Source organism: Streptomyces sp. LUP47B, from assembly GCF_001746295.1.
GTDB lineage: Bacteria > Actinomycetota > Actinomycetes > Streptomycetales > Streptomycetaceae > Streptomyces.
This window is the reverse complement of record NZ_MJAH01000003.1, coordinates 1-57,289: the sequence shown is the minus strand read 5'-3', so window position 1 is coordinate 57,289 and position 57,289 is coordinate 1. Positions and strand designations below refer to the sequence as shown.

The following is a 57,289-nucleotide window of genomic DNA, read 5'->3' as shown; positions in this document are numbered from 1 at the left end:
TTCGCCGAGGGGCATGTCGCGGGGGCGTTCAACTTCGAGGCGGAGGGGCAGCTCGCCACATATCTGGCCTGGCTTCTCCCGTCGGGCAGGCCCGTGACACTCCTGGCCGCCTCGCCCGCTCAGCTCGCCCACGCCCAGCGGGAACTGGTCCGCGTCGGCATCGACCGGCCCGCCGCCGCGGCGACCGGTTCACCGTCCGAGTGGATACGGGACGGGGAGTCGCCGCGCTCGTTCCCGCGTGGCACGTTCGCCGAGCTGGCCGCCCAGGGTTCCGACGCAGTCGTGGTGCTGGACGTGCGGCGAGACTCGGAGCGGTCGGGCGGTCACATCCGGGGCTCGCTGCACATTCCGTTGCACCGGCTGCGGGACCGGCTGTCGGAGATACCGGACGGCACGGTGTGGGTGCACTGCGCGGGCGGGATGCGGGCGGCGACAGGGGCCTCGATCCTCGACGCGGCGGGACGTGACGTGGTCGCCGTCGACGACGGGTTCGCCTCCGCGGCCGCGGCCGGGCTGCCGATGGCGAGGATCACCGCCGAGGAGGCTCATGAGCGGACGGAGGCGGAGGCCGTACTCCTCGACGTGCGCGAGCACGCGGAGTGGGCGGCGGGGCACGCGCCCGGGGCCGTCCACGCCCCGCTGTCCGAGCTGGTCTGCGGTGGCCGACTGCCCAGGGCCGCGGAGGACCGACCGGTGGTCACGATCTGCCGCTCGGGCAAGCGGTCCCGGGAGGCGGCCGGGCTGCTGGCGGCGCGGGGAGTGGACGCGGTGGACGTCCTGGGCGGGATGCGGGCGTGGGTGGAGGCGGGGCTTGCGGTGATGGAGGGTTCGCCCGGCGCCGACGGCGGCTCGGACGCGCTGATGGTGGCGGCCGGTTCGCCGGGCACGTCCCAGGCACGCTCTTCTGCTCCCGGAGACTCTTCCGACGCCGCCGCCCGCCTCGCGTGAGCGCGCTCGTCCTCGCCCTGCTCGCCGGTGGCCTCACCGGTCTGGCGCTCGGCGCGCTCGGCGGTGGTGGCAGCATGCTCGCCGTGCCCGCGCTGATCTATCTGCTGGGCTTCAGTCCGGCCGCGGCCACCACCGCCGGGCTCGTCGTCGTCACCCTCACCTCCGTGACCGCGCTGGTCACCCACGCCCGCGGAGGCGAGGTGCGCTGGCGTGCGGGCGCCCTGTTCGCTACGGCGGGACTCGTGCCCGCGGCGATCGGCGGGGCGGTGTCCGGGCGGCTGCCGGCAGGCGTGCTCACGAGCGCGTTCGCCGTGGTCGCCGCCCTCGCCGCCGTCCGTATGCTCCGGCCGTCGGCCTCCGTACGGCCGGACGGTGTGCCGGTGCGCACGAGTCGCGTCGCCCGGGCCGGGGCGGGGCTCGGCGCGGTGACCGGTGTCCTGGGCGTGGGCGGCGGGTTTCTCGCCGTACCGGCGCTGGTGAATGTCGTCGGACTGCGCATGCGGGCCGCCGTCGGGACCAGCCTCCTGGTCATCACCGTCAACTCCCTGGCCGCGCTGACGGCCCGCGCGGGCACGAGCGTGGACGTCGACTGGGGTGCGGTCGCCCCGTTCGCGGCGACCGCGGTGCTCGGCGCCTGGGACGGCAGGCGCCTGGCCGCCAAGGTGTCGGCAGGCGCACTGCAGCGGACGTTCGCCGTGGCACTGCTGGCCGTGGCCGCGTTCATGCTGGCGGACGCCGTCCGGTGAACGTCAGGCCAGTGACAGGAACAGCTTCTCCAGCCGGGCCTTCATCTGCTCCGTCGTCTCGCCGTCGACGCGGTTGCCCTCGGGGTCGGTCAGGCACTGCTGCAACCCGGTCGCGATGATCGCGAAGCCGGCCCGGTCGAGGGCGCGGGAGGCCGCGGCGAGCTGGGTGACCACGTCCTCGCAGTCCCGGCCCTCCTCGATCATCTTGATCACTCCGGAGATCTGACCCTGCGCCCGGCGCAGTCGGTTCAGCACGGACTTGAGCTCATCGCCCTCGAACTGAAGCTCCACCATCACTCCTCTACATACCCTTGGGGGTATTTTACCCCCTCGGGTCGCCCCCTCGTCTCACCAGCCTCTCAGGAAGGACCACGCGCGACATGACCCCCACCGCTCTTGACGCCTCTCAGGCGGGCGCCCGATTGGACGAACTGACCGTCCTCGACGTCCGCACCCCGGGCGAGTACGTCTCCGGACATCTGCCCGGCGCGCGAGATCCGCTCCGAGCACGGTATACGGGCCGTCACCCTGACCGGCGGCGCACAGGGCTGGGGCGCGACCGGACAGCGGCTCGACCGGCCGGTCGCGGGCGCCCGTGCCGTCCGGGCCATGGAACGCCAGGTCCGCTTCACTGCGGGCGCCGTCGTCCTGGCCGGGCTGGGGCTCGGACTCCTGCACCCGGCCTGGCAGTTGCTCTGCGCGGGAATCGCGGGCGGCCTGGTCTTCTCGGCACTCACCAACACCTGCGGCACGGCGCCCTGTTGGCGAAACTGCCGCACAACAGGACACGGGACACCGATCTCGACACGACCCTGGCCGCGCTCACACACCGCTGGCCCCCGGCGCAGGAGGTTCCGGAGAGCGCCGACGTAGCCTGAAGTCTCCGCACGCCGTCGGGCCCCGAGGAGCACCGTGAGCATCACCGAGACGGAGACCGGCCCGCCGACCTGGCGGCTGCTCCTCGGATACGTACGACCGCACCGGTGGACCCTGTTGGCGGGTGCCGTGCTCTCGCTGCTGACGGGGGCCACCGGTCTGCTGCTGCCGCTGGTGGCGCGGGAGTTGATCGACGACCTGTCCCACGACCGCACGATCACCGGCGCGTTGTTCGTCATGTCGGGGCTGGTGATCGCCAACGCGGCGATGGGCGGGCTGGGTTCGTACGTGCTGCGGCGGACCGCGGAGTCCGTGGTGCTCGGCGCACGGCGCGCGCTGTCGTCGTATCTGCTGCGACTGCGCATCGCCGCCGTGGACCGCACCGAACCAGGCGACCTGATGGCCCGGATCACCTCGGACACCACCCTGCTGCGCGAGGTCACCACCGACTCGCTCGTGGGCCTGGGCACCGGCGGGCTCACGCTGGTCGCGACCGTCGTGATGATGGGCTTCGTCGATCCGGTGCTGCTGGGCGTCACGCTGGCGGTGATCCTGACCGCGGGCACGGTCCTCGGGGTGATCGTGCCCCGCATCAACCGGGCGAGCCGGCAGGCGCAGGACGCGGTCGGTGTGATGGGCGCCTCGCTGGAACGCATCCTCGGCGCGCTGCGCACGGTCAAGGCGTCCGGCGCCGAGCACCGCGAGGAACGGACGCTGCACGCGGCTGCGGAAGAGTCGTGGCGGCAGAGCGTGCGGGCCGCCAAGTGGTCGGCGGCAGCGGGAAATACGGCCGGGCTCGCGATGCAGATCGCGTTCATCACGGTGCTCGCGGTGGGAGGGGCGCGGGTCGCGACCGGGGCGATCGACGTCGGTACGCTGGTCGCGTTCCTGCTGTACGTCTTCTATCTGATGTCGCCGATCCAGCAGGTCGTCGGGGCGATCACGCAGTACCAGACGGGGGCCGCGGCTCTCGCCCGTATCCAGGAGGCGCTACGGCTGCCCGCCGAACCGGCCGCTCAGCCCGCGCCGTTGCCCACCGACGGGGCGGAGCCGGCTTCCGTGGCCTTCTCGGACGTCCGGTTCCGGTATGCCGACGATCTGCCGTACGTCCACCACGGGGTGACCTTCGAGGTGCCCGCGCGAGGGATGACGGCGTTCGTCGGGCCGTCGGGGGCGGGGAAGACGACGGTGTTCTCATTGATCGAGCGGTTCTACGATCCCGAGGCCGGGGTCGTCACGCTGGACGGACGGGACCTCTCGGAGTGGGATCTTCCGCAACTGCGGTCCGCGATCGGCTACGTGGAGCAGGACGCGCCCGTGCTGTCGGGGTCGCTGCGGGAGAATCTGCTGCTCGGGAATCCGGACGCGGACGAGGACGCGGTCTCGCGCGTGCTGAAGACGACCCGGCTCGACGGTCTGGTGGCCAGGCTGCCCAGGGGGTCGGAGACGCTGGTCGGGCATCGGGGGACCAAGTTGTCGGGCGGGGAGCGGCAGCGGGTGGCGATCGCCCGGGCGTTGTTGCGGCGGCCCCGGCTGTTGCTGCTCGACGAGGCCACGTCCCAGTTGGACGCGGTGAACGAGGCGGCGTTGCGGGACACCGTGGCGGATGTGGCGCGTACGACGACGGTGCTGGTGGTCGCGCATCGGCTGTCCACGGTGACGATGGCGGACCGGATCGTGGTCATGGACGCGGGACGCGTCCGCGCGGTGGGGACGCACCGGGAACTGGTCGCCGGAGATCCGTTGTACGCGGAGCTGGCCGCTACCCAGTTCCTGGCCACCGCCGGTTGAGACGAGTCTCCCGCACAGACTTCGAGGGCCGCCCGGACTACCGGGCGGCCCTCGGTGTCCGTGCGAGGGACTCAGCCCCTGATACCCGGCAGCAGCCCGGTGACGGGGGCGGCGAGGCCGGTGAGTTGGCGCAGTTCGTTCAGCTTCTTGAACTGGTTGAGCGCCGCCAGTTGCTCGGAGGCGCGCGGGATCTCGTCCTGGTGCTCCGCGGGGATGTCGCTCACCGCGAGCGAGTCGAGCACGGCGATCGGGCTGAGCTGCCCGGCGTCCGGGCCGCCCGCGTCGGCCGCGTTCGCGAGGGGGGCGGTGAGGCCGGTGACGCCGACGGCGAGACCGACGGCGGCGACGATACGTCGAGTTGAGATCATGTCTGCAGCAACGCGGGCCGGGTCCCCGCCGACACGGCCGCCCGGCGCCGCTCACCCGTCAGGCGGAGCGCCCGGCTGCGCTTGCCGTGACCGCCGGGGCGGAGGAGTCTCGAAGAAAGAGGCCTGCGGCCCGCTCCTTGTCGGCCGGGGCCTTCGAAGGAGGTCATCATGGGCACCGCGGCACGACCCGGCTTCGACACCGACATCCTGCGCCAGGGCATCGAAGGACACACCCCGGAGACACTTCTGTCTCTGTACGCGGACGACGCGGAGATACGCCTCGTCAACCGGAACGCCACACCCAGCAACCCCAAGGTCCTGCACGGCCGTGACGAGATCGGCCAGATGCTGACCGACGTCTACAGCCGCGACATGACCCACAAACTGGAAGGGTGCGTGGTCCAGGGCGATCGCGCGGCCTACAGCGAGTCCTGCCAGTACGCGGACGGCATGCGCGTCCTGTCGGAGTCGATGGTCACCCTGCGCGACGGCAAGATCTCCGAGCAGATCATCGTCGAGGCATGGGACGAGTAGCAACCGGAGCCGGGAGGGCCCCGTCACATCACTGCTGACCTGGGCCTTCCCGGCTCGTCCGGGGCGGACTCGGCGGCCACGACCAGTTTCCGCAGCAGGTCGGCGAGGGTTCCCCGCTCCGCCGGGGTGAGCACCGAGAGCAGCTCGAGTTCACCCGCCTCCTCCGAGGCGACCTGCTGTTCGAACGCGGCGTGGCCGGCCTCGGTGAGCCGGACCCGCACCCGTCTCCGGTCGTCGTCCTCATGCGTCCGGACGATCAGCCCGGCGTCCTCCAGCGGCGCCAGCCGGGCCGACAGGGCCCCACGGGTCAGTCCGAGGTGATCGGCGAGGAGCGAGGGGCTCCCGGTGTACGGCGGGCCGAGCCGGCGCAGGGTCAGCAGCACCTTGTACTGCCAGTTCCGCAGTCCGTCGGAGTCGAGGGTGTCACGGCGGACCCGGTACGCGTACCGGGCCAGGATGGCAAGCCGCGCGAAGATCGCCTCCTTGACGGGGTCCATCCAGTCGAGTTCCTTCGCCCACACCTCGACGTGCCGGTCGACCGAGTCCCGCATTACCCGCCCCCTGCAATGGTTTTCTTGTGGATGGTTTTTCGTCTGACTACCTTCCCCTGCCATGACGAACACCACGAACACAACCGTAGAACTCGACGAACTCCTCGCGTCCGCACGTGAGTTGTCACTGGCGGGACGGTGGGAGCGGGCACTGCGCCTGCTGGACGCGACGACCTGCGACACCGCCGGGGACCGTGCCCGGCTCGCTCTCGCGGCGGCCGAGGTCGCCCAGCAGAGCGACTGGTTCGGCGGTACGGACCTCACGGCCGGCCGTGTCGAGCAGGCGGAGAAGGAGTCGTCGGGCGCCGACTGGGAGCTGGCCTTCGTCCGGCTGCGGCACACCTACTTCCGGCTGCTGCGCAGCGAGGGCACCTTCCGGCCCGGCCCCGAGGGCAAGGATCCCGAGGCACTCGCCGGCCTCCGGCGCGACGCGCACGACCTGCGCGAGAAGGCCCCGGACGAGGTGCGGCGCGGCTGGGCCTCGATGTACCTGGGGCTGATCGCCGACAATCTCTTCGCGGAGCGTACGGCCGCCCCCGCCCACTACGAGGCAGCGCTGGGCGCCGGTGAGTCGGGCGGTGACGATCTGCTGGTCCGGGAGGCGCTGCGGCACCTCGGCGATCACGACCACGACGCCGGCGATCACGAGGGCGCCCTGGATCGCTGGCGGCGGGCCGCCGCCCTGGGTGCTCGGGCCGGGATGGTCCCCGGTGTGCTCAGCCAGCAGCTGCTCCTCGCGGTCCTGGCCCGGGACACGGGTGACGAGGCCGGGGCGACCGCGCTGGCAGGGGAGATCGCCCGCTGGGCCGGGGCGATCGGCGCCGACCCGGTCCACGCCCAGGCGGCCGGCTTCCTCGCGGGGGCCGATCCGACGGCTCCGCCGCGGGAGAGCGGATCGTGACCGCCGTGGCGCGTCGGCTAATCTGAGGTACGGACCGTGACTGGCGCTGAGGTGGAGCACCACCGGGGAGCGGTCCGCACACCCGATGCCGTGCGCCTGGGCGATTCCTTCGATCGGCTCAGGAGTGGATCATGTCTCAGGCACGGCTCATGGAGGGCACCGCGCTCGCCGGGCGCATCCTCGAGGAGACCGCCAAGCGGGCGGCCGACCTCACCGAGCGCACCGGACGGGCACCCTGTCTCGCGACGGTGCTGGTGGGCGAGGATCCCGCCTCCGTCACCTACGTCCGCATGAAGCGCAACCGCTGCCGCAAGGCGGGTATCGAGTCGCGGCACGTGGAGCTGCCCGCGGCCACGACCACCGGCCAACTCGTCGGCACCCTACGGGAGTTGTCGGCCGACCCCACCGTGCACGGCATCCTGCTCCAGCACCCGATGGGCCCGCACATCGACGAGCGGGCGGCGTTCGAAGCGATCGCTCCGCACAAGGACGTCGACGGCGTCACCTTCGCGTCCTTCGCGACGATGAGTTTCGGACTGCCGGGCTTCGTGTCGTGCACACCCGGCGGCATCATGCGGCTGCTCGACGAGTACGACGTCGACCCGGCCGGCAAGCGGGCCGTGGTCGTGGGCCGCAGCGCGATCCTCGGCAAGCCGGCCGGCATGCTGCTGCTCGCCCGGGACGCCACGGTGACCTACTGCCACTCCCGTACGGCGGACCTGTCGGCGGCCGTACGGGAGGCGGACATCGTGGTCGCCGCGGTGGGCCGGCCCCGCCTGATCCGGGGCCAGGACATCAAGCCCGGCGCGGTCGTCGTCGACGCCGGATACAACGCCGGGAACGTCGGTGACGTCGACTTCGACTCCGCGGTGGAGCGGGCCTCGCTGATCACGCCGGTGCCGGGCGGGGTCGGTCCGATGACCATCGCCACGCTGCTGGAGCAGACCGTCGACGCGGCGGTGGCCGCCGCCCGGCAGGGCTAGATCAGTTCAGCGTCCACTTCTGGTTGGCCTGGCCGCCGCACGACCACAGGACCGTCTGGGTGCCGTTGGCCGTGCCCGCACCGTAGGCGTCCAGGCAGAGACCGGCGTTGACGTTGGTGATCGTGCCGTCGCTGTTCACGTTCCACTTCTGGTTGTTCTGGCCGTTGCAGTCCCAGATCACGACCTTGGTGCCGTTGGTCGTGCCGAGGTTGTAGGCGTCCAGACACTTGTTGCCGTACACCACGAGTTCCTTGCGCGAGGTGTACGTCCACTGCTGGTTCTGGCCGCCGTTGCAGTCCCACAGCTCGGCCTGGGTGCCGTTGGTGATCGTGTTGTCGTAGATGTCCAGGCAGCGGCCGGACTGGGTGCCGACGGCGAGGGTGCTGTTCGTGCCGGGCAGCGGGCGGACCGTGATGTCGGCCAGGGTGGGTGCGCCGGTGAAGGTCAGCGTGTTCGAGGAGCCCTTGGACAGGCCGACCTGGACCGAGACACTGCCCTGGGAGGAGCCGGTGGGCGGGAAGGAGACCGTGGTCGCGCCCTGGCCGTTGACCTTGAGGGTCGCGGTGCGGGCCGCCGAGGTGTTGTTGGTGTAGGCGACGTCGACGGTCTTGATCCCGGTGTTTCCGGCGACCACGCCGGTGAAGCTCGAGGCGCCTGTGTACGTGCTGCTCGCCGCCTCGGTGCCGCCGGTGACCGTGAGCATCACCGAACCGCCCGCCGGGACACTCGTGGTGTAACCCGTGCCGTACGAGCCGACGTCGGAGCGCGCCCACAGGTCACGAACGGTCGCGTTGGCGTTGGTCAGACCGAGGTCGGACCAGCGGACGGTGATGTTCTGGGCGGAGGAGGTGCGGTTGAGGAGGACGACGGCACGGTTTCCGGTGCCGGCCAGGACCTTGCCGTAGACCTGAAGCCCTGTGGTGTCCTCGGCGACCTTGACGCCCTGGAGGCCACGTGGGTCCTGGTCGACGCCGATGACCTCGGGGTTCTTGAGGATGTTCGCGGTCTCGGTGGTCATGGTGGCCAGGTTGTTGCCGGCCAGGAGCGGGGCTCCGGAGACGGCCCACAGGTTCATGTGGGTGCGGTTCTGTGCGGCGCTGAAGCCGTCCATGCCGACCATCAGCATGTCTGGGTCGTTGTAGTAGCCGGTGTGCTGGGCGGTGGGGTGCAGGTTCCGGTCGAAGTTGGTCAGCAGGTTCGTCATCGACGGCTTGTTGCCGTAGAGGATGATGTCGTCGTTGGTCCGCCACATCGCGCCCTGTCCCGGGGCCCAGTTCCACGGGTTCTGCCTGCCCCAGTTGCACAGCGAGAGGGTCATCGGACGGCCCGTGGTGGCGGTGGCCCGGGTGATCGCGTCGCTGATCGACTGGTACGTCGTCTTCGCGTCGAGTCCCTCCGCGTCACCACCGCACCAGTCGACCTTCACGAAGTCGAAGCCCCACTGGGAGAACTGGAGCATGTCCTGGTCGTAGTGGCCCTCGCTGCCGGAGCCGGGGGCGGCGGGGCGGCCCGTCGGGTAGTAGTAGCCGCAGCCGTCCTTGCCCGCGTCGGTGTAGATGCCCGCCTTGAGGCCCTTGCCGTGGATGTAGTCGGCGATGGCCTTCATGCCGCCGGGCCACTCGGACTCGTCGACGGTGATGTTCCCGCCGCTGTCGCGAGTGCCCTGCCACCAGCCCTCGTCGATGTTGACGTACTTGTATCCCGCCGCCGGAAGACCGGACGCGACGAACGCGTCGACCTGCGCCTTGATCACGGAGTAGTCGATCTTCGCGGCGAAGCTGTTCCAGGAGGCCCAGCCCATCGGCGCCGCAGGGACCGCTGTCTGCCGGGTGGTCGCGGCCTGTGCGGGGGCCGGCTGGGCGAAGAGCAGCGCGGCGGTGGCGGTGAGGGCGAGGACGAGAGCGCGGACGGCGGCGGCTCTGCAACGTCCTGCGAGACCTCTGGGGGTCTTTCGCGGCGGGGGGTACATGCGGCTCCTTCTGGCGGGGGCACCGAGCTGGTCGAGATATCGAACAAGGATCGGCTATTCGAACACCATGCGCGCCGAAGCTAGAGTCCCCCGAGGGTGAAGTCAACGGCTGTGACAGGAGTGAACTGGCCGGTGTGCACGGGTCGTTCGCGCGGGACGGCAGCCCCCGGCGCCATACTGTCCGTCGTGCGGGTAGCGATCATGACAGCGGGCTCCCGGGGCGATGTGGCCCCGTTCACCGGCCTGGGGCACGGCCTGGCGCGGGCCGGACACGAGGTCACCCTGGTGACCCACGGCCGCTTCGAACCGCTGGCGGCGCGGGCCGGGATCGGCTTCCACGCCCTGCCGGTCGATCCTCGGGCGGAGCTGGAGTCCTCGCGCGGACGGGCGCTGCACCGCAGTACGACCGGTGCGGGCAAGCTGGCGCGCGTGGTCGCGATGGCGCGGGCGCTGGCGGTGGAGATGGCCGACGACCTGGTGGCCGCAGCCCGGGTGAGTGACGCGCTCCTGCTCTCCGGATCGGTGGCCCCGCTGGGCCACGCCATCGCCGCGGGCCTGAGACTGCCCAGCCTGGGTCTCAACCTCCAACCCCTCGCGGCCACCCGGGAGTTCGCACCACCCATGCTGGGCGTCGGCTCCTGGGGCGCCCTCGCCAACCGGATGGCCGGAGTGGGCCTGAACCTTGCGGTGGAACAGGTCTTCGCCGCGGCCCTCCCACCGGTCCGGGCCCGGCTGGGCCTGCCTCCCATGGGCACGGCCGCGGCACTCCGCGCCCGTGAACGGCAGGGCTGGCCGGTGCTGCACGGATTCAGCCCGCGCGTGGTCGGCCGGCCTCGCGACTGGCGGTCCGGGCTCGACGTGGCGGGCTACTGGTGGCCGTACGACGGCGACGCGCCGCTCCCCGACGATCTACGGGACTTCATCGAGGCCGGCCCGCCCCCGGCCTTCGTGGGCCTGGGCAGCGCGACCGTGCCCGACCCCGTCCGGGTCAGCACCGAGATCGTGCGCGCCCTGCGCCGGGCCGGACTGCGCGGTGTGATCCAGCGCGGCTGGGCGGGCCTGACGGCGACCGGCGACGACATGATGACCATCGACGAGGTGCCGCACTCCGCGCTCTTCCCGCGGATGGCGGCCGTGGTCCACCACGCGGGTGCGGGCACGACGGCGGCCGGCCTGCGCGCCGGGGTTCCGGCGGTACCGGTACCGATCCAGTTCGACGAGAGCTTCTGGGCGGCAAGGCTGGTCGCGCTGGGCGTGGCCCCGTGCGCCCTGCCGTTGCGGCGTCTGACCGCCGACGCGCTGGGGGCGGCACTCGTCCGGGCGACGCGGGACACCGGATGTCGGGAGACGGCACGGACGCTGGGCGCGCACATCCGTGCGGAGGACGGCACTGCCCCCGTGGTGGAGGCGGTGAACCGGCTGGGAGGCTGACGACCGCGCGCCTGCGGAGGCGCGTCGCGGCTCCGCTCTCACCCTTGAGCGGGCTCCCACCCGGGCGGCTGCAGAATCCCCAGCAGCTGCCGCACCAGCTCCTCCACGACCTCGTCCAGGGTCGCGTCGACCCACCCCGCACTCCAGTCGTGCAGCAGCCCGTTCACACTGCCGATGAACCCGGTCGCCGCGAGCCGGTAGTCCCGCAGCGCCGCCTCCCCCCTGACCACGGCCCGGTTCGCCTCGGCGCACACCAGATCGACCCAGAGCGCCCGACGGGCCAGCCGCTGCTCCTCCAACCGGGCGCTGACGCCGATGATCTCCACGAACGTGATCCGCACGCGCCTCGGATCCGAGGTGACGTTCGCCGCGTAGGCGCGGAAGATCGCTGCCGCGCGCTCCGCGAGCGGCAGCCGGTCCGCGTCGGCCACCGCGGTCAGCACGGCGGCCGTCGCCCAGTCGTTGACCTCGAGGTGCAGCTCGGCCAGGACGTCCTCGAGGGTGCGGAACTCCTCGTAGAACTGGCGGGTGGAAAGGCCCGCGGCCTCGCTGAGGGCCGCGACGGTCGTGGCGCGGTAGCCGGGGGTGTCCCCGAAGAGCTGGAGTGCCGCGTCCAGGAAGCGGCGGCGCCGCTCGGCCTGCCGCTCCTCGGCTGTCTTGCCGCCGTAGCGACCGGTCGGGGCCTTGAGCCTGCCCGTCACCGCACCTCCCACTCGGGCCGGAGCGTCCGGCCTTCCGTATGAGCGCCAATTTTGTCGTGTACGCAGTCTTGTGGAGAAGGGCCCCCCTTCCTTACTTTGCAGTAAGTTAAATCTGAAAGCACGCATCTTCAGTTTTGCCACCTTGGCATGCCCCCGTCACGAGCCGCCCGAGGGAGACCCGTCATGCCTGTTCCGAGAACCAGACACCTGTGGGCCATGGCCGCCGCCGTCGTCCTGACCGTCACCGCCCCCGCGACCACCGCCTCCGCCGCGGACACCGCCGCCCTGCGCGAGGTGCTGTTCGTGGCCAACAACTGGGACGGCACGGCCGACGTCATCAAGTCCTCCGGCGACCTGGCGAAGATCGGCCGGATCAACGTCATCCCCGACAAGGACGCCCGGATGGCGGCGATCAACGCCGATCCGATCAAGTGGATCTACTTCATGGCGATCCGCAACAGCGTCGGCGAAGGCCACGACCAGTTCGCCGACGACATGTACTCCACGCCGGACGGCAAGTCGGTGGTCGTCTCGCGGCCGAGCTTCGCGGACGTCGTGTCGATCGACGTGGCCACCGGGAACGTCAACTGGCGCTTCCCGGTGTCGGGTTACCGCGCGGACCACATGGCGGTCTCCCCCGACGGCACCCGGGTCGCGGTGTCGGCCTCCACCGCGAACACCGTGCACGTGCTGAACATCAATACGGGCAAGCAACTCGGTTCCTTCGCCACCGGTGACAAGCCGCACGAGAACATCTTCACCAAGGACGGCAAGTACATCTGGAACATGGCGATCGGTGACGTGAACACCGACTCCGACGCGCCCTGGCTGGACTGGACGAAGGGCGACCGGCACATCACGGTGGTGGACGCGACCACCTACAAGCAGGTCAAGACGATCGACATGCGGGACAAGCTGAACGCGATCGGCCTCACGGACTACTCCGACGCCGTCCGGCCCGCCGTGTTCTCGCCGGACGAGTCCAAGCTGTACTTCCAGGTGTCGTTCTTCAACGGCTTCTTCGAGTACGACGTCGCCACCGACAAGATCACCCGTACGAAGACCCTGCCGAAGAACCCCGCGACCAGCGACGACCGCACCACCATGGTCAACGACTCGCGCCACCACGGGATCTCGATGAGCCCGGACGGCAGCAAGCTGTGCGTGGCGGGCACGATGGACGACTACGCGACCGTCGTGAACCGCACCACCCTCCAGGAGGGCCCGCTCGTCCCCGCCTCGAAGCCCTACTGGGCCACCGTCAGCGGCGACGGCAAGAGCTGTGTCGTCTCGGAGAGCGGTGCCGACCAGGTCACCGCGATCGACTTCGCGACCGGGCAGAAGACGGTGTCGGTGCCGGTGGGCGACCATCCGCAGCGAGTGCGCCTCGGGCATGTGGCCGCCGACTGGACGAGTCCCGCCTCCTAGCCGGAACGCGACCCGCGCGGTCCTGACGGATGATGCAGCCGGCCCGGCCTCCACCTGGAGGCCGGGCCGGCTGCGTGGGGTCAGAACTTCTGCGCCACCCAGGCCGAGAGCTCCGACTTGGCCGCGCTCAGCAGCGACGCGGAGGGCGCGGTCGTCCCGTTCGTCACCAGCGCGTAGTGCAGGACACCGGAGTCCGAGTCGGTGAGCAGCAGCCGTCGGCTCCCCGTGCCGCCCGGCTCGGGGGCCGCCCCGACCGGGGTCGACGAGCTGTACGCCGGAGGGCCGTGGACCGTGCCCAGGTCGGAGACCACCGTGGTCACCGGGTTCGGGAAGGACGCGGGCAGGTGGAGTTCGGTGGGGGCGGAGCCGCTTCCCGAGCGCCACACCAGCACCGAGTACTGGCCGGAGCCGACCAGCGACGAGACGTTCGGCAGGCTGCTCGGCACCGGGTTCCACGTCAGGGTCGTGGAGCCGTCGCGTGAGCGGTCCTCGTAGGTGAAGGCGAGGGTCGTCCCCGCGGTGGCACTCGGGTAGATCCGGTCGAGGAGCCGGGCGTCCTGGCGGAGCACCGCCGTGCCCGAGTCGTCGAGTTTCACGGCCGACAGGTCCTCGTCGTTCCAGGCGTCGCCCGAGGTGAGGACCTTGTCGGGGTTGTCGTTCATCAACTCGTGGTGGCGGCCGTTGTAGATGTCCCACTGCCATTGGGTGCCGGAGAGGACCGGCCCCGAACCGGTGGGCGCGGACCACCAGTTGGCGCCCTTCACCCGGGAGTCCAGGGCCTGGTACATGGCCTTGAGGACGGTCGGCGCCTTGCCCGCGGTCGAGCCGTTCAGCGGGTGCCCGAACTCGCTGACCACGGCCGTCGTCCCGGCGGCCGCCGCACGGTCGCGTACCGTGCCGAAGTCGGTGACGTACTGGCCGTCGGAGGCGTTGCCCCACATCAGGATGCCGGAGATGGCCTTCTGGTCGTAGAAGTGGGTGTTGAAGACATACCGGGAGCCGAGCGTGCCCGCGTCGAGAAGGCCGCCCTCCTCCTTGCTCACGTTGCCGTTCCAGAACAGGTTCGGCTCGACCATGGCGGGCTTGTCCGTCCAGCCCGCCGCGTCCATCCGGGCCCGGAACTTCACGTAGAAGGGCCAGAGCAGGTCACGTTCCCAGGTGCGGCTGTTCTGGCCGGAGTCGTACGTACCCGCGTAGGGCTCGTTGTAGGGGTCGAAGCCGACCACGCCGGCGAACTCCTCGGTTTCGAGGTTCGCCTTGAGGTACGCCATGGTCTTCTGGGCGGTGGCCAGGAAGGAGTCCTGGAGGCCGTACTTGTTGTGCCAGAAGTCGTACTGGGCGGCCTTGACCGCGCCGTTCTGGGTGATGTTCTGGCCCCACAGCAGGCAGATGCCGCAGGACTCGGCGGGGTAGTTGCCGAGCGCCACGGCCCACGCGGGGGCGCCGTCGCCGGTGTACCAACTGCCCGAGTTGAACAGCCAGCGGGAGTACAGGTCCTGGTGGAAGTCGGGGTAGACCCGGATTCCCGCGTCGAGGAACGCGCGCATCTGTGCGGTGGCGTTCGCCAGATACGTGGTGTCGACCTGGCCCTTCACCGGTTCCGCGTAGGCCCAGGACAGCAGGAAGCGCACGGAGTTGCCGCCGCCGAGGGCTCTCAGCGCGGTCGCCGACTTCCTGGCGTCGGCGACCGATGCGAAGGGCAGGCCCTTGTTCTCGGCGAGCTTGGTCTCGCCGGAGACGTTGTAGCCACGCAGCACGACCTCGCGGCCGTTGCCGTCGACGAACCGTCCGTTCTGGACGGTCAGGGGGGTGTCGTCGAAGGAGAGGGAGTCGGTGAGGGCGTCGGCGGGGGCGGGTCGGGCGCCCGCGAACGTCAGGAATCCGCAGAGGACAACCAGAACAACGAGCAGACGTGCGCGTTTATTCGGCATGTCCATTACAGTCCGACCATTTCGGTACAACGTCAACACCATCTGACTGATGAGTAAGTTTCACTTTCGTCGCATCTGACGCCTCATCCGTCGCCCCGACGCGTCACGTTCAACAGATACTCCTTCCGGTTGAGGGGATTGTGATCACTGCGTGGGCGCCGCGGAACGGTTCCGTGGGAGACCGGCGCGTAGTGGGCGGAGCCGCTCTCCAACTCCCCCTCGCCACGGGCGAGTCCGGGCAGCCGCTGCTCCAGTGCGTGCACCCGGGCGGCCGGCACCACACCCTCCAGGACGCAGCGGTCGCCGCGCGTCTCGGTGGTGTGCGGTACGGCCCGCAGCGCGGCCGGCACCGGCAGCAGGGCCCCGAGGGTGCCGGCCGGGGCCTCGACGCGGAGCCGGTGCGTCGGTCCGTACACCTGGGTGCCCGCCCGGCGCAGCGCCTCGACGAGGACCAGCGGGGTCAGCCAGCGGCGTCAGTGAGGATTGCCCGCAGTCGTGCTCGGCACTCGGCGACGAAGGCGGGGAAGGTGCGCCAGTAGTAGGAGATGCCGCTGACGCCCACCGCGATGGCCCAGGCGCGGGCGCGGGTCCAGGTCACATCGTCGAGGTTCAGGGTGTCCCAGTAGGCCTGTCGTGCTTGTGGCGGCAGGTCCCAGAGAGTGGCGTGCTCGGCGTCGGGAAAGCCGACAGAGAGTCCTCCGAAGTCGATGACTGCGTGGAGCTTGCCTTCCCGGACCAAGAGGTTGGTCGGTTTGAGGTCGCCGTGGAGCCATACGTGAGGGCCGGAGGGCTCGGGCAGTGTGAGCGCGGCTCGCCACAACTGTTCCAGGGAGTCCACGTCGATCTCAGAACCCACAGTCGTTCGGCAATCGTCGAGACACCTGGCGACCCACCGGTCGCACGGCCCCAAGCTGCCTCCGCGGTACCAGCTGAGGCCATCTGCGCGAGTCGCACCCATCAGGTCGATGCCGTGGAGTTCCCTCACGACCGCCGCCAGGTCGGCTCCGAAGGCGGCCCAGTCCTGGACGGTGGCGGGGCCGGCTTCCTCACCGTCGATCCATCGGTGGACCGACCAGACCAGCGGGAAGTCGTGGGTGGGCGTCCCGGCGTGGACGGGCTCGGGAATGGGACACGCAAGGAAGGGCGCCAGGCGAGGAAGCCATTCCTGCTCCTTTCGCACGGACTGTCCGTTGTCGGCGGTTCGTGGAAGTCGCACGAGCAGGTCATCGCCCAGCCGATACATCGTGTTGTCCGTGCCCGCGCCCGCTGGCGACAGTGGCAGGTCGGCCCACTCCGGGCGCTGTGCCTTCAGTAGTGACCGTACCAGCGTCTCGTCGACCGGAATCTCATCCTCGTGAAGCGTCACGTCGGAAATCTCACCGCATGGGGGAACGGGAAGCCAGTGACTTTCTGCATGAGGCAGGTTCGCCGACCAGGACGCGGGACCGGCCCAGGCCCGGATCCCGGTCTGGCGATGGCCGCCCTGGCGCGGTGGGTACCCGGCTCGGTGGGGCGGTCGTGGTGGTGCTGTCGGGCGGCTGGGAGCGTGGCGATCCGGAGCTGCTCGCGGCGCGGATGCGACGCTTGCACCGGCTGGCGCACCGGGTGATCTGGGCCAATCGGCGCCAGGGGCGCCCCGGTTACGCGCCCTGGCCGCGCCGGAGCGTCTGGCGGCGGTGGTGAAAGGAGCCGACGATGCGTGACATCCTCCCGGTGCTGAACGGCTGGTACACGGCAGGGGTGCCGTTCGGACTGGCGACGGTGGTCTCGACGAGCCGCAGCGCGCCGCGCGATCCGGGCGCGGCCATGGCCGTGGGTCCGGACGACGAGGTCGTCGGCAGTGTGTCCGGCGGCTGTGTCGAGGGGGCCGTGTTCGAGCTGGCCCAGGAGGTCGTGGCGAGCGGCGAGGCCCGTCTGGAGACCTTCGGGTACAGCGATGAGGACGCGTTCGCGGTGGGGCTCACCTGCGGCGGGGAGATCACGCTTCTCGTACGTCCCGTGACGGCCGCCCACGATCCCGCGTTCGGTGAGATCGCGGAGTCGGTCGCGGCGGCCCGCCCGGTGACCGTGGCGACGGTGACCGACGGCCCCGCACCGCGCGGTGCCACGCTTGCCGTGTGGCCGGACCGGGTCGCGGGGGCCCTCGGCAGTACCGGCCTTGACGTGGCGGTCACCGCCGACGCGCGCGGCGAACTCGCCCTGGGAGCAACGGGATTGAGGCACTACGGCCCGCACGGCGAGCGGCGCGAGGACGCGGTCACCGTCTTCCTGCACTCCTTCGCCCCGCCACCTCGCATGCTGGTCTTCGGCGCGATCGACTACGCGGCCGCGGTCGCCCGGATCGGCGCCTTCCTCGGCTACCGGGTCACGGTCTGCGACGCCCGCCCGGTCTTCGCCACGCCGAAGCGCTTCCCTGAGGGCGTGGAGGTCGTCGTGGACTGGCCGCACCGCTACCTCGGCGGCACCGACACCGACGAACGCACCGTGATCTGCGTCCTGACCCACGACCCGAAGTTCGACGTGCCGCTGCTGGAGGAGGCGCTGCGCCTGCCCGCGGCGTACATCGGGGCGATGGGCAGCCGGCGCACTCACGACGACCGGATGAAGCGGCTGACCGAATCGGGGCTGACCGGGGCCGAGTTGGCGCGGCTGCGTTCGCCGGTCGGCCTCGACCTCGGTGCCCGTACACCGGAGGAGGTCGCCGTGTCCGTGGCCGCCGAGATCGTCGCGCTGCGCTGGGGCGGCAGCGGTGCCCCGCTGACGGCGACGGCGGGGGCGATCCATCCGTCTTCGTGAAGCCTGCACGGAGGAAGCCATGGCACTGCACTACGAGTTCACCGTGCCGGTCCCGGTCGACGAGGCCTGGCGGGCGCTCCTCGACATCGAGCGGGTCGCGCCCTGTGTGCCCGGGGCGAGTGTCGAGAACTACGACGGCAAGACCGTGACCGGCTCCGTGAAGGTCGAGGCCGGACCGATCACGGTGGCGTACCGGGGACCGCCGTCTTCGAGGAGCAGGACAAGTCCGCGCACCGCATGGTGCTGATCGCGAGCGGCCGGGAGACCCGCGGCCAGGGGTCCCGCACGGGCCGCTGTGACCGGCACGCTCACCGGGCAGGACGGCGCTACGGCTGTGTCGGTGCGGACGGATCCGGCGGTGACCGGGCGGCCGGCGCAGTTCGGACGGGGTGTGCCGGCGGAGGTCGGACCGGGTGTGCCGGCGGAGGTCGGCGACTGGCTGATCGGCCGGTTCGCCCGGTGCCTGGCGGATCGGCTGGGCGAGGCGGAGACAAGGCCGGGGCGGACGGACGAGCAGGAGACTGCTGAGGACTGCTGCGGAGCCGTTCCGACCCGCCCAGGAGCCCGACGACGAGGCGCTCGATCTGCTGCGCACGATCGGCGTACCGGTGGCCAAGCGGGCCGCGCCCGGCACTGGTGGCGGTCGCCGTCGGGTGGTCGCGACCACCCGGATACGGCGAATGTGGACTCGACGGGTGTGAGCCGCACTCAGAGGGGTAGGCGGCGGGCAGCGGGAGAGGGCGTCCGAAACCCTCGCCCCACCTCCGATCGGGAAGGAGGTCCGTGAGAACGCACACTCGCAGCGTCCGGGCCGTTCCCCTGCATTCGGAGCGGCCCGGACCGTCATGAGTGCCGGTGTGTCGGCGTCAGCGCTCCCGGCAGCAGAGTCAGCGCCAGCGCCGCGGCGGCCGTGTAGAGGCCGGCCGAGCCGAGCGCGACGGCATGGAAACCCCGCAGGAAACGCGCCTGGTCGCCGGGCTGTCCCGCGACGGCGCCCGCCACCGCGATGCCGATCGCGCCGCCCGTCTGCCGTGCGGTGTTGTTGACCGCGGAGGCGAGGCCCGAGCGCTCGGCGGGGACCGTGGCGATGGCCGCCGCGACGACCGCGGGGGTCAGCAGCCCGCAGCCGATCCCCCACAGCAGGAACGCCGGCAGCAGATCGGCGTACCCCGGGTGGGCCCCGGAGCGGGCCAGCAGCGCGAGCCCGGACGCGGCGACCAGCAGCCCTGCCGCCGCGGGCAGCCGCGGACCGAACCGGCTGGTGACCCGCCCGCCGACGGGCGCCATGACCGCGAGCGGGGCGAACAAGGGGAGGACGGTCAGGCCGGCGAGCAGGGCCGAGCGGTGCTGCACCGACTGGAGGAACAGCATCAGCACGAACAGCGTGCCGAGGGTGCACAGGTTCATGATCCCCGCGGTCGTGTTGGCCACGGCGAAGGCAGGACGCCGCAGCAGCGCGGGCGGCAGCATCGCGTCGTCGCCGCGCCGCAGTTCCGCCGTGGCCAGTACCGCCAGGGCCGCCACGCCCACGGCGGCCGCCCTGAGTACCTCCGGTGAGCCGGCGCCGGAGCGTCCGCCCTCGATGAAGGCGTAGGTCGTGGCGAGCAGCAGCACCCCGCCGGACAGCATCCCGGGCAGGTCGAGGGGCCTGGCCCGGTCCTCCCTGCTCTCGCGGACGACCGCCGTGGACCACAGCAGGGCGAGCGCCACGACCGGCACGTTGATCAGGAAGACGGCCCTCCAGCCGAGGCCGTCGACGAGGGCACCGCCCACGAGGGGTCCGGCGGGCAGGGCGAGACTCCCGATGCCCGCCCACACGCCGATCGCCCTGGCCCGGGCCGCGTCGTCGGGGAAGGCCCGGCCGATGATGGCGAGCGTGCCCGGCAGCAGCAGGGCGGCGCCCACGCCCTGGACCACCCGGGCGGCCACGAGCACCCCGACGCTCTGGGCGAGACCGCAGGCCAGGGAACCGGCGCCGAAGACGCCGAGGCCGGTCAGCACGACCCGCTTGTGGCCGTACCGGTCCCCGGCCGCGCCGCTGGTCAGCATGAGGGAGGCGAGCGCCAGCGCGTATCCGTCGACGACCCACTGCAGCCCCCCGACGTCGGTGCCGAGGCCCGAGCCGATGGCCGGCAGGGCGACGTTGACGACGGTGACGTCGAGCAGCACCAGGAAGTATCCGGCGCACATCACGACAAGGACGGTGCGCGGCGACCCGGAGTTCCCGGGACGCACCGCGCGTCTGAGCAGCGTTACCGGTGTAGCGGCCATGTTTCCGTCGTATCAGGCGGCACTGACAGTCCCGGGTGCCCGTGATCCCTAGGGCGAAACGATCCGCGGCGGCAGCCGGTGCAGGGTTACGTCCGTGAGGCGGCCGTCGGCCACGGTCGCCGTCATGTAGGTGCAGTGGGGCTGGCTGCGGCGGTCGGTCGGCGAGCCGGGGTTGAGCAGCCGCAGTCCGCCGGGGGCGGTGGTGTCCCAGGGGATGTGGCTGTGGCCGAAGACCAGGACGTCGGCGTCGGGGTAGCGGGCGGCACAGCGCGCCTCGCGGCCCTGGGCGGCGCCGGTCTCGTGGACGACGGCGAAGCGCAGGCCGCCGAGTTCGGCGTACGCCACCTCGGGCAGCCGGGCGCGCAGGTCGGGGCCGTCGTTGTTGCCGTGGACCGCGACGAGCCGTGCGCTGCGGCTCTCCAGCAGGTCGAGGGTGGCGGTGTCCACCCAGTCACCGGCGTGGAAGACGACGTCGGCGCGCGGGAGCTCGGCGAGCAGCGGGGCCGGGAGCTGCTTGGCGCGCTTGGGCAGGTGGGTGTCGGACATCAGCAGCAGGCGCACGGGATCACCCTAGAGGGGCTTGCGGCCCACCCCGCACCACATGGGCAGCGCGCCGGGCCCGGATTCGGCGTCGGGACGCCACTCGGGCAACTGGACGACGCCGGGGTCGAGGAGTTCGGTGCCGTCGAAGAAGCGGGTGACGTCGGCGTGGCTGCGGGGTGTGGCACCCGCGTGCTCGGCGGCGCGCTCGTTGGAGACGCCCGTGGACGCGGCAACCGCCTCGGCCCCGATGTCGGCGGCCGGGTGGGAGAGCACGAGATGACAGCCGCGGGCGAGGGCGTCGAGGAGGCACCGGGTGATGCCGTGGGGGTCGTCGGCTTCCGGGACGTACTGGAGGACCGCGACCAGCATGAGGCCGACGGGCTGCGACAGATCGAGGGTCTCCTGGGCCGCCGTGAGGATGCGGTCGACCTCGCGCAGGTCCGCCTGGAGACAGTCGGTGGCGCCCTCGGGGGTACTGACTCGGGGGTACTGATCAGCAGCGCGCGGGCGTGGGCGAGGACGATCGGGTCGTTGTCGACGTAGACGACCCGGACACCCGGATCCACCCGCTGAGCGACCTCGTGGGTGTTGTCGGCGGTCGGGATGCCGGTGCCGACGTCGAGGAACTGGCGGATACCCGCCTTCCCGGCCAGTTCGCGCACGGCCCGCCCCAGGAAGGCCCGGTTGGCGCGAACTGCGGGGACGATCCGAGCGTTGGCCGCGGCCTCCTGGTCGGCGAGGTAGTTGTCACGGCCGCCCAGCCAGGCGCTGTGGACGCGAGCGGGGTGGGCCACCGAGGAGTTGACCGCCGCCATCGCGCCCCTCGGGTGCTCGTGCATCGACAACCGCTCCCCTCACCGCCGTCCATCCGCCGAAGCCCACGCCATGCCCCCGCGATCCCGCCCCTGGGTGAACTCGCCAAGACGGCCTGCTGACACGGGACTTACCCGTCGGCGTTAACATCGGCGCACAAAGCGTCGATCCGTGACGCAAGCCACAAGCCACCCAAGGAGTCCGGACACCGATGCCGGTCAAGGTCAGCGTCGTCATCCCCGTCTACAACCCGGGGAACTACATCGAGGACTGCATCGCCTCGCTGCTCAGGCAGTCACTGCCCCCCGACGAGTACGAAGCGATCTTCGTGGACGACGGTTCGACCGACGACACGCCCGCCCGGCTGGACGAGTTGGCCGCCGAGGTCGAGAACGTCAAGGTCATCCACCAGGAGGCCTCGGGCTGGTCGGGCAAGCCGCGCAACGTCGGGATCGCCGCCTCCCAGGGCGAGTTCGTCATGTTCGTCGACAACGACGACTACCTCGGCGACGAGGCCCTGGAGCGCATGTACGACTACGCGGTCGCCAACGGCGCCGACGTGGTCGTGGGCAAGATGGCCGGCAAGGGGCGGGGCGTGCCGGTGGAGCTGTTCCGCCGCAACCACCCCCGTGCCACGGTCGACAACGCCCCCCTGATCGACAGCCTGACACCGCACAAGATGTTCCGGCGGGCCTTCCTCGACCGGATCGGCCTGCGCTTCCCCGAGGGCAGGCGGCGACTGGAGGACCACGTCTTCGTCACGGAGGCGTATCTGCGCGCGGACAACGTCTCCGTGCTCTCCGACTACGTCTGCTACTACCACCTCAAGCGCGACGACGCCTCCAACGCGGGCTTCCAGCGCTTCGACCCGGTGGGCTACTTCCGGAACCTGCGTGAGGCGCTCGACGTCGTCGAGAAGTACACGGAGCCGGGACCGACCCGCGACCGGTTGTTCCGTCGCTGGCTGCGCAACGAGATGGTCGAGCGGATGCGCGGAAAGCGGCTGCTCGCCGCGCCCGAGGACTACCGCGAGCAGCTCTTCACCGAGATCCGCGGGGTGGTCGTCGAGCGCTTCGGCCCCGGTGTCGCGGCCGGCCTCCAGCCCACCCAGCAGGTCGTCGCCGCCCTGATCGCCGACGGCCGGCTCGACGACCTGGTGAAGTTCGCCGAGTGGGAGGCCTCCGTCGCGTCCAAGGTCGAGCCGGACGGCGTCGAGTGGGACAAGGGTGTGCTGCGGGTCGGCCTGTCCGCCGAGCTCGCGTCCCGCGCTACGCCGATGACATTCCCCTCCGAGGGCAGCGCCGCCCCGCTCACCGAGCCGCCGGCCTCCGTCGAGGAAGCCGTGGACTGGGTCGGCGCCCACAGCGTGGCCGGCTTCAAGCGCGCCACGGTCGATCTGCTGCTGCGCGAACGCGCCAGCTCCGCCCAGTACTTCCAGCCGGTGGAGTTCACCCGGGAGAGGGTCCCCGCCGAGGACGGCAGGGTGCGGCTGGTGCTGCGGGGCACCGTGGCCGTGGATCCGGCCACCGCGGCCGACGGCGGCCCGCTCGGTGCCGGGCTGTGGGACGTGTTCGTCCGCGTCAAGCTCGGCGGCTGGACCAAGCAGTCCCGGCTGGGCCCGGTCTCCCTCAAGGGGCGTACGGCCGCGGACGCCGGTGTGGCGGGCGGCCGGGTCGTGCTGCCGTACTGGACGGCGAAGCAGGGCACGCTCGCCCTGGACGTCGACACGGCGGGCGAGCGTCTGGAGCTCGGGCGGGTCACTCCCGGGGAGGTCACGGTCTCCGGCGACCGCGTCGAGGTGCCGGTGCCGTTCCACGTGCCCGGTGACACACCGGTGCTGTTGAGGCTCACCCGTGGCTCCGGTGGCGCGTCGGCGAAGGTGCCCGGCATCCTGCGTCCCCAGGGCTCCGCGGCCCTCCTGGAGGCGGAGCTGCCGGTCGCAGACCTGACCGGAGCGCCCTGGCGGGTCGAGCTGAGCCCGGCGCCCGACGCGCCGGAGCCCCGCTTCCATCCGCTGCCGTTCGCGCTGCGGGCGAAGGCGGGCACGGTCGAGGTCGTGGCCGTGCGCCCGCCCCGGCCCGCCGGCGGAAAGCGCCTGGTCAGCAGGGCGCGGCGGCTGGCCGGGAGGCTGGTCGCCCGGCTGCGGGCACACGGCAGGTAGCAACAGATCCGGGGAGGACGCCGACGCGTCCTCCCCGGTTCACCGCCAGTCGCTCAGCCGGCGTCGCTGAGCTGCTTCAGGCTGGCGCGCAGGTGTTCCCAGCTGCGCTCACGCTTGCTGCCGCGGTTGCGGGCGTTCACCAGGGGCTTCCAGAAGGCCCCCTCGATCAGCGTCTCCGGCTTGATCGCCACCGTCCGCTCCAGGACCGTCTCCGGCACCTTCTGCGGGTCGGGGACCACGTACTCCGCGATGATCTCGTCGTACTTGTCCTTGAGCACCGTGCTGTTCGGGTCCGCGCCGAAGACCACGAGCTGGCCGGTGGGCTCGGTGTCGACCAGGACCGTCACCAGGTCGGGCCGGTAGCGGTTCAGGACCTCGATCACCTTGTAGACGTCACCGGTCCAGGCGTTGGTGTGCCGGTCCCGGGCCGCCTCGTCCACGTTGCGCGGCAGCATGTCGTCGAAGACGATCACGCTGGCCCAGTCCGAGTACTTCTCGACGTTGATGAAGTCGCGGAGCGCGTACTCGAACAGGTGCATGCCGTCGATGAACGACAGGTCGAGCGTGACGTCCTGCCAGTAGCCGAAGGGGCTGCGGTTGCGGACGATGTTGCGCAGCGGGTGACGGCCGCCCTTGAGGTGCTGCAGCGGGTTCTCGCGCGCGAAGAAGTCGTCGCTGGTGGCCTTCGCCAGGTGGACGTCGCAGCGGATCTCCGAGACCACCTTGAACGCCGGGTCGATCGCGATGCTCGGTACCCGGGAGAACGTCAGGCTGCGGCCGTCGTTGACGCCGATCTCCAGGTAGTTGCGGTTCGCGCTGGCTTTGTGGAGCCCCCGCAGGAACTCGTGACGTTTCACTGGGAAATCTCCTTGCGGATGTGTGGCAGTGCTTCGTGCAGGGCGGACCGCCGGTCCCGGCGCTAGGCCGGCGCGGCCCCCGCCCACCGGCCGTACCCGAGGGCACCGATGGCGGGGCGTGGTGCGGGCCCGTCGAGGGCCGCGCTGCTGGTGGGGCCGACCCGGTAGGGGTCGTCCAAGGTGCCGGAACGCTCCCCGCACCCGTCCGTACCGGCTCCCCTGGCCAGAACCGGTTCCGTGGAACATACCTGCTGTGAGCTCCCCATGACAGGACTTCGCGCCCAGGAACATGATCCTGAGGGAAAGGGCTTGCAAAGCGCGGGAAGACGGAAGGGGGCCCTCCGGGCGAGGAACGCGGGGCTCGGGTCGCCGGAGCGCGCGTCGTCGGCGGCGAGAAGGCTCATGAGCGGACCCGCACCTTGCCGCGGTCTCCGCGCACGTCGGTTCCGGAGCCGATGACGGCCGGACCGACGATGCGTGAGTCGGTGAGCCGAGCGCCCTCCTCCAGGACGACGTGCTGGAAGGAGGCGTGGGGGGCCGGTTTCTCCTCCAGACCGACCGCCTGGCCGTCCGGGCCGAATTCGGCAACGCCGAAGGCGCGCGGGCCTGGCACCTGGGTGAGCGGGATCCGGGCGTCGGGGCGGCTGCCGCGGAACTCGTCGACGACGTCGGTGACACCACCGACGTCCAAGTCGTCGCCGAGACGCGTCACGAGGCCGTCGGCGCCGAGCCGGTCCCGCGCGGCGGTGTCGCCGACGGTCATCCCGGCCTGGGTGATCCTCGCGTCGGCGAGGCATTCGAGGCCGTGGGACGGGACGGCCTTGTCGGCGACGGGCACCAGCTGTTCGGCCGAGGCGTGCGTGATCGGCCGCGACCGGGTACCGGCCCCGCCGGACAGCACGAGAGCCTTCATCTGCGTCACCTTAGCCCGGATCCGGAGGAACCGGCCAAGGCCTGGGGGTGACTTGGAGTGTTACGCGGCGTGGACGCTCAGTCCTCGCCGCGGAAGATGTTGCCCTCCCCGGTGCTTGCCGTCGTGGTCGCGGTCCGGTCCTCGATCGCGGGCAGGCAGGTCCGGAGGTCTCCCTTGCCCTGCAGGCGGCGGGTCCTGGACCAGCCCGTCTCGGGCCGGCGTGCGACGGGTTTCTCAACGGTCTGCGAGGTCACGGCGGTTCACCGTCCTTCCATGCTGCCCTCCCGGGTCCCCCCGCAGACGAGGGACAAACGGGCCGGGAGACCCGTCAGCCCCTCGTCGCCGTACACACATTCGCCGGGGACCGGGCGCACCGGGACTTGACGGCGGGGCCGAATCGGCTTGCCCGGCTCAGGTGTTGGGCCGGGCGACGCTGATGTCGCCCAGGGCCGATCCCGGATCGCGTTCCATGGCCGCGTCGCCGAGGGCGACGATGCCGACGGGGTGGCCGTGGTCGACGACCGGGATCCGGCGCACGGCGTGTTCGCGCATGAGCTCGATGGCGTGGTCCAGGTCGTCCTCGGGCGTGACGGTCACCAGATCGTCGCTGCACGCGCCGACCACGGTGGTCTGCTCCGGATCGCCGCCCTCAGCGAGGGAGCGCACCACGAGGTCACGGTCGGTGACCAGGCCGCGCAGTTCGTCGCCGTCGGTGACCAGGACGGCGCCGAGGTCCTGGTCGCGCATGATCCTGGCGACGGCCGTCACGGAGGTCTGCGGTTCCACGGTGACCGGGGCGCTGGTCATGATGTCGCTGACGTGCTGAGTCATGACGTACCTCTCTGCTGCGGGGATGGTGCGCTCCGGGTACCCGTCCTCACGAGTCCAGTGCGATTTCGCTCCACACCTGTTTGCCGCCGCTGACGGGGACACTCCCCCAGGCCGCCGACACGGCCTCCACGAGGAGGATGCCGCGGCCCCCGGTGGCCTCCCAGCCGATGTTGGTGGGCTTGACGGGGGTGCGGGGCGAGGCGTCGGCGACGGAGACGCGCAACCGGCGGCCGACGAGGGTGAGGGCGAGGCGGACCTGGCCGCCGGTGTGCACGAGGGCGTTGGTGACGAGCTCGGAGACGACGAGCAGAGCGGTGTCCATCGCGTCCTCGGGGACGCCCCAGACGCGCAGCGTGCGCCGGGTGAAGCGGCGGGCGTGCCGGGCGGCCTCGGGAACCCGCCAGACGGTCCAGCTCTCCCGGAGCGGATGACTGGCCATGCCGTCGTAGCGCAGCAGGAGCAGGGCGACGTCGTCGCTGCGGCGGGCGCCTCCGAGCAGGGCGTCGGCGACGAGGCCGAGGTGTTCGGGGTCGGCGACGGCCAGCCCGTGGGCGAGGCGGTCCATGCCCTCGTCGATGTCGGCCTCGGTGGACTCGACCAGGCCGTCGGTGGTGAGGGCGACCAGGGTGCCGGGCCGCAGCCGGAGCGGGGTCATCGGGAAGTCGGCCTGGGCCACCACGCCGAGCGGGGGGCCGCCGTCCGCCTCGGCGATCTCCGTGGCGCCGTCGGGGTGGCGCAGCACCGGCGGCAGATGTCCGGCGCGCACGCACCAGGCGGTGCCCTCCTCAAGGTCGAGGTCCACATAGACGCAGGTGACGAAGAGGTCGGTCTCCAGGTCCATCAGGAGACGGTTGGCGCGGGCGACGACCACGTCCGGGGAGTGCCCCTCGACGGCGTAGGCGCGCAGGGCGGTGCGCATCTGGCCCATGAGGGTCGCGGCGGCGGCGCTGTGGCCCTGGACGTCGCCGATGACCAGGGCGACGTGGTTGTCGAGCAGCGGGATCACGTCGTACCAGTCGCCGCCGAGCTCCAGCCCCGCGGTGCTGGGCAGATAGCGGGCGACGGCGATCGCGCCGGGCAGTTTGGGCAGGCGACGGGGCAGCAGCTGGCGCTGGAGCATGCCGACGAGTTCGTGCTCGGCGTCCAGGGCGTGGGCGCGCATCAGGGCCTGTCCGGCGAGGCCCGCGGAGGCGGTGAGCAGGGCGCGTTCGTCGGGGCCGAAGTGGTGCGGGGCGTCCCAGCCGATGAGGCAGGCGCCGGCCATGCGGCCCGCGGCGGGCAGCGGAAGGACCGCGAGGCCGCCGGGGCCGACGTCGGCGAGGGCGGGTTCGAGGACGGTGCCGGCGGGCCAGATCTGGGCGCGGCCGTCACGCAGGGCGGTGGCCAGGGTGGGCATGGCCCGCACCGGCGCCTCGGGCCACTCGCTGCGCCACTCCAGGCGCCACAGCTCGGGCCAGGACTCCGGTTCGGGTGGGTCGAGGACGGTGACGACGAGCCGGTCGTTCTCCAGCTCGGCGAGGGCGATCCGGTCGGCCCTGAGCGGGGCGCGCAGGGCGGAGACGACGGCCTGGCTGACGTCGCGGACGGTGCCGGCCATGGCCAGGGCGGCGGCCAGGCGCTGCACGCGGGCCACGTCGGTGACGTCGGAGCGCAGGGTGGACGCGTCGGCGACGGTGCCCACGAGCTGGGAGGGACTGTCCTCGCCGCCGGGGAGCATGCGGCCGCGCAGCCTGAGCCACTTGGGTGGCCCCGAGTGCTGGAGGATGCGGAACTCCAGCTCACGGTCGCCGATGGACATGTGACCGGCCTCGAACAGCGACATCAGCGAGGGCAGGTCCTCGGGGACGGTCAGGCCGAGCAGGGTCTCGACCTTGCCGTCGAAGGCGGCCCGGCTCATGCCGAACAGCTCCAGGATCCCGTCGCCGACCTCGATGCGGCCGGTGTCCATGGCGAGGCTGAAGGCGTCGGAGCGCAGTTCCGTGCCGTCCATGGCGACCACGGGGGCGGGGCAGACGATCGCGTCGGCGATCAGTTCGAGGCACTTGCGGTCCTCGTCGTCGAAACCGTGCGGGTCCTCGCTGACGGCGACGAGACAGGCTCGGCCGTCGTCGCCGTGCGCGGGCAGGACGGCCAGGTGGAAGTCCCGCCGGCCCGCCCTGCGGGGCTCCGAGCAGGCGGCGGCCTCCTCAGGGCCGAGGAAGAGCGGCCGGCCCGAGCGGTGCGCGTCGGCGGGCGGGGAGTCACCCGAGCTCGGATAGCTGTCGTGCAGTCCGTAGACCGTTCGGGGGACGCCGGCCGACTCGACGAGGCCCAGCAGGTCCTCGTCCTCGCCGGGTGTGTACACAGCGGCGAGGGAGGCCCCGGCGAAGACGAGCGCCTGTTCGAGGACACGGCGCAGCCTTTCGGGCGATCCGGGACCGTCCGTGACCGATGTCAGGGCATTTTCGGCACGCAACGCTCGCGTTCTGCGTCCCGTAGCGCCCTCACTCACCACTTCGCCATTACAGCGCTTATACGGCAGGTGCGCAGCCCCTGTGAGCGTTCCGTGGAGTCTCTGCCGTCAGACGCGCTCGAAACCTTTCGAACACTTCTTGACGCATGCGTTCCGCACGGTGATCTCGTGACAGCCGTGACTGTCCGTGGCCATCGCCCCGCTGGAAGGCTCGGTGCCGGGCCACGGAAGGGGACGCATGGACAAGCGCTACGAGGTGTACGCGCTCGCCGACAGACACTTCTACGAGACGCCCGACCGGATCTCGGCCGGCGAGGCGCCCGTCTACGAGACGGCGCGCCGTGCGGTGCCGGACGGCTGGGACGCGGCACGCATCGGTGACTGGCTGACGCTCACGCCGCTCGGTCCGGACGGGAAGCCGGTGCCGGGCCCGTCCCAGGGCTGGAAGATCCACGCCTCGGCCACCCGGGCGAACGCGGACCGGATCGCCGCGATCGTCTGGGACTACTGCGTGCCCCGGCGCATCTCGTTCAAGTTCGTGCCGGGCCCGCATCTGCTGCACCTGCGCAACACCAAGTACGCGGCCCGCGACACCAGCGGCAAGTTCGTCACCGTCTACCCGGCCGACGAGAAGCAGCTGCACGACGTACTGCGGGAGCTGGGCGAGCTGCTTGAGGGCTTCGACGGGCCGTACATCCTCACCGATCTGCGCTGGCACGAGGGCCCCCTCTACGTCCGCTACGGCGCGTTCGCACGCACCTTCGTCGTCGACGACCGGGGCTCGCTGGTGCCGGCGGTACGGGACGGCGAGGGCAAGCTGGTGCCGGACCGCCGGGCGCCGTCCTTCCAGGTGCCCGAGTGGGTGACACTGCCCGCCTTCCTGGAGCCGCACCTGGAGGCGCGGAACACCACGACGGTCGGCGAGCTGCCGTACCGGATCGAGAAGGCGCTGCACTTCTCCAACGGCGGCGGGGTCTACACGGGCACCGACACCCGCGACGGGCGCAAAGTCGTCCTCAAGGAGGGCCGGCCGCACGCGGGCCTGGCGGCCGACGGCGCGGACGCGATCGCCCGGCTGAAGCGCGAGAAGGCCGCCCTGGAGCAGGTCGCGGGGACCGGTGTGGTGCCCGAGGTGCGGGACTGGTTCACGCTCGGTGACCACCGCTTCCTCGTCATGGACTTCCTGGAGGGGCGCCCGCTGAACTCGTTCTTCGCCGAGCGGCATCCGCTGCTCACCCCGGACCCCGATCCGGGGGCCGTGGCCGACTACACGGCGTGGGCGGTGCGGATCCACGGGGCGGTGGAACGGGCCGTGGAGGCGGTGCACGCGCGCGGGATCGTCTTCAACGACCTGCATGTCTTCAACATCATGGTCGGCCCCGACGAGGAGTCGGTCTCCCTGCTCGACTTCGAGGCGGCGGCGCCGGTCGAGGAGAACGGCCGCCAGGTGGTCGCCCACCCCGGCTTCTTCGCCCCGCCGGACCGCAAGGGCATCGACGTCGACCGCTACGCCCTGGCCTGTCTCAGGCTCGCCCTGTTCCTGCCGGTGACCACGCTGTTCGTGGTCGACCGGGGCAAGGCAGCCCATCTGGCCGAGGTGATCCTGCGTCAGTTCCCGGACGTGCCGAAGGAGTTCCTCGACGAGGCGGTCGCGGAGATCACCCGGGACACCGCCACGGACACCGGTGGCGAGCGTACGGTCCTGAACGCAGCCCCGTCCTTCGTCGAGCCCGGCGACTGGCCCTACAGCCGTGACTCCATGGTGAAGGCGCTCCTCGCCTCGGCCACTCCGGAACGCGAGGACCGGCTCTTCCCCGGTGACATCACGCAGTTCAACGACGGCGGCGGCCTCGGGCTCGCGCACGGCGCGGCCGGGGTGCTGTACGCGCTGGACGCGGTCGGCGCGCAGCGGTACGAGGAGGGCGAGCGCTGGCTGCTGGCCCGCACCGCGCCGCCGCCGACGGGCACACCGCTCGGGCTCTACGACGGTCTCGCGGGCATCGCCCACGTCCTGGACCGGCTCGGCCACCGGCAGCGCGCCCTCGACCTGGTCGAGCGCGTCCTCGCGGAACGCTGGCAGAACCTCTCCTCCGACCTGCACGGCGGCCTCGCCGGTCTCGGGCTGGTTCTCGCTGAACTGGCCCGCACCACAGGCGAGTCGGAGCTGCGGGAACGTGCCGCCGAGGCCGCCGACATTCTCGTACGACGACTCGCGCAGCCCCTCGCGGACACCCCCAAGCGGCGCCGGGCCGGGCTGCTGCGGGGGTGGACCGGGTCCGCGCTCTTCCTGCTGCGGCAGTACGAACGCACCGGTGAACCGCTGCTGTTGAGGGCGGCCGAGGTGGCGTTGCGCAGGGATCTGGAGTGCTGCCTGACGCATCCGAGCGGCTCACTGGAGGTCGACGAGGGCTGGCGGACCCTGCCCTACCTCGGTGAGGGAAGCGCCGGCATCGGGATGGTCCTGGACGACTACCTCGCCCAAGGCGCCGACACCGAGGGCGAGTTCGAGCGGGCGCGGGCCGGGGTGCTGACCGCCGCCACCAGCCGCTTCTACGTCCAGCCCGGTCTCTTCCAGGGCCGCGCCGGGATGATCCTGCACCTGGCGCGCACGGACACCCCCGGCGCCACCCGCGAGCGGCTGGCCGAACAGATCGACGGGCTCGGCTGGTTCTCGATGGACTACCAGGGCCAACTGGCCTTCCCCGGCCACCAGATGATGCGCCTGTCGATGGACCTGGGCACCGGAACGGCAGGGTGCCTGCTCGCGCTCGGCGCGGCCCACGCGGCCCCGGGCGATCCGGTCACCGCGCACCTGCCGTTCCTGCCGCCGCTCCGGCGGCCCCCCATACGCGGTTCCGCGACCTGACGGAGCCGTGACCCAACCCCGTCCCCACGGGTGGACGACACCGAAGAAAGGAAACCGAGATGGCACTTCTCGACCTGCAGACGATGGAGTCCGACGAGCACACCGGCGGCGGCGGCAACAGCACCCTGAGCCTGCTGTCCTGCGTCAGCGCGGCGAGCGTCACGCTCTGTCTCTGACAGCCATCGTGCGCCCATGACTCCGGGCGGTCCACTCCCGCGAGGGAGGGGCCGCCCGGGGTTCCGCACATCTGCGGAAGGCCGCCGTATGACGACTCGCCCCGCGCCGCCCACCACACCCGGCCTCCTGGGCCCGGCCCCCGCGCGCTGTCTGCTCCTGTGCCTGGTGAGCACGGCCGCGACCGGCGCCGGACTGCTGCTGCCGGCCGCTCTCGGCCGCACCCTGGACCTCCTGCTCGCACAGGCACCGGCGACCCGCTGGGTGCTGTACTGCGCCGCGCTGGTCCTCCTCATCGCCCTGCTCGACGTGGCGGAGACCGTCCTCGGCGGCACCGTCGACGCCCGCACCACCGCCTGGCTGCGCCGTCGCCTCACCGGACACGTCCTGGCCGTCGGCCCGCGCGCCACCGCCCGCTTCGGGCCCGGTGACCTCGTCGCCCGCCTCGTCGGCAACGCCGCGCAGGCCGGCACGGCGCCGACCGCCCGCGCGGCACTGCTCGCCGCACTCGCCGGACCGGTCGGCGCCGTCGTGGCCCTCGGCCTCGTCTCGCCCTGGCTCGCGGCCGTGTACCTGGCCGGAGCGCCGGTGCTCGCCCTGCTGCTGCGCGCCTTCGCCCGTGACACCCGGGAGTGCGTGACGCGCTACCAGGAGGTGCAGGGCCGGATCGCGCAGGCGCTCTCGGAGGCCGTCGGCGGACACCGCACCATCCGGGCCGCGGGGACGGAGGACCGGGAGACGGCCCGCATCCTGCGTCCGCTGCCCGAGCTGTCCGAGGCCGGTCACCGCATGTGGCAGGTACAGGGCCGGGCCTCGGGCCAGTCCGTCGCCGTGGCCCCGCTGCTCCAGCTCGGTGTCGTCGCCGTGGCCGGAGTGCTGCTCGCCCGGCACCGGATCACGGTGGGCGAGGTCCTCGCCGCGTCCCGGTACGCGGTCCTCGCCACCGGGGTCGGCGTCCTGGTGGGACAACTCGCAGGCCTGGCCAGGGCCCGGGCAGCGACGGGACGTCTGGACGAGGTGCTCGCGGAGTCCCCCGCCGGACACGGCGAACGCCGGCTGCCGCCCGGTCCTGGGCGGCTGGAACTGCGCGGCGTCACCGCCCTGCGCGGCGCACGTGCCGTGCTCGACGGGGTCGACCTCGTCGTACCGGGCGGCACGACGCTCGCGGTGGTGGGCCGGTCGGGGGCGGGCAAGTCCCTGCTCGCCGCGGTCGCCGGGCGGCTCGCCGAACCGGACGCCGGGGAGGTCCTGCTCGACGGGGTGCCGCTGCGCGAGCTCACCCACGACGAACTGCGCCGTTCGATCGGGTACGCCTTCGAACGTCCCGCTCTGCTCGGCGGCACCGTCGAGGAGGAGATCGGCCTCGCACTCCGGTCCCCCTCCCCCGCCCGGGTCCGGGAGGCCGCCCGCACGGCCCACGCGGACGACTTCGTGCGCCGGCTGCCCCACGGTTACGACACCCTCGTCGCCGACGCCCCACGCTCCGGCGGGGAGTCCCAACGGCTCGGTCTCGCCCGGGCGTTCGCGCACGGCGGCCGCCTGCTCATCCTCGACGACGCCCTCTCCAGCCTCGACACGGTGACGGAGGCCCGTATCGCCGAGGCGCTGGTGAACGGCGGGGCCGGCGGCACCCGCCTGCTCGTCGCCCACCGCACCGCCACGGCGGCCCGAGCGGATGCGGTGGCCTGGCTGGACGGAGGGCGGGTGCGGGCGGTGGGGCCGCACGAGGAGTTGTGGCGCCTGGCGGAGTACCGGGCGGTGTTCGGGAGCGGACCGGAGGGGGCGGACAGCGTGGAACGGGGGCCGTCATGAGCCACGGATCGCCATGGTGCCGCGCCCGAGGCGGGCGGGCCGACGGAGGCAGGGCACCGTGACCGACGGGATGTACGCGCGCGGTCTGCGGTTCCTGCGGGCCCGGTGGCGGGTTCTCGTCCGGCTCGGTGGCTGGTCCGTGCTGGAGACCGGGCAGACCTTCCTCACCGGGTACGCGCCCGCCCGCGCCCTGGACGAGGGGTTTCTGGCCGGACGGCCCGGCACCGGACTCGCGTGGCTCGGGGTGGCCGGGATCGGGGTGCTGGTGGGCGCCTGGGGGACGGTACGGGTGTACGCCGCCGTCGCCGCGTTGGTCGAGCCGCTGCGGGACGTCCTGGTCGGGCGGGTGGTCGAGCGCGGGGTGCGGGAGGCGGACGCGGGGGCGCTGTCCGGGCTGACCCAGCAGGTGGAGATCGCGCGCGACACGTTCGCCGGGCTGGTGATGGTGTCGCGTTCGTTCGTGTTCACGGCCGCCGGGGCCGTCGTCGGACTGGCCTCGCTCGACCCGCTGCTCCTGCTGGTCGTAGTGCCGCCGCTCGCCGCGGGACTGGGTCTGTTCGCGGCCACGCTGCGTCCCCTGGCCCGCCGCCAGGAGGAGTTCCTCGTCGCCGACGAGGCTCTGGCCGAGGGTCTCGGCAGGGTCTGCCCGGGGCTGCGGGACATCACGGCGGCCGGTGCGGAGGACCGGGTCGCCGCCGACATGGGCCGACTTGTCGACACCGAGCAGCGGGCCGCGTACTCCCTCGCCCGCTGGTCCGTCCTGCGCGTGGTCTCCCTCGCCCTCGGCGGCCAGCTCCCGATCCTCCTCCTCCTCGCCTGCGCGCCCTGGCTCCTGGCCCGGGGCATCACCGCGGGCGCCCTGGTCGGCGCCCTCGCCTACGTCACCCAGTCCCTGCTCCCCGCCCTGCGCAACCTGGTCCACGGGCTGGGAACGAGCGGATCCCGGCTGGTGGTGGTCCTACGACGATTGGTCCGCGAGCCGACCACCGAGGAGTCGACCGCACGAACGGGATCACACGACACCAACCCTCAGCCCAACCACACCCACACCACCGGCCCGGGCAGCGAAACGCACCCCACGGCCCACAACCTCACCGCCACCGCAAGCACTACGACCGAGCCGCACACGGCCACCAAGCAGACGCCCGCACGGACGAAATCACACGACACCAACCCTCAGCCCAACCACCCCCGCACCACCGGCCCGGGCAGCGAAACGCACCCCCTGGCCGACGACCTCACCGCCACCGCAAGCGCTCCCGCGGAGTCGGACGCGCGCGGCGCCGAGACCGACGACGGCCTCGCCGACGCGAGGACCGCCGAGCCGGGCCACCGCCTCGTCCCGCACGCCCGGGCTCGGGCGGCGGACCACGGGTGCGAAACCGGCCCCACCGAGGCCGCCGCACACGCAGCCCCCGACTTCGACACCGGCCCCACCCACCGCACCGCACCGCACCCGACGGACCGCGCCCCCGCCCTCTCCCTCGCCTCCGTCTCCTTCGCCTACGGCCCCGCCGCCACCCCCGTCGTCGACCGGCTCGACCTCGACGTCCCGGCCGGCGCCCACCTGGCCGTCGTAGGCCCCAGCGGGATCGGGAAGTCCACCCTCACGGCCCTCATCGCAGGGCTTCTCCACCCCACCGGCGGCCGGATCCTGCTCTGCGGGCTTCCCGTCCCCTCCCCCGACGCCGCCGCGCTGCGTGTGCTGATCCCGCAGGAGGCCTACGTCCACACCGGCACCCTCGCCGAGAACCTCGGACACCTGCGGCCGGATCCGGTGCCCGAGCCCGAGCTGCTCGCGGCGGCCGGGGCGGTCGGGCTCACCCCGCTGCTCGAAGCCCTCGGCGGAACCCGGGCGACCGTCGACCCGGCCGCCCTCTCCGCCGGTGAGCGGCAGCTCGTCGCGCTGACCCGGGCCTACCTGTCGTACGCCCCCCTCGTCCTGCTCGACGAGGCCACCTGCCACCTCGACCCCAGGGCCGAGGAACGCGCCGAGCGGGCCTTCGCGAGCCGGCCGGGCACCACACTGGTCGTCGTCGCCCACCGGATCAGCTCCGCCCGCCGCGCCGGGCGCGTGCTGCTGATGGACGGCCCGCGCACGGCGTACGGCACCCACGAGGAGTTGGTGCGCGACTCGCCGGCGTACCGCGAACTCGTGGGCGGGTGGACGGCCGTCGCCCCGAAGCGGTCAGAGCCAGCCCTGCCCCTGGGAGATCCGGATCGCGTCGATGCGGTTGCGGGCCCCGGTCTTGCGGGTGATCGCGGCCATGTAGTTGCGCACGGTCCCGTGGGACAGGCACAGGCTTCCCGCGATCTCCGCGATGGAGGCCCCCTCGGCCGCGAGGGATAACACGCTCAGCTCCCGTCTGGTCAGCGGCATCTCGGCGGCCTGGAGGAAACCGAAGCCCAGCGAGTCGTCGACGAAACGTTTCCCTTCGGCGACCCGCCGGATCCCGCGCGCGAGCCGCTCCGGTGCCGCCCCCTCCTTGTCGACGTACCCGAGCGCCCCCGCCTCGACGGCCCGTTTCAGCAGCCCCGGCCGGTTGGCGCTGGCCATCACGAGAAGGCGCGGCGGACTCCGGTCCGGCTCACACACGGACAACTCGCCCAGCGGCGGGATGCCGTACGCGTCGGAGCAGTCGAGGTCGGCCGCGCAGACGTCGGGACGTACCGCTCGCAGCCGGCCGGGCGCGGTGTGCCACGGGGTGTCGAACACCCCGAGGTCCGGTTCCCGGCGCAGCCACTCCGCCAGGGCCGATCTCACCAGACACGCGTCGTGCACCAGAAGCACCCGGATCACTGCTCGTCCCCCTCGACTCGCTGTACTTGTTTCCGTGGCATGAACGCGTGCCCCATTGTTCGGGTCCTGGACCGCCCTCGGGCGCGAAGAACTGGCCATCAGGGTGCGCGGGGGCGCATAGAGGGCGCCCGTGTGCAGCCGCGCGCTTCCACTGAGGGGGCATGGCCCGGGGCCGAGGGGGTACGCGGTCGTTCTCGCCGTCGCGCGGGCAGCCGTGTGCCCGCGCGAGGGAAGGCTCGCCGTGCGGGACCCGCCGTGAGGGGGGAGATTTGATCCCTGGGGGCCCGGCACGCGACAGCGGCCCGCGCCCCTTGCGGGACGCGCCCGTGCGAGGAGGTGGTCGGCGTGTCCGACGGGCACAGGTCCGCCCAGGCGCCGGCGAGCGCACGGACCCGGGTGGGACGGCCACTGCTCTCCCTCGCGCTGGCGTCGATGATGGACGAGGTGCACGCCCACTCCGGCGCGGTGTATCTCCTGGCCGCCGACGAACCCGTGCTGGAGATGTCGGTGATGGCGGGCCTGCCGCGGGCGTTCGCGGCGCCCTGGGAGCGGGTGGGGCTGAGCGCGCCGATCCCGGTCGCGGAGGCGGTACGGGAGCGGCGGCTGGTGTGGGTGGGCGGCGAGCACGAGATGGCACGCCGCTATCCGCGGATCGCGGTGGTGCTGCCGTATCCCTTCGCACTGGCCGCGGTGCCGGTGGCGACCTCGTCCAAGGTGTACGGCGCCGTCTTCGTGACCTGGCCCGGTTCGCACCCGCCGGACCTGTCCGACCGGGAGCGGGACCATCTGATCGCGGCCTGCGGGCGGCTCGCGGTGCGGCTGGAGCGGGCGGTGGAGGACAACCTGTCGCCGCACACCGAACCGGATCTGCTGGGCGGGGCCCAGGTCGGAAGCGCGGCCGGGACGCTGGGCACGGTGGAGGCGGCGCGGATGGTGGCGAGGCTGCCGTACGGACTGTGTTCGCTCGATCTGCACGGGCGGATCTCCTTCGCCAACGCCGCGGCGGCCGAGCTGATCGGTGTAACGGCCTCCCAGTTGCTGGGCTCGCAGCTGTGGGCGGCGGTGCCCTGGCTCAACGACCCGGTCTACGAGGACCGTTACCGGGCCGCGCTGCTCAGCCAGCAGAGCACGTCGTTCGTGGCGCTGCGACCGCCCGGGGACTGGCTGTCGTTCCGGCTGTACCCGAGCACGACCGGGCTGAGCGTCCGGGTCAGCCGGGCCCGGGCGGTGACGGAGATGAACCGGTCCGGTCCGCAGCCCGGGGACTCACCGTCCCGGCTGGTCACGATCTCGCAGGTGCTGAGCCTGGCCGGGGCGCTGACCGAGGCGGTGGGTGTGCAGGACGTGGTGCAGCTGGTGGCGGACGAGATCGCCCCGGCGGTGGGGAGCCGGGCACTGGTCGTCCTCGGTTCACGGGCGGGCCGGCTGCGCGTGCTCGGGCATCGCGGGTATCCGGACGCGCGGATCGTGGAGCGGTTCGACGGGCTGCCGCTGTCGGAACCGACGCCGGGTACGCACGCCCTGACCACCGGGGTGCCGGCGTTCTTCGACTCCCGGGAGCAGTTGGAGCGCCTGTATCCGAGGCGGCACGCCACCCCGGACGGGTTCGAGGCCTGGGCCTATCTGCCGCTGATCGCCTCCGGGCGTCCGGTGGGCACCTGTGTGCTGGCCTACGCCGAACGGCATCCCTTCCCCGCGGACGAGCGGGCGGTACTGACGAGTCTCGGCGGGCTGATCGCGCAGGCCCTGGAGCGGGCCGTGCTGTACGACGCCAAGCACCAGCTGGCGCACGGCCTGCAGGCGGCCCTGCTGCCGCACAGCCTGCCTTCGCTGCCCGGCATCGACGCGGCGGCCCGCTATCTGCCGGCCACGCAGGGCATGGACATCGGCGGCGACTTCTACGACCTGGTGCCGGTGGGCGGGCCGGCGGCGGCGGTCATCGGGGACGTGCAGGGACACAACGTGACGGCGGCCGGGCTGATGGGGCAGATCCGGACGGCGGTACGGGCGTACACGACCGTCGGCCAGGCACCGGCGGAGGTCATGCGCTCGACGAACCGGCTGCTGATCGACCTCGGCGCCGAGCTGTTCGCCAGCTGCCTGTATCTGCGGCTCGATCCGCGACAAGGGCGGGCCGTCATGGCCCGGGCCGGGCATCCGCCCCCGCTGCTCCTGCGACCGGACGGCCGGGTACGGGTACTGGACCTGGCCGGGGGCCCGCTGCTGGGCATCGACGGCTCGGCCGTCTACCCGACGACGGAGGTGGACCTCGCGCCCGGTTCCGTCCTCGCCCTCTACACCGACGGACTGATCGAGTCCCCCGGTGTCGACATCGAGGACGCGCTGGCCGATCTGGGACGGCAACTCGCCGAGGCCGGTGACCGTCCGCTCGAGGAGCTGGCCGACGAACTCGTCCGGCGCAGCGCGGCCGCGCGGGAGCGGATCGACGACGTGGCGTTGCTGTTGCTGCGGGCCCGGGACTGACACGGGCCACGGGCGGCGAGCCGACGGCCCGCCCGGTGCGGACACGCCGGTCCGGCCCTCCCGCCGGAGGGCCGGACCGTTGCACCTCCCGGGCCGGAACGCGGTGTGGCCGGGAGATGGTCGTGCGGGCCGGCGTCGGCAGCGGAGGGTGGGGGGGGTGGGCCGCTGCCGACGCGGCCGGTTCTGGGTGTGGTGTCAGAGCGACGGGGTCAGTTGTGCGTCTGACCCGCGGCATCACCCGCAGCATCGCCGGCGGCATCGCCCGCGCCGTTGCCGGTCTCCTGGCCGTTGCCGGTCTCCTGGCCGCCGATCACGTCGCCGCCGGCCTGCTCGCCGCCGACTTCCTGACCGGCGCCGGCCTCCTCACCGGGGCTCGCGCTCGCGTCGCCACCGGCACCGGCCTCCTCGCCCGCACCGGCCCCGGCGTCGCCGCCTGCNCCTCGTCACCGGCGCCCGCGCCGGCACCGGCACCGGCCTCCTCGCCGCCGGCCTGGTCGTCGCCGGCGCCCGCGCCGCCGGCCGCGTCACCCGCGCCGAGCGTGGCGCCGACCGCCTGCAGGGCGGTGGTCACCGGCTGGAAGAAGGTCTCGCCGCCCACGGTGCAGTCGCCGCTGCCGCCGGAGGTCAGACCGATCGCCGAGCCGTCCTGGGTGAACAGCGAACCGCCGCTGTCGCCGGGTTCGGCGCAGACGTCGGTCTGGATGAGCCCGGTGACCGTGCCCTCCGGGTAGTTGACGGTGGCATCGAGTCCGAGGACCTGGCCGTCGGCGAGGCCCGTGGTGCTGCCCATCCGGAAGACCTGGAGGCCCACCTCGGCGTCCGCGGCCTGGCTGATCGCGACGGTCTGGCCGCCGCCGACGTTGACCTCGCTGGGTGCCACGGTCGCCGGGTCGTCGTACTTGACCAGGGCGAAGTCACCGTCGCCGGGGAAGGTGGCCTGGTCGACGGTGGCGATCGGCTGGCCGTCCTGGGTGTCCGACCACTGTTCGGCCGCGACCCCGCAGTGACCTGCGGTCAGGAAGGCGGGGCTGCCGTCGCCGGCGGTGACGTTGAAGCCGAGCGAGCAGCGGGCGCCGCCGCCGAAGATCGCGTCACCGCCGGACACGAAGGTCTTGAAGGTGCCGGCCGACTTCTTGATGGTCGCCATGTCTGAGCCGAGGCTCTTCACGGTCGACTCGATGGTGTTCCACTTGTCGCCGGTGACCGTGCTGTCGGCGGTCACGAGAATCTTGTTCGTGCGCGGGTCGACCGCCCAGGAGGTGCCCGGGATGGTCGCCTCCTCCTTCAGGGTCTTCGCGCCGGCCGCCAGTTCGGGGAGGCTGTTGTCGACCTCTCGGACCTGCGCGCCGGCCTTCTTCGCCTGCACCACGACGTTGCTGTCACCGGATATGACGTTCACGACGAGCTGCTTGCTGTCGGTGTCGTAGTAGGACCCGGCGAAGGCGTCGCCGAGCGACTTCTCGAGCTGCGAGGCGAGATCCGAGGCGTCCGTCGCCTTCAGAGTCTTCGGTGCGATGGCCGCCGCGTCGTTCGACGAACCGTCCTGGGACGCGTTGGCGTTGGGCAGCAGAATCGCGGCAGCTCCGAGCGCCACCACGGTGCCTGCCGCGAACGCGGCCTTGCGCTTCGGAATTCGCTTGTGACTCAAACTTCTCGACCTCCTGGGGGACCGGAGTCTGTAACCGCCCTATGGCGGTTGGTTGTTCGGGGCGCCTGGATGGCCATGGGTACGCACGGTGCACGCGGTGCGTTCAATGCCGTTTCTTTACGCCCCGATTGCCACGCCGATTCGGCCACGGGCCGTGCCGGGCGGGCCGCGGGCGGGAACAATCCCCCATATGACGATGACGCCCGCCGAAGCCGACAAGGTCCTCGCCGACAACTTCGCCCCTTGGGTCCTCGACCTCGGCCTGTCGGTCGAGACGCTCGGCGACGACCATGCGGTCCTGCGGCTTCCCTGGTCACAGCGGTTGGCGCGGGAGGGCGGCGCGCTGTCGGGCCAGGCCCTGATGGCCGCCGCCGACACCGCCACCGTGATCGCCGTCTCGGCGGCCAGAGGCGCCTACGGACCGATGACGACGGTGCAGCAGTCCACCGGCTTCCAGCGGGCGGTGTCCGGTTCGGATGTCCTGATCAAGGCGGTCGTCACCAAACTGGGCCGCCGCATGGCGTTCGCCGACATCACGATGACCGAGTCCGCGTCGGGTGACCTCGCGGCCCGCGCGAGCACGGTCTGCGCACTTCTGGGCTGACACGCTCAGCAAACGGTCGGCGACGGTCCGTTGCGAACAGCGCCCCGAATCCTCTCTCCAGCGAATCTGCACATCGAATGCGCAACCGGGTCACCCCGAGCGGAAGTTCTGCACAAGCGCGGACCGGCAGCCATGTCATTGGCGAGGAGTGTCGCATTCGCCACGGCGACGACAAGGGTCCCTTCACGCCGCCGTGACATCACCTGTGAAGAAGTCGGCACCAAGGCGTGCGCAAGCCTGCACGGATGGCGGCTTCCGTGACTCAAGTTCCCTGGTGAGACGGGTGGTTAATTGGAAGGGCGGAGCTGCCGCGTGCTTTGATCCATCGCACCGCAAGGCCGTCGGGGTTCCCGGAAACGGGATCCGGCGCTTTGTGATTGCGGCCGTCATCTGTCCCCAGAGGGGGCCGCTCCCCCTTGTGAAATACCCATACGAAGGGAAGTTCCATCATGAACTCCACCCCCCAGGTTGAGACCGTCGAGATCTCGGACGCGGACCTCGACAACGTCTCCGGCGGCCTGCAGCTGAACGCCCTCGGCACCGTCACCGGCCTGGTGGACGGCGTTGCCCCGGTTTCCGGCCTGGTCAACACGGTCGTCGGCACGGTCGAGGGTGTGACCGGCCTGAACACCGCCCCGGTCTCCGGCCTGGTCTCCGGTCTCTGATCGCATTCTTTGCGGTCTGATCACTCTCTTGTGGTCAACCCGTCCCGGAGCCGCAAACCGGCGGTTCCGGGACTCTTGGGTGCCGTAATGCGGCCGGCTCGCGCGAGCCGGTCCTTTCTCATTGGCAGCATTCAGCTTTCGCAGGTGAGGGAAGACCCGTGCAGTTCCGCCAACAGGCCCTCGCCAAGCTCCAGTCACCGGAGGAGCTCGACCTTCCGGTGCGCTTCGCCCGGCCGCAGGGCTGGCTGGTGATGTCCGTGACGGTGGTCGTGATGGCCGCCGCCTGCGTGTGGGCGGTGACCGGGTCGGTGGCCTCCACGGTGAGCGCGCCCGCCATCCTCACGCACGGGCAGGGCAGTTACATCCTGCAGAGCCCGGTCGCGGGCCAGGTCACCCAGGTGATCGCCAAGGAAGGCAGCCGACTGCCCGCCAACTCCCCCGTACTGAAGGTCCGTACGGTCGACGGCGACACCCTGGTCCGCACGGTCGCCGCGGGCCGGCTCACCGCACTGGCGGCCACCATCGGGCAGATCATCTCGACCGGCGCGAACGTCGCCGCCGTGGAGAAGGTCGGCCACGCCTCCGATCCGATGTACGCCACGGTCTATGTACCCGCCGAGAACGCGGCCTCCATTCCCGAGGACGCCGCCGTGGACCTGACCGTCTCCTCGGTGCCCACCCAGGAGTACGGCGTGTTGCGCGGCCATGTGAAGTCGGTGGACCGCTCGGCGCAGTCGGCGCAGCAGATCGCCGCGTTCCTCGGGGACAGCCAGCTCGGCGAGCAGTTCACCAAGGAGGGCCGGCCGGTCGCCGTACTCGTGCGGCTGGACAGGTCCAGGAGCACGAAGAGCGGTTACCGGTGGTCCTCCGCCGAGGGCCCGCCCTTCGCCCTCACCTCCATGACCGTGGCCTCGGGTTCGATCCGGCTGGCCGATCAGCGTCCCGTCGATTGGCTGCTGCCGTGAGCACCGCACAGGACACCCGGAGCAGGCGCCGCTCCGCCCCGCCCAGACGCCCGGTCCCCAAGGGGAAGGCGAAGACGGTCCGTACGCCCACCGTCCTGCAGATGGAGGCCGTGGAATGCGGCGCGGCCTCCCTCGCGATGGTGCTCGGCCACTACGGCAAGCACGTCCCGCTGGAGGAGCTGCGCATCGCCTGCGGTGTCTCCCGGGACGGCTCGCGCGCCAGCAACCTCCTCAAGGCGGCCCGCAGTTACGGCCTGACGGCCAAGGGCATGCAGATGGACACGGCCGCGCTCGCCGAGGTGAAGACGCCGGCGGTGCTGTTCTGGGAGTTCAACCACTACGTCGTCTACGACGGCATGGGCCGCCGCTTCGGCCGCCGCGGTGTCTACATCAACGACCCCGGCAAGGGCCGCCGTTTCGTCCCGATGGAGGATTTCGACGGGAGCTTCACCGGTGTAGTGCTGGTGATGGAGCCCGGCGAGGGCTTCACCAGGGGCGGCCGCAAGCCGGGTGTTCTCGGCGCGATGCCGGCCCGGCTGCGCGGCACCGCGGGCACCATGCCGACGGCGGTGCTGGCGAGCCTGCTGCTGGTGCTGGTCGGCGCGGCCACTCCCGCGTTGAGCCGCACCTACATCGACATGTTCCTGATCGGGGGGCAGACCTCGCTGCTCGGCGTGCTGTTCGCGTCGATGGGGGCCTGCGTGGCCCTCACCCTGGCCCTGACCTGGCTCCAGCAGGCGAACCTGCTGCACGGCCGCATCATCTCCTCGACGCTGTCCAGCGCCCGCTTCCTGCGCCATCTGCTGCGCCTCCCGGTGACGTTCTTCTCCCAGCGCAGCCCGGCCGACCTGGTGCAGCGCCTGCAGTCCAACGACCAGGTGGCCGAGACCCTGTCCCGGGACCTAGCGGCGGCGGGCGTCGACGCCGTGGTCGTCGTCCTCTACGCGATCCTGCTCTACACCTACGACCCCCAGCTCACCTATGTCGGCATCGGTGTGGCCCTGCTGAACGTGGTGGCCATGCGGGTCGTCATCCGGCTGCGCGCCACGCGCACGGCGAAGCTGCGCGCCGACAGCGCCCGGCTCACCAACACCGCGTACACCGGCCTGCAGTTGATCGAGACGATGAAGGCGACCGGCGGCGAGGACGGCTACTTCCGCAAGTGGGCCGGGCAGCACGCCACCACGCTGGAGGAGCAGCAACGGCTCGGGGTGCCGAGCGCCTGGCTGGGCGTGGTCGCCCCGATGCTGGCCACCTTCAACAGCGCCCTCATCCTCTGGATCGGCGGCATGCGGGCGATCGAGGGCGGTATCTCCGTCGGTCTGCTGGTCGCCTTCCAGGCCCTGGTCACCCGCTTCACCGCGCCGATCACCCGCCTGAACGGCGTGGCCGGCCGCATCCAGGACTTCGCGGCGGACGTGGCCCGGCTGAAGGACGTCGAGAACTTCAAGGCCGACCCGCTCTACGGCCGCCCCGGCGCCGGCGACTCGACGCGCAGGCTGCAGGGCCATGTCGAGCTGCAGAACATCACCTTCGGCTACAACCCGCTCGACAAGCCCCTGCTGACCGGCTTCGACCTGACCGTCGGCCCCGGCCAGCAGGTGGCCCTGGTCGGTGGCTCGGGCAGCGGCAAGTCGACCGTCTCCCGGCTGATCTCGGGGCTGTACACGCCCTGGGAGGGCGTGATCCGCATCGACGGACAGCGCCTGGACGACATTCCGCGCGGCGCGCTCGCATCCTCGGTGTCCTTCGTCGACCAGGACGTCTTCCTCTTCGAGGGCTCGGTCCGCGACAACGTGGCGCTGTGGGACCCGTCGATCCCGGACGAGGCCGTGGTGGACGCGCTGCGGGACGCGGCCCTGTACGACGTGGTGATGCGCCGCCCCGGCGGCATCCACAGCAGGGTCGAGCAGGACGGCCGCAACTTCTCCGGCGGGCAGCGCCAACGCCTGGAGATCGCGCGGGCGTTGGTGCGCCGGCCCAGCATCCTGGTCCTCGACGAGGTGACCAGCGCGCTGGACGCGGAGACCGAGCTGGTCGTCATGGACAACCTGCGCAAGCGCGGCTGCGCCTGTGTGGTGATCGCGCACCGGCTCAGCACGGTGCGCGACAGCGACGAGATCGTCGTACTGCAGCACGGCACGATCGTGGAACGCGGGCGGCACGAGGAGCTGGTGGCGCGCGGTGGCGCGTACGCGGCGCTGGTCAAGGAACGGTGACATGACCTCCCCAGACATCACCTCCCCCCAGGACGGTGACCTCGTCCTCAACGCCCTCGGGCAGATGGGCACGCGGGTCGACTGCGCCGGTTTCAGCCGTATCGACCTCGAAGGGCCGCAGGTGCTCTGGCTGGTCGTGTCGGGCGCGGTGGACCTGTTCGCGGTCGATGCCGGACAGCAGGGCCACTGGCACCACCTGGGCCGTCTGGAGCCGGGCGCGCTGCTGCTCGGGCCGGTGGCCGGCCCCCAGCACACCCTGGTGGCACGACCGCTCAGGGACTGCGTGGTGCACCGCATCGGCCTGCGCGAGCTGTACGAGCCCGCGCACACCCAGACGTGGTCGTACGACGAGTACGGCAATCCCCAGTACGTGCCGCCGACGACGAGCCCGCTGGAGTACGCCCTCGCGCTCGGGGTGGGCCGGAGTCTGTCCATCCTCTTCCAGGCGCCGATGGCCGACGAGCGGGCCGCCGCCCCGACCGACGACGACGTCTTCTGGATGCAGGTGCCGCCGGGCAGCGTGCAGTACGGCTCGCTCTACGGCGCCGAGGCGGCCGCCGACCTGCTGATGGATCCGGCGGTCTGGCAGTCCATGGTCGACCAGCAGTACCGGCTGCTGACCACGCTGGACCGCTGGATCGAGCAGCTGGAGCGCACCCACGAGACCCGGACGGCCGCCGGCATCAAGGCGGGTGAGGCCGTGCGCGCCCAGGCCGACCGGACCTTGCTGGCGTCCATCGGCAAGTCGAAGCAGCGCGCGACGACGGCCGACGCCGACGCGAGTTACGCGGCCTGCAAGCTGGTCGCCGACGCGGCCGGGATCCCGCTCGCCGAGAACGCGCACAGCGGCACCGAGAGCGACCGTCTCGACCCGGTCGAGCGGATCGCCCTCGCCTCCCGCGTCCGGATCAGGTCGGTGCGCCTGGACGGCAGTTGGTGGCGCGACAACGTCGGCCCGCTGGTGGGCCACCGGGCGCTGTCGGGTGCGCCGGTCGCGCTGCTGTGGCGGCGCGGCGGCTATGTGGCCGTGCATCCGGCGACGGGACGCGAGACGCCGATCGAGAAGGACAACGCGGAGGAGTTCGAGCCGCGCGCGGTGATGTTCTACCGACCGCTGCCCGACCGCGGTCTCAGCCCGCTCGGGCTGCTGCGGTTCAGCATGCGCGGCACCGGCGGCGATGTCACGAACCTGCTGCTCAGCGGTCTGGTGACGGTGGCGATCGGCGCGCTGGTCCCCATCGCGACCGGCAAGGTGCTCGGCGAGTTCGTGCCGAAGGCCCAGACCGCTCTGATCGTGCAGGTGTGTCTGGCCGTGATGGTCAGCGGGGTGGTGACGGCGGCCTTCATGCTGCTGCAGAACCTCACCATGCTCCGTCTGGAGGGCCGTATCGAGGCGACCCTGCAACCGGCCGTCTGGGACCGGCTGCTGAGGCTGCCGACGAAGTTCTTCACCGAGCGCTCGACCGGCGAACTGGCCAGCCAGGCCATGGGCATCAGCTCGATCCGCCGGATGATGGCGGGCATCGGCCCCACCGTCGCCCAGTCGGTGACCATCGGGGCGATGAACCTGGGCCTGCTGTTCTGGTACAGCGTTCCGATGGCGATGGCGGCGATCGGCATGCTGGTCGTCATCGCCGCCGGCTTCCTCGGCCTCGGGCTCTGGCAGGTGCGCTGGCAGCGGCGGCTGGTCGTGCTCGGCAACAAGCTGAACAACCAGGCCTTCCAGACCCTGCGCGGTCTGCCCAAGCTGAGGGTGGCGGCCGCGGAGAACTACGCGTACGCGGCCTGGGCCTCGGAGTTCGCCCGCAGCCGCGAGCTCCAGCAGAAGGTCGGCCGGATCAAGAACCTCACGTCGGTGATGGGCTCGGTCTATCTCCCGCTGTGCACGCTGCTGATGTTCATGCTGCTCGCGGGCCCGGCGCGCGGCTCGATGTCGGCGGCGGAGTTCCTCACCTTCAACACCTCGGTGACGATGCTGCTGACCGCGGTCACCCAGCTCACCGGCGCCTTCGTCTCGGCGGTGGCCGCGCTGCCGTTGTTCGAGGAGATCAAGCCGGTCCTTCAGGCGCAGCCGGAGGTGCGCACCGCGAGCACCCGTCCGGGGCCGCTCACCGGCGCGATCGAGGCCCGCAGGCTCACCTTCCGCTACTCCGAGGACGGTCCCCTGGTCCTGGACGACGTGTCCTTCGAGATCCGGCCGGGTGAGTTCGTGGCGATCGTCGGCCCGAGCGGCTGCGGCAAGTCGACCCTGCTCCGGCTGCTGATCGGCTTCGACCGGCCGGTCTCCGGGAGTGTCCTCTACGACGGCCAGGACCTGGCCGCCCTCGACCAGTCGGCGGTGCGCCGGCAGTGCGGTGTCGTCCTCCAGCACGCGCAGCCGTTCACCGGCTCCATCCTGGACGTCATCTGCGGCACCGAGCCCTACACGCCAGAGGAGGCGATGGCGGCGGCCGCGATGGCGGGGCTCGCGGAGGACATCCAGCGGATGCCGATGGGGCTGCACACCATCGTCTCGGGCAGCGGGGCCATCTCCGGCGGCCAGCGCCAACGGCTCATGATCGCCCAGGCGTTGATCCGGCGGCCGCGGATCCTCTTCTTCGACGAGGCGACCAGTGCCCTGGACAACGACACCCAGCGCACGGTCATCGAGTCCACCAAGGCCCTCAACGCCACCCGGATCGTCATCGCCCACCGGCTGTCGACGGTGCTGGACGCCGACCGGGTGATCGTGATGGAGAACGGCAAGGTCGCCCAGCAGGGGCCGCCCGCGCAGCTCCTCGCGGACACCGGCGGCCGGCTGCACGAGCTGGTGCGGCGGCAGATGGCGTAGCGGCGCTGGGGGCCACCCCTTCAGCGAAACGTTGCCGTTTCGCTCGACATGGTCTAGCCTCCACGTGTACGAAACGGTTTCGTTTATGAGCCGGTCGAGCACAGCCGACTTTCCCTGGAGTTGTTCCCATGTCCCAGAAGACTCTGTCCGAGAGCGGTCAGGAGGGCGCCGTCGAGGCCCCGGCGGCCGCTTCGGCCAAGCGATGGTGGATTCTCGCCGTCGTCGCGCTCGCCCAGCTGATGGTGGTCCTGGACGCCACCATCGTGAACATCGCCCTGCCCTCGGCCCAGGCCGACCTCGGTTTCTCCGACGGCAACCGGCAGTGGATCGTCACGGCCTACGCGCTGGCGTTCGCCTCCCTGCTCCTGCTCGGCGGGCGGATAGCCGACCTCTTCGGCCGCAAGACGGCCTTCCTCGTCGGTGTCGTCGGCTTCGCGGCCGTCTCCGCGCTCGGCGGTGCCGCCACCAACTTCGAGATGCTGGTCACCGCCCGTGCCCTGCAGGGCGCCTTCGGCGCGCTCCTCGCGCCGGCCGCGCTGTCCCTGCTCAACACGACGTTCACCGACGCCCGCGAGCGGGCCCGGGCGTTCAGCGTGTACGGCGCCATCGCCGGTGCCGGCGGTGCGGTCGGACTGCTACTCGGCGGCGTCCTGACCGACGCGCTCGACTGGCGCTGGACCCTCTACGTCAACGTCGTCATCGCCGTCGTCGCCTTCGTGGGCGGCTGGGTGCTGCTGCACAACCACCGTGACGCCGCGAACTCCAAGCTGGACGTGCCCGGCACGCTGCTCGTGGCCGCCGGTCTCTTCTCCCTGGTGTATGGCTTCTCCAACGCCGAGACCCACGACTGGAGTTCTCCCGAGACCTGGGGCTTCCTGGTCGCGGGCGGTGCGCTGCTGGCCGCCTTCACCTGGTGGCAGACCCGTGCCGCGCACCCGCTGCTGCCCCTGCGCATCCTGCTCGACCGCAACCGGGCGGCCTCCTTCCTGGCCGTACTGATCTCCGGCGGCGGCATGTTCGGTGTCTTCCTCTTCCTCACCTACTACCTCCAGCTGAACCTGGGCTTCAGCCCGACCAGGACGGGCGCGGCGTTCCTGCCGATGGTCGCCGCACTGATGGTGGCGGCCCAGGTCAGCACCACGATGCTGGTCCCGCGGATCGGACCGAGGCTGGTCATCCCGCTGGGCTTCGCGGTCGCCGCGGTCGGCATGGTCTGGCTGACCGGGATCGACGTCGGCTCCAGCTACCTGTCCGCAGTACTGCCGCAGCTGATCGTGACCGGCTTCGGCCTCGGCCTGGTCATGCCGCCGGCCATGCAGCTGGCCACCGGCGGGGTCGCGGCCGAGGACGCCGGAGTGGCCTCGGCCACCGTCAACGCCATGCAGCAGGTGGGCGGTTCGATCGGCACCGCGCTGCTGAACACCCTGGCCGCGAGCGCCGCCACCGACTACCTGGTCGGCAAGGACCCGACGAACAAACTGGTCCAGGCCGGGGCGACGATCGAGAGCTACACCACCGCCTTCTGGTGGTCGGCCGGTCTCTTCGCCGTCGGCGCGCTGATCACCTTCCTGCTCTTCCGGCGCGGAGTGCCGGAGCAGGCTGAGAACGCCGCACCCGTCGTACACATGTAGTAACCACAGCAGGAGCCGCTTGGTCCGAGGGGCCGCCGTCAGCAGGGAGACGGCGGCCCCTCTCGCGTTCCCCGCCAGGCGACAGCGACGCGCTGTGCCGGGCCGGTGGCCGAGAGCGACGCTCCGGCAGAACGGCTGACGTTGGAGGCGGTCGTCCGTGGGTACCCACAGGTCCATGCGGATAAGCGTGGTGGATGTGGGATCGAACACGGTCCGGCTCGTGGTGGCGGACGCCGAGGGCGGGGTGCCACTGCCGGTGCACACGGCGAAGTGGCGGCTGAGACTCTCCGATCATGTGCGGCCGGGCGGCCCGGTGCCCGAGGAGGCCGTGGAGCGGCTGGTGGAGGCGGTGGAAGAGGCGAGCAGGACCGCCGCCAAGTGGGGTGCGGCCGGTCCGCTGGCCTTCGCGACCGCCGTCGTGCGGTCCGCGCCCAACCGTCAGGAGGTGCTGCGCACCGTCCGTACCCGGACCGGCGTCGGGCTGTACACCCTGCCGGGCGAGGTGGAGGCGGAGCTCACGTTCCTCGGGGCGCGGCGCTGGATGGGCTGGCGTTCGGGGCCGCTCGCTCTGTTCGACATCGGCGGTGGATCACTGGAAGTCGCCTTCGGACGCGGGCGGTTGCCGGACTACGTGGCCTCGCTGCCGTTGGGCGCGGGCAGGCTGACCCATGAGTTCTTCGGGGGACAGGACCCGCCGCCCCTGGAGGCGGTGCGGGCACTGCGCCGCAAGGTCCGGCACCAGCTGCGGGACGTGGCGTCGCGGATCCGCTGGGAGGGACCGCGCACCGCGGTGGCCACCTCGCGCACCTTCGAGCAGCTGGGACGACTGTGCGGAACCCCGCCCGGCCGGCGCGGTCCGTTCGTGGAGCGGCGCATGCACCGCGCCGACCTGCGGGAGGCCGTCGAGGCTCTGGCCGCCCTGCCGGCCGCACGGCGGGCCGAACTGCCCGGCATCTCCGCGCCGCGCGCCGCCCAGAGCCTGGCCGGTGCGGTGGTCGGACACACGGCGATGAAACTCACCGGCGTCAGGACCGTCACCATCTGCCCCTGGGCGATCCGCGAGGGGGTCCTGCTGCGGCACATCGAGGACGGCGCCTCCTGGTGGGCCGAGATCGCCCGCCGCAACGAGGAGCACACCGCCGCTCCCGTGGAGCCGGTCCCCCTGCGCATCGCGGCCGCCACGACCTGAACGAAGAGCACGAAGAGAAAGAGGAGACAGCCGTGCCGGAGAAGAAGCAGAAGCCGGACACCGCCCTGGACGAGGTCCTGCACGAGTTCGAGGACGCCGAGAAGCGCGTCCGGGACCCCGACGCAAAGCGCGGGCGCAAGGGTGAGGCCGCTGAAGCCATTACCCCCAACGCCCGGGCCCAGGAGGAGTCCGAGGGCGAGTGACCCACCGGCGGCGCGCCCCGCGGGCGGGCCGCCGGCGACGACCTACCCGGCCCCCCGAGCAGGCGGGTGACCTCCCGTTTCACGGGTACCCGGGGCACATGGATCACGATCGCCAAGAACCGCCGCTGCCGCCGGCCCGGGGCCCGGTCTCCGCCGCCGTCCAGGAGTATCTGCTCGGTGCCGGACCCCTGCCTCGGCACGAGACCGTCGCGGGCGCGGACGTGTACGGCGACGACCTCCAGCTCGCCCTCTACATCTGCTACGAACTGCACTACCGCGGCTTCTCGGGTGTCTCCGGCGACCACGAGTGGGACCCCGGGCTGCTGCGCACCAGGGCGGTCCTGGAACACCGCTTCCTGTCCGCCCTGCGAACGGACACCGCGCCCCACGACAGCGTCGAGGACGCGCTCGCCGGGCTTCTCGTGGAACCGGTCGACGGCACCGGAGTAAGCCATTTCCTGAGCAAGGAGGGCGAACTGTGGCACGTACGCGAATACGCGGCCCAGCGCTCGCTCTACCACCTCAAGGAGGCCGACCCGCACGCGTGGGTGCTGCCGCGGCTGTGGGGCCGGGCCAAGGCCGGCATGGCGGCGGTGGAGTTCGACGAGTTCGGCGGCGGCCGCCCCGACCGCGTCCACGCCCGCCTGTTCGCCGACCTGATGACGGACCTGGGCCTGGACACGACGTACGGGTACTACCTGGACGCGGCCTGCGCGGAGATGCTCGCGACGGTGAACCTCATGTCCCTGCTGGGCCTGCACCGCAGCCTGCGCGGAGCTCTGGTGGGCCACTTCGCGGCGGTCGAGATCACCTCTTCGCCCGGCTCCCGGCGACTGGCCGAGGCGATGCGCCGCACCGGCGCGGGACCGGCCGCCGAGCACTTCTACGACGAGCACGTCGAGGCCGACGCCGTCCACGAACAGGTCGTACGCCACGAGGTCATCGGTGGTCTGCTGGCCGAGGAACCGCACCTCGCCGCCGACGTCGCCTTCGGTATCGACGTCACCGGACTCGTCGAGGACCGTCTCGCCGAGCGCCTGCTGCGCGACTGGACGGACGGACGCTCGTCGCTGCGCACCCCTGCGCTTTCCGAAATCCACCATATTTCCTGAATGTCGGGGTACTTGGGCAGCGTGAGATCACTGATTCCACCTCTGACCCTTCCCGGTGTCTACAGCCCCCAGGAGGACACCGCGCTGCTGGCCGGGGCCCTGTCCGAAGAACCGCTGCCACCGGGCGCGGACGTTCTGGACGTGGGCACCGGGACCGGTGCCCTCGCTCTCCAGGCGGCGCGCCGGGGCAGCCGGGTGACCGCGGTCGACGTGTCGTGGCGAGCGGTGTGCACGGCCCGCGCGAACGCCTGGCTGACCGGCGCGTCGGTCCGGGTCCGGCGCGGGAACCTCTTCCACCCCGTGCGGGACCAGTCGTTCGACCTCATCCTGACCAACCCGCCGTACGTGCCGGCACCGACGGACGCCCCGCCGCCACGCGGAAGGGCGCGGGCCTGGGACGCGGGCCACGACGGGCGGTTCGTCCTTGACCGCGTCTGCCGTGACGCACCCGGCCTGCTGCGCCCCGGAGGGGTGCTGCTGATCGTGCACTCCGAACTCTCCGACTCCGGACGGACGGTGGGGCATCTGCGCGCGGCAGGCCTCAAGGCCGCCGTGACCCGCCGTCACCGCATCGCGTTCGGACCGGTGCTGCGCACCCGGGAGGCATGGCTGCGCGAGCGCGGTCTGCTGCCCGCCGACGCCGCCCACGACGCAAAGGAAGAGCTGGTGGTCGTCCGTGCCGAACTCCCCCTCTGAGTCCGACCGACCGCGCCGCATCCGGGTCCAGCACCGGGGCCCGCTGCTCGTGGAGGGCCCCGTGGAAGTGGAACTGGAGGACGGCAGCACCGTCGCCTCCGACCGCTTCCGGGTGGCCCTGTGCACCTGTCGGCGCAGTCGCCGCTATCCGTGGTGCGACACCAGCCACCGGGAACGGACCCGCTCCTAGACGGGACGGCGGGTTCACGGTGGTGGAGAAGACGTGACCCGAGGGTCCGGCGGACGGCCCCACTCCGTCCGCCGGACCTCGGTGCGGGATCACGGTGTTCCGTGAGAGGGGCGGCACTCCCCAGCCACCGGCCCCTCGGGCAGGTCACGGGGTCCCCGCGATCCCGGTCTCTCAGAACGCGAAGACGCTCGTCCCGTAGGAGCTCTTCACGCACTCGTTGGCGAAGGTGCGCTCGTAGGAGACCCGCTTGCCGCGCCAGACGCCGTCGACCGTGACCACCACGGGGTTGTACTCCCTGGTGCACAGGGCGTCGGATCTGGCCCCGAGGGCGTCGAAGTCCCCTTGGACGGCACGCAGTTCGGCACAGGCCACAGTCGCGGCCGGATGAGTGCCCGAGGAGGTCGGGGCGCAGGTGAGCGTCACGGCACGTTCCGGGGTGACGGTGGCGGCACTGTCGCCGTGGCCGAGGGTGAGCACGAGGGCCGAGGGAGCGTAGAGGCCCGAGGCGGCGGCCGGTTCCGCGAGGGCGGCTCCGGTCAGGGGTCCGCAGACGGCGGTGGCCGTGAGGCCGAGGGTCGCTGCCCAGCGCGCGGTGTTCCGCATTGTGTGCATCCTTCCGCTGGATTCGAGGGTGTGCCCTCCGGCTCGGTCGGTGCCGGAGCGGCGAGCGCGAGTCTGCCGAGTCCTGGACCGAACTTCACATCGACCCCACGGCTTTCAGTAACCTTGCGTGTTGAATCAGTGGCGCGAAGTCACATCATCCGAACAGGCGAGCCCCTCAACCGGGCGGTTCTTGATCGCCCGATCCGGCCGGATGGCCTGAATACCCCGCCTGCGCAATAGGCCTGAAACATTCCGCTTCAGCCGTCAGCGCACACCGTCACAGCCTCTTGCATTCCTACAGCAACGGAGTAATCGTCATTACATGATTACTGACGAGCAACGAGAGAAGCTGCGCGGCTGGTTCACCGGCCGGTTGCCCGACGACCTCTTCGAGGCGCTGGTCGAGGTGGTCGTCGACCGCGAGGAGATCACCGTGATCGGCCGCATCCCCGGCCCCCGGCTCACCGAGGACGTCTCGGCCGCCGAGCGGGAGGCGGCCGTACAGGGCAGGATCCAGGAGTTCCGGGAACGCACCCGGGAGGAGCGAGTCGAGGTCGCCCGGGAGGCCGAGCACAAGTTCCGCCGGAAGGTGTCCTGGGGCGTGGAGTGCGACGGCGAGCGTGCTCTGTTCACACATGTCGCCGCGCCCGTCATGACCCGGCTGCGCCAGCCCGAGCGCCAGGTCCTGGACACCCTGATCGCCGGCGGCGTCGCCCGCAGCCGCAGCGACGCCCTCGCCTGGTGCGTCCGGCTGGTCCAGCGGCACACCGACGACTGGCTCGCCGAACTGCGGGACTCCCTGGAACACGTCCAGCGGGTGCGGGAGCGGGGTCCGGACACCGAGGGGGTGGCCGATTCCTCCACCGGGGACCCGGAGGATGGATGACCGTACGGTCGGCACACCCCGGCAGGACGGCAGCCGCGCGGCGGCCGTCACCGGTTCGCGCACGGCTGGGACCGGCGGGGCATGACGGCGTGGTGGGTGTCCGCGGTGATCGGCGTGCTGTTCACCAACATCCCGGGCCAGTTCGTGGGCTCGCTGGGCGACCTGGCGAACGGCGTCGACATCAGCCTGCCGCTGTCGCTGGCGGTGGCGGCGGTGCTGTTCCTGACCCTGCTGCGGGTCTTCCCCGAACCGCGGGCCGTGTACGGGCCCGGGGGCGCGCGGCCGGCCCGCACGGTCGAGGTGCCGGTGCCGCCGATCACCGGGCCGGATGCGGTGTCGGTGCCCTCGGCTACATTGCGGGCATGACCAACTTCGTACTGGTGGCGGGCGCGAGGCTCGGTGCGTCGGCGTGGGACGAGGTCGCGGCCGAGCTGCGCGCGGCCGGGCACGACCCCCGTCCGCTGACGTTGTCGGGCCTCGCCGAGAAGCGGGGCGTGCCCGCGGGACAGCAGACACACGTGCAGGACATCGTCGACGAGGTGGAGCGGCTGGACCTGCGCGAGGTGGTGCTGGTCGGGCACAGCTACTCCGGCATACCCGTGGGACAGGCCGCCGAGAGGATCGGCGACCGGCTCGCGCGGGTGGTGTTCGTGGATGCCGGCGTGCCCGTCGACGGGGAGTCGTTCCTGTCGGGGTGGCCGAGCGACCACGTCCGCAAGGCGATCGAGGAGAGCGACGGCTTCTGGCTGCCGGTGGGCCCGGAGCACTACGCCGACCAGGGCCTGACGGACGAACAGATCGCCAGGATCATCGACCACTCGTCTCCGCACCCGGGCGCGACGCTCACCGAGCCCGCCGTCCTCACGCGCCCCCTGGGCGAGCTTCCGGCGACCTACATCAAGTGCCTCCTCGACGACGAAGAGCCGATGCCCGTAGTGGCCGAGCTGCTCAGGAGCGAGCGCTGGGAACTGGTCGAGATGGACACCGGCCACTGGCCGATGTTCTCCCGGCCGCGCGAACTGGCCCGGATCCTCGCCGAGTCCGTTTCTCCCTCGGCCCTCCCCTCCTGACCAGCGTCCGCCCGCGGATATCGTCGGCGCACCCGACGACGAGAGGCGGTTCGGACGGATGGCCAAGCACTGGGCGGACTTCCAGTACGAGATCTACCTGAACGGCATGTCCGGGGCGGTGCCCCGGCTGCCCACCGACCTGACCCGGCTGGAGGAGCTCACCGAGCAGCGCCTCGGCCCCGGGCCGGTGGGCTATGTCGCGGGCAGTGCGGGCGACGGCAGTACGGCGCGGGCGAACCGGGCGGCGCTGGAGCGGCGCCGGATCGTGCCGCGCATGCTGCGGGACGTCCACGAACGCGACCTGTCCGTCGAGGTGTTGGGGCGTGCCCTGCCCGCCCCGCTGGCGCTGGCGCCGGTCGGCGTTCTGTCGATCATGCACCCGGACGCGGAGTCGGCGGCGGCCCGGGCAGCGGCGGCACAGGGCGTGCCGTACATCCTGTCGTCCGCCTCCAGCACGCCGATGGAGCAGGTCGCCGAGGCGATGGGGGACGCCGAGCGCTGGTTCCAGCTGTACTGGCCGAAGGACCCGCAGGTGGCGCTGAGCTTCCTGAACCGGGCCCGGGCCGCCGGGTTCACGGCCCTGGTCGTCACCCTGGACACTCCGCTGCTGTCCTGGCGGCCCCGCGATCTCGACCAGGCGTATCTGCCGTTCCTGCACGGCGTGGGCACCGCCAACTACTTCTCCGACCCGGCTTTCCAGGCCGGTCTGGCCAAGCCGGTGCACGAGGATCCCAACGCGGCCGTGCTGCACTTCGTGGGCATGTTCGCGGATCCCGGCAAGACCTGGCCCGACCTCGCGCTGCTGCGGGAGAACTGGGAGGGGCCGATCGTCCTCAAGGGCGTACTGCACCCGGACGACGCCCGCCTCGCCGCCGACGCCGGGATGGACGGGGTCGTGGTGTCCAACCACGGCGGCCGCCAGGTGGCCGGTTCGGTCGCGGCGGCCGACGCGCTGCCGCGGGTGGTGGAGGCGGTCGGTGACCGGCTCACGGTCCTCTTCGACAGCGGCGTCCGCACCGGGGACGACGTCTTCAAGGCCCTCGCACTCGGCGCCCGCGCGGTGCTCCTCGGGCGGCCGTACGTCTACGGTCTCGGCCTGGACGGACAGGCCGGCGTCGAGCACGTGATCCGCTGTCTGCTCGCGGAGCTCGACCTCACGCTCGCGCTCTGCGGACACGCGACACCGGCGACGGTCGGCCCCGACGACCTCGTGCAGGGCCCCGCCTGAGGGGAGGCCTCCCGTGAGCGGAGGCCTCCCTGGTCCCTAGATCCGGTCCGTGAGCTCCGCCGGCCGGGCCTGCGGGGCCTCGCTCCCGGTGACCGACAGCGAGCCGGGGCCGGCGCTGGAGCGCGGGTCGGTCAGCCAGCGCTGCTGGTCCGAGTCGTCGCGGACCTTGACTACGACGTCGGCGCCCGGGGCCCCGGTGGTGGAGGCGAGGGCGAGCCGCTCGTCCCAGCGAGGCAGTAACTCCCCCCGCACGGTGAGGTCGTAGCGCACGTCGTCCGACCGCTTCGTCTTCTCCCCCGCACAGGTGCCGAGGATGACCACGCCCGCGTCCCCGCGCGAGTCCAGACACAGCTGCGGATCCGCCTCGCTGCGCAGCAGACCGTCCTTCTCGTACGACCACTGCTGGGTCCGCTCGCTCGAGCAGGCCGCCAGTTCGGTGCCGGCGCCCTCCTTCACCGTGCCCCGGACGTCCAGGCAGAGGTCGGCGGCGGCGTTGCGCAGCCGGGTCACCGCCGGTGCCGTGGGCAGCTGGGCGGTGCCGGGCGTCGCCGTGTCGGCGCCCGGGGCCGTGGTGCCGCCGGTGGCGCTGGTGGAGGCGGCCGGGTCGGCGCCGCCGTCG

Annotated in this window: 47 protein-coding genes, 6 pseudogenes and 1 riboswitch (1 of these 54 cut by a window edge); of the genes and pseudogenes, 33 read left to right on the top strand and 20 right to left on the bottom strand. The window is 71.9% G+C overall.

Annotation, left to right across the window (positions count from 1 at the left end):
* Together BFN33_RS10810 and BFN33_RS10805 are read left to right on the top strand one after the other, a co-directional pair.
* A protein-coding gene (locus tag BFN33_RS10810) for an MBL fold metallo-hydrolase (protein ID WP_079140757.1) crosses the window boundary here: on the top strand, positions 1-948 show its 3' portion. The gene continues 828 nt to the left of window position 1, outside the view; only the last 948 of its 1,776 coding nucleotides appear in the window; its start codon lies beyond the left edge, outside the window; its stop codon occupies positions 946-948.
* A complete protein-coding gene (locus BFN33_RS10805) occupies positions 945-1,694 on the top strand; it encodes a sulfite exporter TauE/SafE family protein (protein WP_069759738.1) in 750 nt (249 codons plus the stop codon). The genes BFN33_RS10810 and BFN33_RS10805 overlap by 4 nt, the downstream gene beginning before the upstream one ends.
* A gap of 3 nt (positions 1,695-1,697) precedes the next feature.
* Here BFN33_RS10805 and BFN33_RS10800 read toward each other — a convergent pair whose 3' ends face one another.
* Positions 1,698-1,985 (bottom strand): metal-sensitive transcriptional regulator, encoded by a 288-nt coding sequence (locus tag BFN33_RS10800; RefSeq protein WP_028807630.1) that lies wholly within the window; start codon positions 1,983-1,985, stop codon positions 1,698-1,700.
* Positions 1,986-2,074: 89 nt separating this feature from the next.
* On the opposite strand from BFN33_RS10800, the pseudogene BFN33_RS49645 reads away from it, so the two are divergent.
* Positions 2,075-2,572, top strand: a pseudogene (locus BFN33_RS49645) (YgaP-like transmembrane domain).
* Positions 2,573-2,606: 34 nt separating this feature from the next.
* Positions 2,607-4,361, top strand: coding sequence for an ABC transporter ATP-binding protein (locus BFN33_RS10795; RefSeq protein WP_069759737.1), 1,755 nt, complete (start codon positions 2,607-2,609; stop codon positions 4,359-4,361).
* Positions 4,362-4,432: 71 nt separating this feature from the next.
* Here BFN33_RS10795 and BFN33_RS10790 read toward each other — a convergent pair whose 3' ends face one another.
* Complete coding sequence (locus BFN33_RS10790) at positions 4,433-4,729, bottom strand: hypothetical protein (RefSeq protein ID WP_069759736.1); 297 nt, start codon at positions 4,727-4,729, stop codon at positions 4,433-4,435.
* 168 nt (positions 4,730-4,897) lie between these two features.
* Between BFN33_RS10790 and BFN33_RS10785 the strand changes: the two genes are divergently transcribed.
* Positions 4,898-5,263 (top strand): nuclear transport factor 2 family protein, encoded by a 366-nt coding sequence (locus BFN33_RS10785; protein WP_069759735.1) that lies wholly within the window; start codon positions 4,898-4,900, stop codon positions 5,261-5,263.
* A gap of 23 nt (positions 5,264-5,286) precedes the next feature.
* Here BFN33_RS10785 and BFN33_RS10780 read toward each other — a convergent pair whose 3' ends face one another.
* Positions 5,287-5,814, bottom strand: coding sequence for a MarR family winged helix-turn-helix transcriptional regulator (locus BFN33_RS10780; RefSeq protein WP_069759734.1), 528 nt, complete (start codon positions 5,812-5,814; stop codon positions 5,287-5,289).
* Positions 5,815-5,875: 61 nt separating this feature from the next.
* On the opposite strand from BFN33_RS10780, the gene BFN33_RS10775 reads away from it, so the two are divergent.
* The gene (locus BFN33_RS10775) at positions 5,876-6,715 is read left to right on the top strand and encodes a hypothetical protein (RefSeq protein WP_069759733.1); all 840 of its coding nucleotides are present in this window, start codon (positions 5,876-5,878) and stop codon (positions 6,713-6,715) included.
* Positions 6,716-6,741: 26 nt separating this feature from the next.
* A riboswitch (ZMP/ZTP riboswitch) is annotated at positions 6,742-6,824 on the top strand.
* Between the two features lie 22 nt (positions 6,825-6,846).
* Positions 6,847-7,698 carry a bifunctional 5,10-methylenetetrahydrofolate dehydrogenase/5,10-methenyltetrahydrofolate cyclohydrolase gene (locus BFN33_RS10770; protein ID WP_069759732.1) on the top strand — a complete coding sequence of 284 codons (852 nt, stop codon included), beginning with the start codon at positions 6,847-6,849 and terminating at the stop codon, positions 7,696-7,698.
* A 1-nt stretch (position 7,699) separates the two neighbouring features.
* Here BFN33_RS10770 and BFN33_RS10765 read toward each other — a convergent pair whose 3' ends face one another.
* A complete protein-coding gene (locus tag BFN33_RS10765; protein WP_088245304.1) occupies positions 7,700-9,667 on the bottom strand; it encodes a ricin-type beta-trefoil lectin domain protein in 1,968 nt (655 codons plus the stop codon).
* Between the two features lie 201 nt (positions 9,668-9,868).
* Between BFN33_RS10765 and BFN33_RS10760 the strand changes: the two genes are divergently transcribed.
* A complete protein-coding gene (locus BFN33_RS10760) occupies positions 9,869-11,098 on the top strand; it encodes a glycosyltransferase (protein ID WP_069760214.1) in 1,230 nt (409 codons plus the stop codon).
* A 38-nt stretch (positions 11,099-11,136) separates the two neighbouring features.
* Here BFN33_RS10760 and BFN33_RS10755 read toward each other — a convergent pair whose 3' ends face one another.
* Complete coding sequence (locus BFN33_RS10755) at positions 11,137-11,799, bottom strand: TetR/AcrR family transcriptional regulator (protein WP_069759731.1); 663 nt, start codon at positions 11,797-11,799, stop codon at positions 11,137-11,139.
* Between the two features lie 183 nt (positions 11,800-11,982).
* Here BFN33_RS10755 and BFN33_RS10750 point away from each other — a divergent pair, with 183 nt between their 5' ends.
* Positions 11,983-13,227, top strand: coding sequence for a YncE family protein (locus BFN33_RS10750; protein ID WP_069759730.1), 1,245 nt, complete (start codon positions 11,983-11,985; stop codon positions 13,225-13,227).
* A gap of 80 nt (positions 13,228-13,307) precedes the next feature.
* On the opposite strand, the gene BFN33_RS10745 is transcribed toward BFN33_RS10750, so the two are convergent.
* The 3 genes and pseudogenes from BFN33_RS10745 to BFN33_RS10735 all read right to left on the bottom strand — a co-directional run bounded on the left by BFN33_RS10745 (position 13,308) and on the right by BFN33_RS10735 (position 16,524).
* Positions 13,308-15,164 (bottom strand): cellulase family glycosylhydrolase, encoded by a 1,857-nt coding sequence (locus BFN33_RS10745; RefSeq protein ID WP_069759729.1) that lies wholly within the window; start codon positions 15,162-15,164, stop codon positions 13,308-13,310.
* Positions 15,165-15,241: 77 nt separating this feature from the next.
* Positions 15,242-15,628 (bottom strand): annotated as a pseudogene (locus BFN33_RS10740) (GTP-binding protein); the annotation flags it as partial.
* Positions 15,619-16,524, bottom strand: a complete 906-nt coding sequence (locus BFN33_RS10735; protein WP_069759727.1) for an aminoglycoside phosphotransferase family protein — start codon at positions 16,522-16,524, stop codon at positions 15,619-15,621. The gene BFN33_RS10735 and the pseudogene BFN33_RS10740, both read right to left, overlap by 10 nt.
* A gap of 17 nt (positions 16,525-16,541) precedes the next feature.
* On the opposite strand from BFN33_RS10735, the gene BFN33_RS55460 reads away from it, so the two are divergent.
* The 3 genes from BFN33_RS55460 to BFN33_RS54230 are packed head-to-tail and all read left to right on the top strand — an operon-like array spanning position 16,542 to position 18,201.
* Positions 16,542-16,841, top strand: coding sequence for a VWA domain-containing protein (locus BFN33_RS55460; RefSeq protein WP_370743273.1), 300 nt, complete (start codon positions 16,542-16,544; stop codon positions 16,839-16,841).
* Between the two features lie 12 nt (positions 16,842-16,853).
* Positions 16,854-17,954, top strand: a complete 1,101-nt coding sequence (locus BFN33_RS10730; RefSeq protein WP_069759726.1) for an XdhC/CoxI family protein — start codon at positions 16,854-16,856, stop codon at positions 17,952-17,954.
* Between the two features lie 19 nt (positions 17,955-17,973).
* A complete protein-coding gene (locus tag BFN33_RS54230) occupies positions 17,974-18,201 on the top strand; it encodes an SRPBCC domain-containing protein (protein WP_069759725.1) in 228 nt (75 codons plus the stop codon).
* A gap of 596 nt (positions 18,202-18,797) precedes the next feature.
* On the opposite strand, the gene BFN33_RS10720 is transcribed toward BFN33_RS54230, so the two are convergent.
* The 3 genes and pseudogenes from BFN33_RS10720 to BFN33_RS10710 all read right to left on the bottom strand — a co-directional run bounded on the left by BFN33_RS10720 (position 18,798) and on the right by BFN33_RS10710 (position 21,607).
* Complete coding sequence (locus BFN33_RS10720) at positions 18,798-20,225, bottom strand: MFS transporter (RefSeq protein ID WP_256122714.1); 1,428 nt, start codon at positions 20,223-20,225, stop codon at positions 18,798-18,800.
* A 48-nt stretch (positions 20,226-20,273) separates the two neighbouring features.
* Positions 20,274-20,786, bottom strand: a complete 513-nt coding sequence (locus tag BFN33_RS10715) for a metallophosphoesterase (RefSeq protein ID WP_069759723.1) — start codon at positions 20,784-20,786, stop codon at positions 20,274-20,276.
* Positions 20,787-20,795: 9 nt separating this feature from the next.
* Positions 20,796-21,607: pseudogene (locus tag BFN33_RS10710) on the bottom strand (SAM-dependent methyltransferase).
* Positions 21,608-21,792: 185 nt separating this feature from the next.
* Between BFN33_RS10710 and BFN33_RS10705 the strand changes: the two are divergent.
* Positions 21,793-23,742 carry a glycosyltransferase family 2 protein gene (locus tag BFN33_RS10705; protein ID WP_069759722.1) on the top strand — a complete coding sequence of 650 codons (1,950 nt, stop codon included), beginning with the start codon at positions 21,793-21,795 and terminating at the stop codon, positions 23,740-23,742.
* 53 nt (positions 23,743-23,795) lie between these two features.
* On the opposite strand, the gene BFN33_RS10700 is transcribed toward BFN33_RS10705, so the two are convergent.
* The 5 genes and pseudogenes from BFN33_RS10700 to BFN33_RS10685 all read right to left on the bottom strand — a co-directional run bounded on the left by BFN33_RS10700 (position 23,796) and on the right by BFN33_RS10685 (position 28,837).
* The gene (locus tag BFN33_RS10700; protein ID WP_069759721.1) at positions 23,796-24,599 is read right to left on the bottom strand and encodes a methyltransferase type 11; all 804 of its coding nucleotides are present in this window, start codon (positions 24,597-24,599) and stop codon (positions 23,796-23,798) included.
* A gap of 538 nt (positions 24,600-25,137) precedes the next feature.
* Positions 25,138-25,512: pseudogene (locus BFN33_RS10695) on the bottom strand (sugar phosphate nucleotidyltransferase); the annotation flags it as partial.
* 77 nt (positions 25,513-25,589) lie between these two features.
* Positions 25,590-25,766 (bottom strand): hypothetical protein, encoded by a 177-nt coding sequence (locus tag BFN33_RS53110; protein ID WP_088245303.1) that lies wholly within the window; start codon positions 25,764-25,766, stop codon positions 25,590-25,592.
* Positions 25,767-25,923: 157 nt separating this feature from the next.
* Positions 25,924-26,343 carry a CBS domain-containing protein gene (locus tag BFN33_RS10690; RefSeq protein WP_069759719.1) on the bottom strand — a complete coding sequence of 140 codons (420 nt, stop codon included), beginning with the start codon at positions 26,341-26,343 and terminating at the stop codon, positions 25,924-25,926.
* Between the two features lie 46 nt (positions 26,344-26,389).
* A complete protein-coding gene (locus BFN33_RS10685) occupies positions 26,390-28,837 on the bottom strand; it encodes a SpoIIE family protein phosphatase (protein ID WP_176742357.1) in 2,448 nt (815 codons plus the stop codon).
* A 196-nt stretch (positions 28,838-29,033) separates the two neighbouring features.
* Here BFN33_RS10685 and lanKC point away from each other — a divergent pair, with 196 nt between their 5' ends.
* From lanKC to BFN33_RS55455, 4 genes are all read left to right on the top strand, one after another.
* Positions 29,034-31,661 (top strand): class III lanthionine synthetase LanKC, encoded by a 2,628-nt coding sequence (lanKC, locus tag BFN33_RS10680; protein WP_069759717.1) that lies wholly within the window; start codon positions 29,034-29,036, stop codon positions 31,659-31,661.
* Between the two features lie 59 nt (positions 31,662-31,720).
* Complete coding sequence (locus BFN33_RS10675; RefSeq protein WP_020117173.1) at positions 31,721-31,837, top strand: SapB/AmfS family lanthipeptide; 117 nt, start codon at positions 31,721-31,723, stop codon at positions 31,835-31,837.
* Between the two features lie 88 nt (positions 31,838-31,925).
* Positions 31,926-33,647, top strand: coding sequence for an ABC transporter ATP-binding protein (locus BFN33_RS10670; RefSeq protein WP_069759716.1), 1,722 nt, complete (start codon positions 31,926-31,928; stop codon positions 33,645-33,647).
* Between the two features lie 70 nt (positions 33,648-33,717).
* Positions 33,718-35,997 carry an ATP-binding cassette domain-containing protein gene (locus BFN33_RS55455; protein ID WP_069760213.1) on the top strand — a complete coding sequence of 760 codons (2,280 nt, stop codon included), beginning with the start codon at positions 33,718-33,720 and terminating at the stop codon, positions 35,995-35,997.
* Here the strand turns inward: BFN33_RS55455 and BFN33_RS55450 are convergent.
* Positions 35,920-36,204: pseudogene (locus BFN33_RS55450) on the bottom strand (LuxR C-terminal-related transcriptional regulator); the annotation flags it as partial. The gene BFN33_RS55455 and the pseudogene BFN33_RS55450 overlap by 78 nt on opposite strands.
* A 579-nt stretch (positions 36,205-36,783) precedes the next feature.
* Here BFN33_RS55450 and BFN33_RS10660 point away from each other — a divergent pair.
* Positions 36,784-38,931 (top strand): SpoIIE family protein phosphatase, encoded by a 2,148-nt coding sequence (locus BFN33_RS10660; protein WP_069759715.1) that lies wholly within the window; start codon positions 36,784-36,786, stop codon positions 38,929-38,931.
* Between the two features lie 438 nt (positions 38,932-39,369).
* On the opposite strand, the gene BFN33_RS10655 is transcribed toward BFN33_RS10660, so the two are convergent.
* Positions 39,370-40,579 (bottom strand): S1 family peptidase (locus BFN33_RS10655; protein WP_256122713.1); only part of this gene is annotated, 1,210 nt, incomplete at its 3' end.
* A 190-nt stretch (positions 40,580-40,769) separates the two neighbouring features.
* Between BFN33_RS10655 and BFN33_RS10650 the strand changes: the two genes are divergently transcribed.
* The 11 genes from BFN33_RS10650 to BFN33_RS10605 all read left to right on the top strand — a co-directional run bounded on the left by BFN33_RS10650 (position 40,770) and on the right by BFN33_RS10605 (position 52,883).
* Entirely contained in the window at positions 40,770-41,183 is a 414-nt protein-coding gene (locus tag BFN33_RS10650; protein ID WP_069759714.1) for a PaaI family thioesterase, read from the top strand.
* A gap of 449 nt (positions 41,184-41,632) precedes the next feature.
* Positions 41,633-41,848 (top strand): hypothetical protein, encoded by a 216-nt coding sequence (locus BFN33_RS10645; RefSeq protein WP_069759713.1) that lies wholly within the window; start codon positions 41,633-41,635, stop codon positions 41,846-41,848.
* A gap of 158 nt (positions 41,849-42,006) precedes the next feature.
* The gene (locus tag BFN33_RS10640) at positions 42,007-42,813 is read left to right on the top strand and encodes an HlyD family efflux transporter periplasmic adaptor subunit (protein WP_069759712.1); all 807 of its coding nucleotides are present in this window, start codon (positions 42,007-42,009) and stop codon (positions 42,811-42,813) included.
* On the top strand, positions 42,810-45,032 hold the full coding sequence (locus tag BFN33_RS10635; RefSeq protein WP_069759711.1) for an NHLP family bacteriocin export ABC transporter peptidase/permease/ATPase subunit: 2,223 nt from the start codon (positions 42,810-42,812) through the stop codon (positions 45,030-45,032). The genes BFN33_RS10640 and BFN33_RS10635 overlap by 4 nt, the downstream gene beginning before the upstream one ends.
* A gap of 1 nt (position 45,033) precedes the next feature.
* Positions 45,034-47,862 (top strand): NHLP bacteriocin export ABC transporter permease/ATPase subunit, encoded by a 2,829-nt coding sequence (locus BFN33_RS10630; RefSeq protein WP_370743272.1) that lies wholly within the window; start codon positions 45,034-45,036, stop codon positions 47,860-47,862.
* Between the two features lie 128 nt (positions 47,863-47,990).
* Entirely contained in the window at positions 47,991-49,493 is a 1,503-nt protein-coding gene (locus BFN33_RS10625; protein ID WP_069759710.1) for an MFS transporter, read from the top strand.
* A 175-nt stretch (positions 49,494-49,668) separates the two neighbouring features.
* Positions 49,669-50,682: a hypothetical protein gene (locus tag BFN33_RS10620; RefSeq protein WP_069759709.1), complete on the top strand. Its 1,014-nt coding sequence runs from the start codon at positions 49,669-49,671 to the stop codon at positions 50,680-50,682.
* A gap of 32 nt (positions 50,683-50,714) precedes the next feature.
* On the top strand, positions 50,715-50,885 hold the full coding sequence (locus tag BFN33_RS53100) for a hypothetical protein (protein WP_176742356.1): 171 nt from the start codon (positions 50,715-50,717) through the stop codon (positions 50,883-50,885).
* A 98-nt stretch (positions 50,886-50,983) separates the two neighbouring features.
* Entirely contained in the window at positions 50,984-51,997 is a 1,014-nt protein-coding gene (locus tag BFN33_RS10615; RefSeq protein WP_069759708.1) for an iron-containing redox enzyme family protein, read from the top strand.
* On the top strand, positions 51,998-52,693 hold the full coding sequence (locus tag BFN33_RS10610) for a HemK2/MTQ2 family protein methyltransferase (protein WP_088245302.1): 696 nt from the start codon (positions 51,998-52,000) through the stop codon (positions 52,691-52,693). It abuts the gene before it with no gap.
* Positions 52,674-52,883, top strand: coding sequence for a CDGSH iron-sulfur domain-containing protein (locus tag BFN33_RS10605; protein ID WP_069759706.1), 210 nt, complete (start codon positions 52,674-52,676; stop codon positions 52,881-52,883). The genes BFN33_RS10610 and BFN33_RS10605 overlap by 20 nt, the downstream gene beginning before the upstream one ends.
* Positions 52,884-53,054: 171 nt before the next feature.
* Here BFN33_RS10605 and BFN33_RS10600 read toward each other — a convergent pair whose 3' ends face one another.
* Positions 53,055-53,486 carry a protease inhibitor gene (locus BFN33_RS10600; RefSeq protein ID WP_069759705.1) on the bottom strand — a complete coding sequence of 144 codons (432 nt, stop codon included), beginning with the start codon at positions 53,484-53,486 and terminating at the stop codon, positions 53,055-53,057.
* A 322-nt stretch (positions 53,487-53,808) separates the two neighbouring features.
* Here BFN33_RS10600 and BFN33_RS10595 point away from each other — a divergent pair, with 322 nt between their 5' ends.
* The 4 genes and pseudogenes from BFN33_RS10595 to BFN33_RS10580 all read left to right on the top strand — a co-directional run bounded on the left by BFN33_RS10595 (position 53,809) and on the right by BFN33_RS10580 (position 56,670).
* On the top strand, positions 53,809-54,372 hold the full coding sequence (locus BFN33_RS10595; protein ID WP_069759704.1) for a hypothetical protein: 564 nt from the start codon (positions 53,809-53,811) through the stop codon (positions 54,370-54,372).
* 27 nt (positions 54,373-54,399) lie between these two features.
* Positions 54,400-54,738, top strand: a pseudogene (locus BFN33_RS10590) (cytosine permease); the annotation flags it as partial.
* A complete protein-coding gene (locus tag BFN33_RS10585) occupies positions 54,735-55,442 on the top strand; it encodes an alpha/beta fold hydrolase (protein WP_069759702.1) in 708 nt (235 codons plus the stop codon). The pseudogene BFN33_RS10590 and the gene BFN33_RS10585, both read left to right, overlap by 4 nt.
* Positions 55,443-55,500: 58 nt before the next feature.
* Positions 55,501-56,670, top strand: coding sequence for a lactate 2-monooxygenase (locus BFN33_RS10580; protein ID WP_069759701.1), 1,170 nt, complete (start codon positions 55,501-55,503; stop codon positions 56,668-56,670).
* A 36-nt stretch (positions 56,671-56,706) separates the two neighbouring features.
* On the opposite strand, the gene BFN33_RS10575 is transcribed toward BFN33_RS10580, so the two are convergent.
* Positions 56,707-57,289, bottom strand: a 583-nt coding sequence (locus BFN33_RS10575) for an RICIN domain-containing protein (RefSeq protein ID WP_141757959.1), incomplete at its 5' end; no start/stop codon positions are given.

Coding starts and splice junctions, on each gene's coding strand:
- BFN33_RS10790 (WP_069759736.1), bottom strand. CDS start 4,729: ATGATCTCAACTCGACGTATCGTCGCCGCCGTCGGTCTCGCCGTCGGC.
- BFN33_RS10785 (WP_069759735.1), top strand. CDS start 4,898: ATGGGCACCGCGGCACGACCCGGCTTCGACACCGACATCCTGCGCCAG.
- BFN33_RS10780 (WP_069759734.1), bottom strand. CDS start 5,814: ATGCGGGACTCGGTCGACCGGCACGTCGAGGTGTGGGCGAAGGAACTC.
- BFN33_RS10775 (WP_069759733.1), top strand. CDS start 5,876: ATGACGAACACCACGAACACAACCGTAGAACTCGACGAACTCCTCGCG.
- BFN33_RS10770 (WP_069759732.1), top strand. CDS start 6,847: ATGTCTCAGGCACGGCTCATGGAGGGCACCGCGCTCGCCGGGCGCATC.
- BFN33_RS10765 (WP_088245304.1), bottom strand. CDS start 9,667: ATGTACCCCCCGCCGCGAAAGACCCCCAGAGGTCTCGCAGGACGTTGC.
- BFN33_RS10760 (WP_069760214.1), top strand. CDS start 9,869: ATGACAGCGGGCTCCCGGGGCGATGTGGCCCCGTTCACCGGCCTGGGG.
- BFN33_RS10750 (WP_069759730.1), top strand. CDS start 11,983: ATGCCTGTTCCGAGAACCAGACACCTGTGGGCCATGGCCGCCGCCGTC.
- BFN33_RS10745 (WP_069759729.1), bottom strand. CDS start 15,164: ATGGACATGCCGAATAAACGCGCACGTCTGCTCGTTGTTCTGGTTGTC.
- BFN33_RS55460 (WP_370743273.1), top strand. CDS start 16,542: ATGGGGGAACGGGAAGCCAGTGACTTTCTGCATGAGGCAGGTTCGCCG.
- BFN33_RS10730 (WP_069759726.1), top strand. CDS start 16,854: ATGCGTGACATCCTCCCGGTGCTGAACGGCTGGTACACGGCAGGGGTG.
- BFN33_RS54230 (WP_069759725.1), top strand. CDS start 17,974: ATGGCACTGCACTACGAGTTCACCGTGCCGGTCCCGGTCGACGAGGCC.
- BFN33_RS10720 (WP_256122714.1), bottom strand. CDS start 20,225: ATGGCCGCTACACCGGTAACGCTGCTCAGACGCGCGGTGCGTCCCGGG.
- BFN33_RS10705 (WP_069759722.1), top strand. CDS start 21,793: ATGCCGGTCAAGGTCAGCGTCGTCATCCCCGTCTACAACCCGGGGAAC.
- BFN33_RS10690 (WP_069759719.1), bottom strand. CDS start 26,343: ATGACTCAGCACGTCAGCGACATCATGACCAGCGCCCCGGTCACCGTG.
- lanKC (WP_069759717.1), top strand. CDS start 29,034: ATGGACAAGCGCTACGAGGTGTACGCGCTCGCCGACAGACACTTCTAC.
- BFN33_RS10675 (WP_020117173.1), top strand. CDS start 31,721: ATGGCACTTCTCGACCTGCAGACGATGGAGTCCGACGAGCACACCGGC.
- BFN33_RS10670 (WP_069759716.1), top strand. CDS start 31,926: ATGACGACTCGCCCCGCGCCGCCCACCACACCCGGCCTCCTGGGCCCG.
- BFN33_RS55455 (WP_069760213.1), top strand. CDS start 33,718: ATGTACGCGCGCGGTCTGCGGTTCCTGCGGGCCCGGTGGCGGGTTCTC.
- BFN33_RS10650 (WP_069759714.1), top strand. CDS start 40,770: ATGACGATGACGCCCGCCGAAGCCGACAAGGTCCTCGCCGACAACTTC.
- BFN33_RS10645 (WP_069759713.1), top strand. CDS start 41,633: ATGAACTCCACCCCCCAGGTTGAGACCGTCGAGATCTCGGACGCGGAC.
- BFN33_RS10630 (WP_370743272.1), top strand. CDS start 45,034: ATGACCTCCCCAGACATCACCTCCCCCCAGGACGGTGACCTCGTCCTC.
- BFN33_RS10625 (WP_069759710.1), top strand. CDS start 47,991: ATGTCCCAGAAGACTCTGTCCGAGAGCGGTCAGGAGGGCGCCGTCGAG.
- BFN33_RS10620 (WP_069759709.1), top strand. CDS start 49,669: ATGCGGATAAGCGTGGTGGATGTGGGATCGAACACGGTCCGGCTCGTG.
- BFN33_RS10615 (WP_069759708.1), top strand. CDS start 50,984: ATGGATCACGATCGCCAAGAACCGCCGCTGCCGCCGGCCCGGGGCCCG.
- BFN33_RS10610 (WP_088245302.1), top strand. CDS start 51,998: ATGTCGGGGTACTTGGGCAGCGTGAGATCACTGATTCCACCTCTGACC.
- BFN33_RS10600 (WP_069759705.1), bottom strand. CDS start 53,486: ATGCGGAACACCGCGCGCTGGGCAGCGACCCTCGGCCTCACGGCCACC.
- BFN33_RS10595 (WP_069759704.1), top strand. CDS start 53,809: ATGATTACTGACGAGCAACGAGAGAAGCTGCGCGGCTGGTTCACCGGC.
- BFN33_RS10585 (WP_069759702.1), top strand. CDS start 54,735: ATGACCAACTTCGTACTGGTGGCGGGCGCGAGGCTCGGTGCGTCGGCG.
- BFN33_RS10580 (WP_069759701.1), top strand. CDS start 55,501: ATGGCCAAGCACTGGGCGGACTTCCAGTACGAGATCTACCTGAACGGC.